This window comes from Adlercreutzia sp. ZJ138, from assembly GCF_011038935.1.
Lineage (GTDB): Bacteria > Actinomycetota > Coriobacteriia > Coriobacteriales > Eggerthellaceae > ZJ141.
On the sequence record NZ_JAAKEA010000003.1, the window covers coordinates 115344 to 167347 of the forward strand.

The window sequence follows — 52004 nt, forward strand, 5'->3', positions numbered from 1 at the left end:
GAGTTCGCGTATTGTGGCGGAAGTGCCCGGTGTGAACCGCGTAGTGTACGATATAACGTCGAAACCGCCAAGCACGATCGAGTGGGAATAATCTACTAGCAAAAAGCACCCCGCCTGAACTGGCGTTTCCGCCCGCTGACCTGGGCAATCCTTACAATATATGATAGTCGCGCAGGTCAGGAGAGTGGTGTCATTGCCACCGGGTTGCCACCGTTTTTTGATAAAAATAATAATTTTGCACCGCGCAAGGCGGGCTGGTTGTCAATACCATCTATGTGGAATTTGCGCGCGGTTAGGCACATAAATTAGAGCTTGCGGAATGTCATGCCAATGACCTGATGGCTAGATTAGTTATAAGGTCTATGGAGTAGAATATGTTCGCATAGTGATTGGAGCTGTATGGCTAACGACAGCAAAATGCTCACGAAGTCAAAGAGCAAGATAAACAACGATGAGTTTTATACTCTGTTTGAAGACATAGCGGCTGAACTGCCGAACTATAAGGAGTACCTGAGTGGCAAGCGACTACCCTTCCCATCCTCCTAGGCTGGGAGAGCTCGTGAAAAGGCTCAGGAAGGCCTCGGGAATCACCCAGGAAGAACTTGCCGACGCTGCCGGCGTAAGCGTTTTCTCCGTGAGGAGCTACGAGCAGGGAAAACGCACGCCAACGATGAGCAGCGCGTAGCTATCGCCAAAGCGCTTGGCGTGCCGCCAGAAGTTCTGATCGATTTCGGCATCACCAATCCCAACGAGGCGTTTCATTATCTGATGGAACTTGCGCATATCTATTACATGGCGCCTCAGATGCGCAGCATCGGACCCGTTATTGCGATGGATGAGAATTTGATTGCTATCGGCCTTCCTAAGAGGTCCGACCTAACCAAGCTGCTAGGCGATTGGCACGTTGCCTGGATTGAGTTCCAGGAGACCGGTGACGCCGCAGCTTATCAATATTGGCAGGATCATTACGAGGGATAAGGAGAATCGAAGTGAGAAAAGTGACTTCTGAAGAAACTGCGAACGGAAGCATCCGCATAGTTATAGGGCCTAATGGATATGGAAAGACAACTTACCTCAACGAGGAAAAAGCGAGACGCGAAGAAGCTGGCGAGACCATATTTTTCATTCCATCGGAAATAAAACTTTTGGATGAGGTAAAAGATACCGTTGATTCTTCGCAAACAATGGAGTTTTTGCTTACGGAGCTTCTTGAGACGCCAGAATATCTAGCAAAAAGGGATGCATTGTTTGAGGAAGCCGACAGGATAATCGAGGGCAATGTCTGTCGGATGAATTTGTTGCTTGAAGAGATCCTTCTGCTGAACGGGTCAACTAGGTCAAAAGACTTTATTGCCCCAAACTCAAAACGGGTCGTAAAAACTTGATTTCCATAGGACAGGATGATGTCAAGAAAAAGATGGGCAGTGGCCAACGGATGCATCTTCTGCTAAAGCTGGCGTCGCAAAGCTGCAGAGATTACATATTTCTAGATGAACCAGAGAAATATTCCCATCCGTCTCTGTTGAACATAACCGCATCCCTCATCAATGATCTCGTGAATAAGGGTAAGCATGTCTATTTAGCAACTCATTCTCCCAAACTCATTTCAATGCTGACTTTTGATTATGCTGATTTGCGTTTGATTAACGATGACACCCATGCTTTGAAGGAAATTCCTTTCGACAGTGCCGTCGAGGAAGCCTCGGTGCATTTCAACGTTGGGGCAATGGAAAAGAAGTTCAAGCGCTATTATACAAGCGGCGCATCCCTAAAAGAGAGTATAGCGAGAAGGCACAACCGGTATTTTATTGAAGCATTGTTTTCAAAACGTATCTATCTCTGCGAAGGCGCAAATGATGAGCTATTAGTCAATGCCGCGCTGCAGAAATTCGGTGGCTACTACGGCGACTATAGCGTGTTTAAGGTGTGGGGTAAAACGAACCTTCCAGTGTTCGCGCAGCTATTTCAGGATTTGGGGATTGACCTGATATGTCTCTTTGATGTCGATGATGAAGCAAAACCTCGGCACAAAGAGGCGAATGCTGCTATTAGAGCAACTGTCCCAGCAGGAAAGATTATTGAAATGACTCCAAATCTCGAGGCCGAAACAGGCTACGTCGGGGAAAAAGCAGACGCTCTTGCTTTGATGGACCATCTTGAGGAGATAGAGCTTGATCATAAGTTCAACCTCTCCGAGATCTAGAGACGAAAAAAGCAATGGGATGAAAGCTGGAATCGTTGGGTGGGATTGCAGCATGATTACCATTTGTGAAATACCAAAGAAAAGCATTCACATTGCAGCGCTGCTGGTTTAAACTGGCTTCAGTGAAACAGTCCCCGTGGACTCTAAGTGAGGCGGGGACAAAGAAGGGTCGTTAGCTTGCTGGCGGCCCTTTGATTTTCATTAGGAGGATGAGTTGAAGGGTTTCAAGACAATTGAGGAGCAGATCGCTCTTCTCGAATCCAGGGGCATGATCGTCGGCAGCGATGCGGCAACAATCCTTCTTCGCGAAAACTACTACGCCGTCATCAACGGTTACAAAGACCCGTTTCTCGACAAAGCAGCAATGCAGTCAAGCGCCGATGACGTGTACCTTGCCGGAACCCGATTCGACTGGCTTTACGGTCTTTTCAAGCTCGACCGAGAACTTCGCCAAATCACCTTCAGCTACCTCATTCAGGCCGAAGCGGCGCTCAAGACAGCCACCGTCTACGCCTTCTGCGACAAGAACCGAGGTATCTCCGATTATCTGGACGAAAGCTCTTTCTGCGAGCCGAAAGACATCCTTGTCCCCAAGGCTTTCAGGAAAAACAAGGTCGCTTTGCATAAAGGAAACCTGCAGCGATTGATGGGAGTCCTCAAGGGCAAACTGGACCCCGATAAACCGCACAGGCCGTTCACAGAGCACTACCTTCAAGCTTACGGAGAGGTTCCGTTGTGGGTGCTCTCTAATGATTTGACCTTCGGCAACATGTCCCACTTCTATCAGCTGATGAAGAGGGGTGAGCAGAACGCTGTTTGCAAGCATCTGTCCGAAACGACGCTTCGAGGGACAAAAGATAAGAGGGTGACGCCCCATGACGTCTTGAGGGCGTACGAGGTTCTGGTTCATTTCAGGAACCTTTGCGCCCACGATGAACGTCTTTACTGCGCTATGAAAGACAACGATACTTACGCAACGATGCTTCGAGTCCTTGAAATCGCTCTTCCGAAAACCACCATTGAGACTATGAAGGGCGAATTACACGACCTTCTTGAGAAATATCAGGATCAGCTGCATGTGATTACGGTGTCTGATTTGCAAACTCAGCTTGGCTTGGATTAGCTTATCTGGGCTAGCTTCCATTTAGTTCCCAAGCACCATAAAGTCGGTAACGCTTGGGGGAAATTGTGCATACTTCGTTTGACTGGTGTAAACATAAGATTCAGCTTATCGCAGTAGAATAGAAGTAGCTTGTGCTTACGCAGCGAGCAATCCTCCACATGCAAACTCGTATAGAAAGTTGCCATTGTAAAACGTCAAGAAGGGCAGAATATGACAGATCGGCAATGGAAAGAACTTGCGAAGTGGTGTTTGGACAACGGACAACGAAAATTAACCAAAGATGAAAAGGAAATAATAAAAGCTGCAATTGATCAAGCGGACAGTTTGGAAGAAATGGCACAAATAGCCTCCCTTAGCTTGATTATTGATTCAAATAGGTAAACGTTTTGATTATTCGCGCTGATTGCTCTCACTGATTTCATATTTGTGCTCACCCATTTGCACCAGTGTGCGCACCCCGCCTAATAATCCGTTTTCACCAATGTGTTTGCTTCCTAGACTTGTTTAGTTTCGCCATCTAGATAAGGAAAGGAAGTGATTTGTATGGCAAAGAAGATAGACGCCAGGCTCGTCCTGGAGCTACTCGGCAAGGGTATGTCGGGAAGGGAGATATCCCGAACCCGACACATCGCACCACAGAGGCGTACGGTATCTCCCGATAGGACGTTCTGGGAAAAGGCGACCATCTTGCACAAGGAGACATTCCGCACAAACGGCAGGTTCCCTTCCAGGTATTCCCGTCACTACTACGACCTCTACAGGCTGGCGCATTCCAGTGTCAAAGAGAGGGCGCTAAGTGATACGGGGCTCCTTAAGAGCGTAGTTGATTTCAAGATGACGTTTTGTCGGTCGAACGCCGCTCGATATGATCTATGCGCTCCTGGAACGTTGAGGCTTGTACCTCCGGAAATTGCCATGCCTCTGGTTGAGCAAGACTATGCATCCATGCAAAACATGATATTTGGCAGTGCTCCTGATTTCAGTGAACTGATGTCGGGCATTTCGGAGCTTGAATCAGAGATCAATGACCTTGCGTCTGCAGAGGATTAGTTTTATGCGTATATCCGATGCCGATGTTAATTCCTAAGCGCTGTTTCGCAATGTATTGAGCGGTATGGAGTTAATCCTTGAGCACGGGTACGTCAATTCCTGGGCACTCTCATGATCATCCTGCATGGTAAAGACGACCGTGCTTGAGGCCGTACACGTGGGACGCCTCGTGCGCATTGCGCCGAAGAGCTACGAGGACCCGCTCGTAAGACGCGGCGCCTGAGGGTGCGAAGGGGCCTGCGAAAGCGTGCAGCCCTCATTTTCTCGAAGAATCACCAGTTCAGACTAACGGTGCCAATTTGGCACCGTTAGTCTGAACAGTCAGTTTCAACTTGTCGGCGCCATCACGTGAGCATTGCCAACTTGTATACATTTTTGCTAACATTCTGACATGACTCATTTTGATGACATATACGAGATCGCGGCGGACAACTACGGCCTTGTCACCACGGCGCAGGCCGAGGAGGTCGGAGCTACGAGGTCGGAGCTCGCTCGCTGGGCGAGGCTCGGGAAGCTCGATCGGCGGGGGCGCGGGCTGTACCGCATCTTGCAATGGGTTCCGACAGAGTACGACCGCTACGCCGAGGCGGTAGCCCTTGTTGGCGAGGAGGCCTTCCTTGTTGGCGACGCCGTGCTCTCGATGCACGGGCTTGCGCTCGTGAACCCCGCCAAGATCACGGTCGCAACACCTAACCGCACAAGGAAGGCCCTGCCCGAATGGGTGAGCGTCGTCCCAGCAAAGGACGCAGAACAGACGATATATGAGGGTATACCGAGTCAAAGCGTTTATGATGCTCTGGTGGCTTGCAAAGGGCGCGTGATGCCCGAGCGCCTGCTCGACGCCGCGCGCGACGCGAAAGAGCGGGGGCTTGTCAGAGACGACGAGTACAGTCGGTTGAGAAAGGAGCTAGCATGAGCAGGCCAAACAGCCGGAGAAACCTGGACATTGCCATCGAGCGCATCGCCGACGAGGGCGATGCCGTGCGGCTGCGCCGGTCGATGGCAAACGCCATAGTCGCCCAGATGCTCCCAGAGGGCGCGGTCAAGGGCGGAAGCGCGCTCAAGCTCAGGTTCGGGTCTTCCGCAACCAGGTTCTCGAAAGACCTCGACGCCGCGCGGTTGGCGGATATCAAGCAGTACGCGAAGGCGCTGGCGAATTCGCTGGAGGTCGGGTGGAACGGCTTCACGGGGTGACGGAAGAAGGCTCGTCGCGGGCGCACGACCTCGTCGACCTCCAGGTGCAGATCGCCGAGGGTGAGGTCAACTTAGCGGAGACGAGGGTGATCTGCGAAAGGCTCTTCAACTATCGAAAACTTCAAAGCTGGCCGCCCGTTGTGACTAGGGGTGAAGATTGGGAGAGCCTCTATGCTGATGCGGCTTTGGGGCTTCAAGTGCTTCCGACCGTGGATGAGGCGATAGACTGGGCGAATAGGCTCATTGAGAGCATCGATGCGGCGAAGTAGCATACGTAGCTTTTTGTTGTTCACTGTTTACGGGAATATGCCCTGCTCGGAGCTACGGTACCAATTTGGTACCGTAGCCTTTTCGGACAAGCGGGCGTCATCACGAGCGAACCACTTGATGCTATCCGATTGCTATGACATTGGGCGTGAACTCAATCTGAACTCAATCTGAACTCAGCATTTCGCGTTTGTGCTGGTCAGTGTTTTACTCCGCTATGCGGAATTTACTCCTTAGATATTCCAGGGGAGTAAATCTCCGGGAAACGGAAGCCCTCCTTCTGAGCTGTGAACTCAGTTAACGCGAAAGCATAGTAAAATACCAGCTCATGGGGCTGGTATTGATGCTTGGAATTTATTCCGGTGTCGTGCGTCTTGTTAGCTGTTTTGGGTGAGTTCACAACGATACTGTAACATCTGAACACGCATAGGAACGTGCGACACGAGATAGACGAAGTTATACGCATAGCACGGAAATCAAATACCGCGACGATCGAATGGGAATAACCTGCTAGCAAAATGCACCCCGCTTGAACTGGTGTTTCCGCCCCCTGACCTGGGCAAACCTTACAATATATGATAGTCGCGCAGGTCAGGAGAGTGGTGTCATTGCCACCGGGTTGCCACCGTTTTTTGATAAAAATAATAATTTTGCACCGCGTAAGGCGGGCTGTATGTCAATAGGTTCTGCGCGCGGGTTTTGTGGAGTTCGGGCTGATATAAAAAGAGCGCCGAAGGGGATTTCCTCCGGCGCTCTCGTGTGTCTTGCGGTTTTGTTTAGTAGCCGATGACTTCGCTTTCGACTTCCTGGATGACCTCCGCGGGAATCCTATCGACCGGGAGAGTATAGACGGTGCCGAGCCGCGGGTTGAAGAAGCCGAGCTTTTCTACCTGTTGATACTCTGGGTGAATGGAGTGGAGTCCCAGCCTCCAGTAAATCAGCAGTTGAAGCGTGTGCTTGTTGGTCGGCGGCTTGACCGACACCTTGAAGTCCCAGATTGTATCAGCGGTCATGAAGTCTCCGTCGCCCGTTGCGATGGTTGGAGTGTATCCGCCTTCGAATGTCATGCCGTCAAGGACGACCGGACCGTATTGCTGGAAGAACTTGCGGGAGCGGGAGACCATCTCTTGTATGTTGTATATAGTCGCTTTGTTAGGAAGTATCTCCTCGACGGGCTTGTATCCCATGGGACCCGCGCGGAATAGGACATCATAGCCAGCCGCCTGGCAGGCAGCGGTGATAGATGCGTCATCGTATCCGGTGATGTTTGCGAGTATGTTCTCGCATTTGTCGGTTTCGTCAATGAGCCCCGCACCCGCGTGGGATATCTTAAAGGCTTCCTCGACGGGCGAGCCCTCAAGGAATCGTGTCAGGTAGTCGACAGCCAAGCCGACCAAGCCGGCATTGATGTTCTCCTCTGTGTGGTCGAGGAGTGGCTTCATGTCTGGGAGCTCTACGCAGTCGAATTCCTTGGGCTTGATATAGCCGCCTCGGGGCTGCTTGACTGCTGGGATTCCCATCGCTTTGATACCATTGATTCGCTGGGTTACTGATACTCCATAAGCTGGTGCTGCCATGTTGCTTCCTATCGTTGAACTAACTGGTTAATTATCTCATGACGGGCGGGGCGCGTGTAGTCTAAATATAAAAGAACGGAGCGGCTTGTCTGTCCGCTCCGTCGTCGTGTGATGGTGTTCATCTGCCTGGGCTATCCTTCAAGCCATTCTATTTGCTCGCGGGTGAGCTCGTGGACACGATGACGCCTGTCGGGCTTCGACGGGGTGTCGCGTCGCTCTCGCGCTGGCTGTGGTTGATGGTGCCAGACGCAGACGCATGGTTCTTCTACTCCCCACTCTGCTTCCTCGAGCAAGCGCCGGGAGTTCTTGGCTGCTCGGATGACATCGCGTATGCGGATATTGTTTCTGGTAGTGAGGTTCGTCGTGGGCGGCATCGGGGGGAGGTCGGCGAGAATCCCCTCCGTGATTTGGATGATTTTTCGCAGGTCCTTCTTATACAGCTGTGCGATTTCGGTGTCATAGCCCTCGAGGACGCCGATGCTTACCATCAGGTCGTAAAGGAAGTTGTTATTGTGTAGGTCAGCGACCACTTTGCTGTTGTCTGTCGCAGCACTGGTCACGCTGTAGCCTTTGCTCACCCTGAAATAGAGCATATCGAATTCCATTTGACTTTCCTTTCGTGTCGCGGGGGTGGTTATGCTACGAGCGCCTCGAGCGCCGAGAGCTCGAGGAGGATGCGGTGAACGACCTCTGGGGTCGTCGGGCAGACATCCAAGTCGAAGCGGCTGATGAATACCGCGCCGGCATCGTGTCCAGTGAAGTGGAGCAGCGTCGCGGCGTTCTCCGCCGTCGATTGAACCTCCTTTTTGGTGAGGTGCTTGTCATAGAAGACCACGAGCTCCACCTCGTTGCGGCAGCAGATATAGGCGCTGATATTGTTCTGTGGGATGAATTTAACAGCATAGCTCCGGCACTGGTCGTAAGTCATCTTTGTCATGGTCTTTCCTCCTAGATGAACGGTTTCGCCGGCTTGTCGAGAATGGGCATTATCGAGCCTATCCCGCGCGCTATGACGACGCTGCCGAGGTCAAAGGAGGTTGGCATTCCTATGACCGGCACGAACGCTGTCGGTGCGGCGTTGAGGAGGTCCTGGCGGTCATACTGCCAGTCCTCTTTGTGCTGTCCAACATAGAGCATATAGAGCATATCGAAGGTGTAGCCGCTCCCGTCGCTTGCTTGGAATAGCAGCGCGTGATAGACCTGGACTCCATACCTGTTCTGTGCTCGCTTGATGATGTCTTTGACGGGAGTGTCGTTCCATGTTGGTTCGTCGTCATCGACCCGGCAGAGCGTGCTCATGAATCCGTTGGCTTTGGACAGACAGAGGGAGTTCTCTCCGTCATTTTGGAAGCTCTCGGCGCAGCCCTCGGGCAGGACTTCGAGCAGTTCGAGCATGCGAAGGCGTTGGTATGCTTCCTCGCGCATTTCCTCGTGGCTTGCGATTGCGTCGTCTGTGATTTCCTCGTCGTCCAGGTTGTAGAACTCATACCATGCTGGGATGTCGTTTATCCAGTTGCGTGCCATCGCTCGTGTCATCTTCGTCATCGTCATTGAATTCCCTTTCGTATCGTGTCTGAAGCAGCCCGGGCGGCTACCTCCTCTCGTGCCGCCCGGTTGGTGATGTTGTTGTCGTCGTAGTATTAGAGAGAGACGGTGCCGAGCACCATTTCATTGAGGTTGATGGTGATTCCGTATGCCGCGCGGAACGAGCTGACGATGTGGAACAGCGTCTCTGCGTTCGGCGAGCACTTGCCGCTCTCCCAGATTTTGACCATCTGCTTCGTGCGTCCAGTCATCTTGGCGAATTCGTCGCGGCTGAGGTTGTAGTGCTTGCGAAGGATTGCGATGTTCGTCGCGGTGTTATCGAGGCTCTTGCACATTGTCATCACTCCTGTTCCTTGCTTACCTTGTGGCTATATTATATACCAATGTATTACATTAGGCAATAGGGGACGGGAATATATTTTGGAAATTCTTGCCGAATGTATTACTTCCGGTAGAATGGACTATGAAGGAGGCGATATGACGAATAGCAGAGAAGAGAAGGTCCTCGACGCCGGCTCGGCTGAGCTGGTCAGCGCCGAGGAGAACAGACGGCACGGTCCTGCCGACGCCCGGGCGCGTGTGATGAATGATGCTAAACGGGGATACAGGAAGCGGGCTTCCGCGGACGATAGCGTGATGGTGTCGTTTAGGATACCGCGGGAGCTGAAGGCTCGAGTGAAGGAGGAGGCGGACGCTAACGGTCGTAGTCAGAGTGAGCAGATGATAAACAGCATTGAGGACGGACTGTCGCTTGGGAACGCTGTCGAGGCTGTGCGGGAGTGTTTGAGTAAGTTCCCGCCGCCGTTCGCCGCCGTGGGCTGGGAGCCGTCATCGAATGAGTGTATGTCCTTTATCTTGGAGGCGGTTGATAATGCTATCCGCCGACGGGAGAGTCAGCTCGGGGAGGAGCAGGCATGAGCATTTGGTTGAGTGTGTCCTACGAGGATTGCGACCTGGAGAGCGACGAGCCCGGCGAGGACTTCGATGAGGAATACACCGTGGAGAGCGCTCGGGAGGCTGCTGTCGCTGTGAACTCGTCGTTGTATAACCTAACGCCGGACGGGCATTCCGTCATTCTCTCCGGCTTGGTTATGCGTGTTGATGACGGACCGCTGCTCGAGCTGGACGAGCTTGCCGGCGCGTGCGACCACGAGGAGTATCTATACGATACCATCGACTACTTCCCGCCGGAGGATATGGAGGACTTCGTCGCCGCCGCCCGCCGTCTGTCGCAGCCGTCGTGAGTCTCCTGTCGTCTTAAGCACGAAAAGACCCCGCCGCTCGTTGAGAGAGCAGCGGGGTCTTATTGGTTGGTTAGTCTTCGAGCGGGTTGAAGTCGCTGTCAAGGAATTCTGCGAATTCGAGGCGGTACGCTTCGATTCCATTCCAGCCGCATTTCGGGCATGAAGCGTAGTAGTAAATCATGTCATCATTTGTATCGTCCGAGTCGTAGTGGAGATAGACATCGCATTGTGGGCAGTGTCCTGGACGTTGACTCATTTTGCCCCCTCGTGTCGTGGTTGCTTGTGGTGTGTATTGTACTACGCCGCGTCCTCGGCTTTGCCCTCCGCTTTGACCTCCGGCAGTCCTGCGACGCTTGTGAGCACGGAGAGGATGCCGGCGAGCGCGGCGGTGCTTGCGACTACTATCCAGTCGACGTCCGTAAGGGCGGCGGATACTCCTATGGTTGCGACCGCTGTCTGTGCCATCGTCTTGACCGCCCGGACTCCAGCCGCCTTTGCCCATGCTTTGATGTTATCCATTGTTAACTCCTAACAATAAAGAAGCAGCCGATGGCTGCTGTGAGTTTGCTTCCGTTGTGCTTGGTTGTCTGCCTATATGACGCGCTGCCATCCCGATAGGAATGCCCCTGGCGACCATACATTGTTGTTGATTACGCTCATATATTTCTTGCCTTCGTAGAGAACGATGTCGCCGAGCATATACGCGTTCGTGCTGTCCGGCTGCTGCCATTCTGTTGGCTCGTCGTCGTCCACACCGAGCACGAGAGCAAGCAGGGACGGCGCGTCGGCGGGCGTCCAGTCCGTCTGTGAGGTGTGCTCTTGGAGGACTTTGTAGAGCTCGCCGTTATACCGGACGCGGTCGCCAATTTTATATTTGCTGCCGTCGCCGGTCCATTCCGGGAATGCTGTGGGCACGGTGATTGCTGTCTCGTCGTCAAGCAGTTCGGCGTGTTCCTCGATGAATTTGCGGAAGGTCCTTGCCATCGTGATTATCTCCTCGGGAGTCATGTCTTTGATGTTTGTCATGCTATTCACCCCCGAGCATTATCTTTGCCGCTTGGACGAGCACCTTGTCGTTGTCTATCGGGTCGGGCTCGGGTGCGACTTCGATGATGTGCGTGCTCTCCGTGTAGGTGCGCGGGTAGTCGATGGGGTCCCAGGCTTCCTGGTATTCGGCGCCGTTCTCGTTCTGGATGATGTAGTACCCGGCGTCCGAGTAGGTGCGGGTGAGCCCGTCGTGTGTTTCAACTTGGATAGCCATTATGCTGCCTCCTCGGGGGGTTGCGGTGGGACCATTGCGTCGTTTATGCGTTGCCACAACTCGTCTGTCATTTCGCTCTGGGGTTTTATGTATTCAGCGTGCAGAACCCAGTTTGTTGCGTTTTTGTATTCTTCGAGCAGATGGTCCGGGACGAATATCTGTAAGCTGTCTGGTGTATAAGAGCCGGAAATGTAGACACCACCTTCGAGAGCGCATGCGCCGGTGCTGTTCTCGTTGCCGATGACTATGGTGAGTGATAAGCAGTTCGCATTATTTGTAAAGTTGGCGGCGAAGCTCTCGCACTTCGGTATGTATATGCAGCAGTCCTTTGTCGTCGTGGTGCCGGCATTATAATAGTAAACGAGCGGGCAGGATGCGTAATGTCTTGCCCTTACTTGCTTTACGAGTTCGGGATAGCAAGCGGTTTTGAAGTTATCGACTACCATCATCTGTCCGCCTGTTTGATACATCAATTTTGGAAAGCATGCAATTTCGAGTCCGAATTTATACCCGCCGGTAAAGGTGAAATAGCCCCGTTCGGTGCCTGTAGTTGCTGTAGCCGTACCGTCGCCAACGCGTTCGAGGTTTTCGAGATACAAGTTCTTGAGACCGGGGCAGTTATAGAGCAGTGGTCCGCCGCTAATTTTGGCAGACTCCAAGACGGTTATTGCCGGAAGTGATAGGTATTTTAGATTCAGGCAATCGCTCACTAATGTGTCGTTGTACCCGGTTTCGTTAAGGCTCGGCAGCGTTAGAGACTCTATCGGAGCGTGTGATAATAGAGCAGTATTACCGATACGTTTCAACTTCGGAAGATTGACATGCTTGACTGATTTAAATGTAGTTAGGGCGTCTGTATCGACTGTCTCCACGTTTGGTAGGTTGATGCTTGTTATATTTCCACCAGATAAAGCAGGTGAAAGTGATGTCAATGCTCCGCAGTTTGTTTCATTCAGCTCGGTGAGTGTCCCTCGTGCATATTCTGCCAGGTAGTTCTCGCCCCCGCCGGTCTCTATGCCGGCGATTTCTGCCGCCATCTCGCCGGGCGACATCTGTGCCGTGCCGCCGGTCTTCTCTCGTATAGCGTCGGCGATGTCCTGATAATGTTGGCTGTCGGTGATTCCTATCGTCATTTAGAACACCCCCGCGTCGAGGTTGTTGAGCCGGGAATAGACAGCGTTGGCGATGGTGTTCGTGTCTTCCTGGGTAAGCACATAGGCAGGTCCCTGCGGACCGGTTTCTCCCCGTGGTCCCGGCTCTCCCTGGATACCTTGGATGCCTTGCTCGCCGCGCGGTCCCTGCTCGCCTTGGATACCCTGCGGTCCCTGGGGTCCCGGCTCTCCCTGCGGTCCCCGCTCGCCGCGCTCTCCTTGTGGTCCTTGTGGTCCGGGCGCGCCGTCAATTCCGTCTCGTCCGTCCTTGCCGGGGAGACCAGATGCGCCGAGTTCGAGCAGCGGGTCCTTGCTAACTGTTAGTTCTATCTGCATATCTGCCGCCCCCTATATCTCTTGGTAGTTGAGTATTTCGTCGATGGATATGCTGCCGATGCTCGTGGCTATGACTTCCGTGCCCTTCGAGGCGCGGAGCTGAACCTTCGCTTGCGTGCCGGGTATCAGCGCGCGCGTGTCCTCCTGTGGGAGCGTACAGGTGATGAGACATCCGTTCTCTGTCGCCTGTGCTGTGAGTTGGTCGCCAGCATATACGAGCTTGATGTGCTTGTTCTGGACCGTGAGCTCGAGCTTGTAGGAGGTTATATCCTCATCAATAGATACATAGAGCGTCGGCGTGGTTGTCGGTCTTATGCTGTTCATGTCGTGCTCCTAACGGGTCTTTTTCTCGATGGCATCGAGGCGCTTCAATATCTCGTCGAGCGTGTTGACCATGCGAGCGGTGTCGAGGTTCGTCCAGGACTGATAGTCCTGTGCCCACATTTTTTGCCGGGTGCCGTCCTTCTTTTCGATTTGGTATTTCCAGACTGCGTCGGCGGTCTTCTCGGGTGTGCGGTTCGCCCTACTCCATGCGCCGTCCTGGTGCGCCCAATAGAGGTGCGCCCAGGCGGGCTCGTTGTTGATGATTTTGTTCCAGACCGCGTCGGATATGCGGTTGATGTCTTCCGGTGTCACGATGTCCTCCTTGGTCGTGATGGTCCTCCATAGGTTGAGCCATTTCTGTTCATTTGCGGGTCCGGCATACGGTGCCGGGCATAGCTTCCGGGATGCGTCGTAGTGCCTAACGACGCGGTGAGCCGGCACGCCGTAGTCCTCCATGAGTGCTACGACGAGAGCATGGAGGCTGTTGACCTGCGCCTGTGTGAAGTCCTCGCCGGCGCTTACGACTTCGATGCCGACCGAGTAAGCGTTCGATATGCCGTAGCGCCCGCCGCCGTCTCCGCAGTGCCAGCTATAAAAGTTCCTGGGGTCAGCGTTGAACTGCCATATGCTGCCGTCCTTGTCGATGAACCAGTCCGCCGACGCATTCCTGTTCGTCGAAGAGAAGTAATTGACATTGTTCTCTGCGGGTGCTGTCGTCCCGGTGTAATGGACGACTATATGGTTTATCTGCCTGCCGGGCTTGCTGCTGAGGTTGTATTTGGTCTGGGCTCGTGAGCGGTTAATGGGTGGATAGTTCGCCATTTCTGTGCTCCTATATAATTATTCAGGCAATGCGAAGCAACGCCCCCAGGGCTCGCTGCCTGCCGGGGGCGTCGTCGTCTGTCTGGTGTGATGTTGTTGCTATTCGTGCGAGTGGTAGAGCCAGTCGATTCGCTGCTCGCAGGACATGATGCGCTCGTCGAGTTTGGCTATTGCGATACTGTGCTGGTCGTGGTTGTCATTCTTTTTCTCCTGCTTCTCGAGCTTCTTGTCTATCTCGTCGAGGCGATGCAGGATGAGTTCGTTGTTCTGGGTCATTGCGATTTGGTTGGTTTCTGCCTGGTTCTTCGCTTGCAGGTACATCGGTATGGCGCCTATCAGCGCGCCGAAGAGCGCGGATATGCCGCCGATGATTGCAACGATTACGTTCGCGTCCATATGCGCTCCTCGTGGTCGTTTGCTGTTGGTTATTCCGAGCTGATGTAAGTGAAGCCGCCCGTGATGACGCCGTTCGCGGCTATCGAGGTTTCGCGGGATACTATTTTCAGGTTGCCGTTCGTATCTACATTGGGAAAGCATGTTCCTGTGGTGTTGTCGATTTTCAGGATTCCGGTCTCGCCAGCCCTGATTGCTCTCGGGAGATTCGTGGCGACTGTGTTCAGTGCGGAGTAGGTTGCGAGCGCCTGTTTGAGTTTGAGCCATATAAAGACCTGAACGATATGTCCGCTCTTGACCCATCTTACCGTTCCAGATGAGAAGTATGCTGTCGATATGGTGCCATCGCCCTGCGTGATAGTGTCGAGCACCTGCCCGCGCGTGATATACAGGTCGTTGTCATATAGGTCTATACCTCCGTCCGTAACGGAGAGCGTGTTCCTTCTGTCGGTGTTGCTTGTACCGCTTCCGACGGTGAAATATGCGCCGCCTATCGGCGTTGCGTTGTATTGCCCTACGACCATTCCCGTGCTTGCGTTTATGCCCGTGCCGTGAGCCCAGGCGCCTGAGCCGGTCGCCTTACTGTCGATGCCTGATGCATGTGAGAACGCGCCCGCTGCCGAGCAGTCCGCGCCGAATGCTTGTGCGTATGGTCCTTCCGCCTTGCAGCCCGCGCCGCCGACGAACGAGCCGCTGCCAGGACTTCCGTCTCCGTAGTCGACCTGCTCGCCGAAATGGAAGAACGGAATCCATTCGCCGCTCCTGGTGCCGTTGGCTGTCATTGCGTTGCCGATGTGAGCTAGGAGTCCGTAAGCGCTGAACATGTCAATGCTGTCTTTATCAAGTATGACGCGCGGACCTGTCTTACGTCCGATTGTTGTGATATCGCCGAACAATGCGACGATGTTGCCGTCCTCGTTGCCAACGCCGTCATATACTGCGAACCCGCTCGGCGTCATAGCCGTACGAAGGATAGTACCGTCGCGAAGCATAATGCCGACCGAGTTCGCCAGCAAGTTGGGTCCCTGGTCGGGCTCGCTCGGTGTGGTGGCAACATGCACGCCGTTATCATCAGTGAAGAAGTGCTGGTTGGTGGCTTCGCTTGCCGCCTGTGCTTCCCCTGCTATCCGCTCCGCCTGCTCTGCCGCCTGTGCTGCTGCGTCGATGTCCGCCTGCGTCCTGTCCCCGCCGCCGATGACATCGGTGACCAGCGGAGTGGTGATGACCTTGTTGCCGCTCGTGGTGATTGTGACGGTGTCTCCCTCGAGGACCTTGACGCTCGTCGGCACTTCGACGATGTTCCCGCCGTTGCCGTCGGTAATGACGGTGCCGCCGATTTCGACCCTTACCAAGCCGTCGGCGCTGTCGCTTACGGCGGTTCCGACGATGGTGTCAAGCGTCTTTGCCGACGACCTGTCCTCGAGCCTGTTGCCGCCGACGAGCGGGAGCACATCGGAGATGGTGTTCTTTCTATTCGCCATAGTCGCCTCCGCTCGTCTCTTTCAGCACCAGCTCCATGTCAAGGTAAGGTCCGTCGATAGTGATGGACTTCACCAGACACTTTCTTATGCCGGCGTATTCGTCAAGCTCGTCGTCGAGGTCGAGCTCGATGACGTCGCCCTCCCATAGTCCTGGGATGTACTTCGTGCTTATCGTCCATTCGTTGCGCTCGTTCGCCTGCTCCGCCAGCCGCTGTCGAGCTATTGCCGCCAGCCGTTCGGTAGTCCTCGGCGAGAGCTCGCTGACCGTCTCATACTTTGCGACGATGAAGCCGCGTGCTGCCGCCGCCAAGTTGTTCGCGACGGCGAACATGTGGTGCTCGCTCGTCTTGCCGTCATCGCTCGTCGTGTAGTCGTGGGCGACGATGTACTTCGATGGTATCTCCGCCCAGTGTGATTGTCTGCTGATACCGTTCTTTATGACACCGCGCTCGTCGTTCTGTGCGAGCCGAAGCCTTGGCGTCTTGCTGTCGGGTGATACATATTTATCAAGCCGGACGCGCCCGTGCCCGTCGACTTCGAGTCGGTTGTCGGATATGGAACAGAGCTCGTATAGCCGAGCAAGCCTGGACGCTCCAGGCGGCAGCACCTGCGTGCTGCTGAATCGGTAGTCGTTAGCCTCTGTGAGCACGCTGTCCTGTTCGCTCTTGCCGCCTTCCTGCAGTGTCGTCCTTACCGCGTCGAGCAGGCGAGCCCCGCTGCCTATGACGAGGTTGTCCGGGCAGAAGTCGAGGGAGAGAGCGTGGAGTTGTGATATGAGGTCGAGGGTTTGGATATATGCTCCGTTGATTCGCTGCCCGCTGTCGTTATCGACGGCGAATGTACCGAGCTCGTCTTCGTTACCGTTCTCGTCCTCGACCGTGATGCGGATATAGCTCCCTTTGATGTAGTTGCCGTCGACCGTCGTGAGCGTCGCTGATACTCTCGTGTCCGTGTAGTAGTCGGCGTCGATGGAGAGAGATGACCAGTCGACCCCGGTCATCTCCTCGTAAATGTCATCGAGGTTCGTGGGCGGTATCATATAGGCGTGGAGCGTGTAGGTGATGGTCGTGTCTTTGTAGTCCATCGGCGCTCCCTTCTATATGGTCTCTTCTATCATTGAGATGTTTATCTCGTCGTATTGGCTATGCCTGCTGATGGACACGCCGGTGACCGCCACGTTGTGAATGCCGCCGTATATGTCCCTGAATACCGCGTGCTTGCCGGTCAGTTCCTCGAAGTCCTCGACGGTCTCCGGGTCCTCGTCGTCTTTGAGGAGGATGCCGTATGCCGTCAGGTCGTTCGTGTTGGTCTTGCCGAACGAGACCGAGCTGAGCCTCCTACTGTCGAGATTGTCCGCCTGATAGTTCGCCGAACTCGTATATGAATAGGTCGGGCGCTCGTCGATGAACTTGCGGAGGTATATCGTGCCGTCGTCGGTCGTCCATGCGTAGGAGATATGCCGGAAGCGCGCCGTGGAGACATCCGTTCCCCATTGCGTGCCGTCAGCACTCCTCGCCTCCGTGTGGGTCTCGAAGTCGTCGCCGTTGGTCGGGTATAGGACTTCGAAGACGGTGTATGTCTTGCCGTTCTCCGTCCTCGTGTCGATGACCGAGCATTCGACCGTCGCATTGTTATGGAGCACCCACAGCCGTTCCTCGCCAAGGTGGGGAACATATGCGAACAGGTGAGCGCCCTGTGCTTTGAGTGTGGGCTCGACTGATACCGTGCCAGCGTCATATGTTGCTGTGATGGTGTCGTGGTATGTGCCGTCGCATGCCCGTTGCTGGTCGTATCCCGTGCGGTAGGTGATTTCGAGCTGTGCTCCGTCTGCTATGAATGACAGGCACTTGTCCCTGTCGATGACGCCTGATAGCGTCGTACCCTGTCCCGACAGCTCGACGGGCTCCCGAAGGACTTCCGTCCCGTCGCATTTGATGCTGTCGATGGTGAGGTAGGTCATGCCGTAGGGGTAGTCGGTCGTGTATTCGACGAGAATGCCGCCGGGCGTCCAGCCCGCCCGCGTGATATCCACGACGGGCTTGCGGTATATGTTTATGCTCTGCGTCAGGCTCTTCGAGTGTAGGAGGGACAGCTCTTCCGCTCCGACGCTCCGGAGCTCGATTTCTATTTGCTGGTTCTTAGCCGCCGACCATTGATACTCGTCGAGGATATCCTCCGCGTATGCCAGCACGCGCTGCCCCGTTGCCTCTATCGCCGGTATCGTCCATGAGCTCCAGGACGACCACGACCTCCAGGCAGAGGTCAGGGGGTTCATCGTGCGGGTGCGATACCTGATTTCGTAGTGGTTAGCGCCGTTGTCAGAGCACCAAGCCGCCGAGCAGCCCCATTTCAGGTATGCGTCGTCCGTCGTATAGCCGTAGGACTTCTGGGTGCCGCCCCTGCCATCGGCTATGCCGAGGGAGTGGGGGACGGGCATATGGGAGTCCTCTGCCGTCGTTGGGAGCAGGACGAAGCGCTGTGCTTGCGAGTTGTTCGCCTCGAATATCTGCAGGTTGGTTCCGATGGTCGTGCCCGCGGCGAGGACGTCCATCATGTAGGTGTTGCCGTTGCCGGAGACCATCGAGCCGAAGGATACTATCTTCCCATCCGCGCTGCCGATAGTCTGCTTACCATACTCGAGCACCCGCCAGTCTTGTGCTCGTGTGCTGTTAGCGTCCCATATTTGGACATTGGTGCCGTTCTGCGCCCGGGCGCTGTCGACATCGAGGTATCTGCCAGAGCTGATGTCTCTTATCGTGTAGATGTCCCCCGACTTCTTGCTGATGTGAAACTTCTGGGCGTTCGTACCGTTAGCAGTCCATATGCGGACATTGGTGCCGTTGTATTGCCCCGCCGCTTCTACATCAACCGCCATATCTGTTTTGAGGGAGGAGCGTATCTCGTAGAGCCCGCCGTCGTCGATTTGACCAATTGGGATAAAGTACCATTGGGAGTTAGTTCCCGTGCTCGAGGACATCCTTATGACCGAGCCGTTCGCCGTGCCTGCCGCGTATAGGTAGTATGCGCCGGTCTTCAAGGTGAAGCAGTTGTAGGTCACGCCGCCGTGGGTTGACGTCGTGCTCGTCGCGCCGACCTCCCACTTGATGTTGGTCTCGACGCCCGTCGCTCTTACATTGAGCTTGACCTCCGCCGTCGAGCTTGACGATACGGGACCGAAGCGGTTGCCGTATAGACGGGAGGTGATGATGAGCCTCCCGCCCGAGTTGCGGACCTGGAATGCCTGGGCGTTGTTGCGAAGCATGTCATATAGTTGAACCTTCGCGTTCGCTTTCAGCAGCTGCGAGCCGCTGATGTCTATGCAGCGGGGAGAGCCGGCGATGTTTGAGGCGGCATTGAGAATGTAGTATTCGCCGTCAGGTATCAAGTTAGCCACGGTTCATCCCTGCCTTTCTGCTTACCTCGACAGCAAAGTCAATTGCCGCCTGTCTCATCGCTTCGTTGTCGTTTGCTATTAGGTCGCCGTCGATGATTATTTGGAGCGTCCTGCTGTTGTCGGTGTTGCCCGCGGTCATCTGCTGGGCGACCGCCTGGGCGAACGGGCTTACATACTTCGCGTTAGTCAGCGGTATGATTGCCTCCGCTCCTGCCTCGCCGACCCAGCCGGCTCGAGTGAGCGTTGGGTGGGCGATGATGCCGCCATCAGCGTGCTTTGGAATGACTATGCCGCCAGCGGCGTTTTGAGGGACCATTATCGGTCCGAGGAATGGAGCACCAAGTCTTTGTGAGTAGAGGTCATATAGCTTCTGTATCTTTGTTTTTACATCGTCGGCGTTCGTCGTTATTTCGAGGTATTTTTGCTGGAACTGCTGTTTATCGACCTCTTGAAGCTTCTGTATCATTAGCCCGACATCGCCGTTGCATTCCTCATACATCTGCTGAAAGTTCTTTTTCGACATATCTTTCAGCACTTGCGTATTCACGCCAGCATTGATGAGCTTCTGAGCGAAGTCCTGTATAGATAGACCGCTGTTCTCGAATGCCGTTCTCGTGTCGCCCTCGAAGGCATTGAACTTCTCTGTGAGCAGCTGGGTTGCCCCTTGAAGTTGTTGCTGCTGGAGCGTGAGCTCGGCTACTTTGTCGGTGCCGTCTTTGACGGTAGTATTAGCGTTTCGAAGCCCCGCCTCCGCGTCCTTAACCGCTTGGTCGCATTTTGCGAGCTCCATCTGCGCGGTCATCAGCACGCCATAGTATCCTTCGCCGTAGAGCGCGGCGTCTTCCATGACTTGGTTCAGATACTCCTGCGCCCGCTGCTGTGCCGATTGAGCGTTGACGAGGTTCTCCTCCGCTGTTATGCGTTCCTTGATAGCGTCTTTGATTCTCTCCTGGTATATCTCTATTTCCGCTTGGGCAAGGAATGCGTTGGTGTTCGCTATGACCTCGTCAGTGTTCTTTGAGAGCGCTCCCTTCTGCTTGTCGATTATTTCCAAGGAGTCGCCCGTGATATCGTTGTATCCGCTTACTGCCAGCGTAAGCTGTGCCTGCTGCTCGGCGGTTAGCGGTATCGCCGAGTTCCCGAGCTCCCTGATGGTGTCGAGGTATGTGCCGAGCATTTCCTTGTCGACCGTGAAGTCCTTGAACGAGTTCATGAAGGTTTCGTTGGACTTTGCCTGGTTCTCCCGGAGCTCGTCTATCTTGCCTATGGTGTCGTTGATGTTTCCCTGATAGGTTTTTAGCCCGTCGCCGGCGGTGCCGAGAGCGTCCTGCGAGTTGTCGAGCTCGCCCCGGACCTGTGCCTCCATATCCCGGAAGGACATGGCGGCTTTCTCCGTCTTCTCGAGCTTGTCCTTGTAGTCCATCCACTTGCTGATAGCAAACGCTGCGACCGCTGTCGCAGCTGCGACTCCTATGCCGATTAGCCCGCCCTTCAGTCCGCCGAACGCGCTCGACATCGTTGTCGTGCCGTCCTTGACCTCGCCGAGTTTCTTCGCGAAGTCGCCGAACGCCGCCGTCGCGCTGCCTATGCCCTTAACCGCCGCGCCGCCCACCGTGCCGACTTTTCCGAGTATAGTCAGCAGCGGTCCGAGTGATGCGACCATGGCGATGTTCTTCAGGACGGTCTGCTGCTCCTCTTTCGACATATTGGAGAAGGCTTCCGCGCCGTTCTCGACGATTTCAACGAGCGGTCCCGCCGCGTCCACCGCGTCGAGGAGAGCGTCCGCCAGAGGTTCGCCAACCTGCTCTGCGACGGCGGTCACCTTGTTCTTCAATATCTCAAATTTCGAGGCGAGAGACTGGTTCCTGTTATCGACCTCCCTTTGAAGCGCCGAGTTCTCGTTCCAGCCGTCGTTAGCAGTCTTTAACGCGGTCGATACCAGGTCGGTGTTGCCCGCCAGTCTCTTTAAGATATCGCTCTGCCGGATGCCCTCGACGCCCATCGACTCCAGGGCGAGCGTCATGTTCTCAGCGCTGTCCACGCCCGACAGCAGCTCCTGGAATGCCTGCGTGGAGTTGCTTCGCCACGAAGCGGCGAACTCCTCGGATGACTTGCCGGCTATCTTGGCGAACCTCTCCAGGTTCTCGCCGCCGGTCGCCACCGCAGCGTCAATGGTTGATATCGTCGTGGAGAACGCCGTGCCGCCTGCCTCCGCTTCGATGCCGAGGGAGGACATAGCGCCAGCCCAGCCGAGGATATCGGCTTGGCTCATCTTGGTTTGAGTGCCCGCCGCCGCTATGCGCTGCGACATCGAGGAGACCTTGGACTCGGTCGTCGCCATATTATTGCCGATATTGACGATAGCCGAGCCGTAGCGTTCGATATCCCCGTGCGCCATTCTGGTGATGTTCGCGAACTGTGCCATCTCCGTGGACGCCATCTCTGCGTCCATATCGGTTGCTATGTCAAGCCCGGAAGCAACCTGCCCGAACAGCTCGAGCTCGTCGATGGTGAAGCCAAGCTGCGCGCCCAGGGCGTCGATTTCCAACATCTGTGCGGCTGATACCGCGTTGGTCTTTGAAAAGTCGATAGCCGCTTGCTTCAGCTGCGAGTATTGCTCCTCGGTTCCATCGACCGTCTTCTTCACGCTCGTGAGCCCGCTGTCGATATCGGTCGCCGCTTTAACCGTCGCCGCGCCTGCCGCCACGATGGGCATGGTCACAGCAGCGGTGAGAGCGCCACCGATGTTGGATACGCCGCCGCTTATGCCTTGAATCTTCTCTCCAGCCGCCCGCGCCTTGTCGCCCGCCGCGTCGAGCTTCTCTCCCAGCGCATTGGCTCCGCTCGCTGCGAGATGTTCCTGCCTCGTGGTCTCGGCGAGCTCGGCTTTCAGTTTGGAGAGCCCCGTCTCCGTCCGGGATATATCCGATATCAGCTGCGTCCACTGCTCGCTCGTGATGTCCTCTTTGGATACCTGCGACATCGTTTCTTTTAGGATTTCGAGCTTCTCTGTCGATGCCGCTATTTGCCGGGTCAGCAACTCCTGCTTCTTCTTCAGCAGGTCCGCGTTGGTCGGGTCGTTTTTGAGTGCTCCGTTGATTTGCCGGAGTTCCTTGTAGGTTCCTTCCGCCGCCTTGCCAGCCTGCCGGAGAGCAGAGGTCAGTTTCGTGGTGTCCGCGCCGATTTGTATGGTGAGCCCTTTGTATACGGTTGCTGCCATGCGAGCTCCTTATGTGAATAATCCGCGGGGCTCCACTCGTCATGTAGTGAGTAGAGTCCCGCGGATGCTGTTTATTGGTTAGGTTGTTAGAAGAAGAGACGGTCTATCGCCGCCTGGTCCGCCTCGACGATGGTGTCCTTATGCTCGCCGCCCGGATACTCCGCTGCGACGAGGTCCGTGTATGCGATGAAGTCCCTCATGGTCATGTGCTTGATGTCGTCGAAAGAGAACCCGAGCCGTAGGAGGGAAAGGATGTTCTTCCACTCGACCCATTCTGTTGAGTCGTGCTCGCCCGCCTTGCCCGCGCTTGTCTGTTTGTCGGCGTCTGGGCGCGGGCGCTCGTAGACCATCAGCTCCTGTTCGACCGCCGTCCATATCTGGTCGAGGGCTATCACTGCCTCTCCGATATCGTCAGGAATTTCTCCATCCTTGAAGCCGAAGTCGGCATACCATTGGTCGAAGCCGGGGGTGTTGTGGTCGTCGAATGACTTGCACATAGCCCAGCAGATGCCGAGCAGCGACGGGATATCAATCTCCTCTGCCGTCGCATACCGAAGCTGGACGAGCCTTGCGATATTGGGAAGGCTCTCCCCGAACTCCCGCTTGAATGCGAGGAGAGCATAGGGAGAGCCAGCCATACAGAGGTCCCGCCCATAGACGATGCCCCTATACATCTTTATCGCCTACTCGGTAGGGGTTGTGGGGGTCTCCGCTGCCGGGAGGACGACCGTCTTGTAGAAGTCGGCATACTCCTGGTCGCCCTCATAGCACCAGCTGGAAACGACCTTCTTGTCGATGTCAGGGAAATACTTTGGAACGACGGTCAGGTTCAGCGTGTCGGTGTCAGGCTCGACATTATCTTGGACGCCGTTAGCCGTCTTGGACGGGCGGTCGAGCATGCAGTCATAGCACCAGGTGCGGCGGTTCTTCTCATCACCCTGAATGCGGTATGCCATGGCGAAGTGTCGGGGCTTGCCGTCGGCGACCTCGACATACTTGCCTTTGCTGTCCTTATACCAGCCTTGCGCCTCGCACAGGAAGTCGTCCGGGAAGACGTCAGCGTTCACGCTGCCGGTGTAGCCGTTGTTGGTGTTGATTTCGGCAATCTTGCTGTCATCGCCGTAGACCGCCTGGGAGGAGCCCTCCGGGTCGAGCGTCAAGGACAGCCCATTGGGAAGGCTGATGGGCGTCTCGTAGCCATCCTCGGTGGCGAATGCGACGTGAAGCTCTGCGAAGCCGTACTTATAGAGGTTAGCCATTGTTATCTCCTTAAAAAGAAAAGACCCCGGGAAGGGGTCTGCTGGTTAGTTATATATTCACCGCGCCTTGCGGGCTCGGGGTGGTTGGTTTAGCGCGGGAGCGTCATCGTATAGACGCAGTACATGCAGTCATCGAAAAGGATGTCCCCGCTTCGAGAATAGGACAGGCGGCGAGCGTCGAGCACATCCTCCAAGTCGTTCATCTTGCCCCAGAACGCGAATGCGTCTTTCTGCTTGCCGTATAGCGAGAGCTCCCAGATATCCCTCTTCGCCGCTATACCGTCATCACCGGCGACATCATCAGCGTCTTGCCGGTGGTATTCGAGGTATGGCTCGTCGGGAACGATTTCATCTTCTTGCCAGGACCCGATGCAGGTCGGCATGTTCAGCTCTTCGAGGATATCGTCGAGTGTCGTGTTAGCCATCTCCGAGCCTCCTCTTCAATTCTTCCATAGCCGTTTCAGCAGCGGGAGCAATGTGGGGGAAGGCTCGTGCCCGCCCGTGACCATTGGCATTGACGTGCCCTTCTTCGAGCAGGTGGGTGAGACTTGCTTTCTTCTTATTGCCGATGGTTATCGTCAGGTCGCCGAGCGCGCTCTTGTCCGCATGCATTGAGAAGCCGCGCTGGTATTCTCCCCAGTCGTGGTATTGTCCCGCGCCCTCCGGCGTGTCGCTCCGTAGTTGCTTTTTTGCTTGTAGTCCCACCTTGCGAACCTCTTCGTTCACCGCTTCCTGTTCCTGCCTTTTGAAGTCGGTGAGTATCGCGTCGAATTCGCGGAGGAAGCCGTCATAGCTTACTTTGTTAGCCACGCCATTCACCTCTCAATATCGCGGTCTCGTTCTTCTCATCCTTGTTCTCGACGCTCGTTATGTCGTAGGTCTTGCCGTCATAGTCTACGAACAGCTCCTGCGTCTGGTAGTCGTCGAGAGCGTCCAGCCAGTCCATGACGAACACGTAGCCCGTAAGGGAATTCGTTCCGCCTTCTCCGTCTGCTTCTGCTCCTGAACTCTTGCGAGCTTGTAATATGCCTTCGTATAGCGTCACGGTCTCTTCCGTGCGCCTGCCGGTATGGTCGCGCCGGACTGTCTTGGCATATACGCGCGCGTGCTCTGCCGGGGTGCCGATAATGCGCCGGACCCTTACGGGCATATCCCACTTGCCGCGCCATCGCCTGCCGAAGACTTGCTCCGGGCGCTGGTGGTCAGGGTGTCCGATGACATCGCATTCGATGCCCCGGACGAGGACCCGCCTGCCTGTGAGGTCGTTCTCGTAGGTCATGGGGAAGTGTAGGGTGTAGTCTGCTATCGCCCCCTGGTGCTCGTCGAGGTTGCTCTGCTGCGAGCTGGTCTCGCCGACCTGGACGACGACATCGAGGACCGGCTCCGTGCCGTCCACGAATACTGTCTCTCCGTGTATCATCGACATCACCTACCACATCGGGAGGAGTCTCATGCCCCGCTTTGATATGCCGAGCAGTCTCTTGTCCTCGTCCGTGAGCCGCCATGAATATGAGCCTTTGGCACCGTAGTTGGTGGTCTCCGAATAGGTTCCGGTCGTCATAGTCTCTGATACGATGCGAGCTGATGTAGCGTGTTCCATCCGGCGCTGTGTCAGGTCGCAGCAGACTATCCGCAGGGCGTCCGCCTTCTCGTCGGCGTCGATACCGTATTGCTCGACTATCGTGTCGAGGTATATCGACGACCGCAGGAGAAGCTCTTCCGCCTGTGAGACCTCGTCTGGGTCCATCTCGCGCCACCCAGCCTCTAAATCCGTTATTTCCGCGTACATCATCGTCTCTACTCCTAAAGGGGGCTTAAAACGCGACGTGGGACCTCGTAGGGGCATTCGAGCCGCAGGAGGTCCCATCTATTCGCGCTGCTTTCGTTATTCCTATGCGCCAGCCGTCGTGTCAGTGCCGTCGGTGAGCACGACGAATGCGTCCTCGTCAGCAATGGCGAAGCCGAGCTCGGCGGTCACCTTTACGGCGAACATGCCCTGCTCGAACAGGTTCACGCCATTGACGGTCGCGGACTTGTCGATTTCGACATTGATGCCGTCGACGGTTCCATACATAGCCTTCGTCCAGTCGCCGAATACGCCGCAGATGTTAGCGTGAGTTTCATCGCCCGCGCCATAGACGCCACGAGCCACGACTGCCTTGTTGCCGAGAATCATCGGGATAGCTCCCTCGACGGTGTTGTTGATGAACAGCGGACGCTTGTTCCCATCGACAGCAGAGAGCAGGATGCCCTTCGCCTGGGGAGCGAGAGCGTAGCCGTCGCCCATGTAGCCTGCGACAGCAACAGCGGTGTCAGCGTCGACGAGCGACTGGTAAGTCTTGTCAGCGATGTTCACGCGGGTGCAGCTGGAGAGGTTGTCGAAGTTGTTGTTGGGCTTCTCGACCGTGCCGATGACCGTCTCGTCGAATTTCTTGGAAAGGGAGTAAGGAAGCCTACGAGCGAGCTCGCCATAGAGACCAGGAAGGTCGCGGCGGAACTCGTTGGAGAATACCTCGATGACAGATATCTTCGAAGCCTGGATGTGCTTCAAGGTTCCGGTGTGCTCGGAGGTAGGAGCCTTCTCCGTCTCGCCAATCCACTTTGCTTCCGGCTCGCCGGTGATTACCGGAATTGCCGTGCCGTTAGACGGCAGGGAGATTTGACGAGCCAGCTGCATGAATGCCGAAGCCTCGACGGTCTTCGCGATGATATCGCTGGACAGCTCCTCGGGGAGCTGCCCGAAGGAATCAGTGTTCAGTTCTACTTTGGTAGCCATTTTGATAGCCTTTCGTTAGTGAGTTTTGTGGTTACAGTTGCCCGTTAAAGAAGTCTTCGAAGAGCTGCCCCTTCGTCTTCTTCGTCCTGGTTTCCGCGGGCGGTTGCCCTTCGTTGAGTGAGGGCTCGGCGAACCTCTCGGCGAGCTTCGCGGCTTGCTCCGTCAGCCCGTCCTCGTCGTCCGCCGTAAGGAAGCAGCGATAGTCGCTTGGCACCTTGTGCTCGTCCGCTATGCGAGCGACGAGCTCTGCTCTTTCATCAGCCGCTTTGCGTGCCGCTATCTGGGATTCCAGCTCGGCTATACGCTCCGTTGCTTTCTGCAAGTCCGTCTTGTTCGCGTCCTCTATCTCGTCGAGCTTCTCCGCCTTCGCGCGGAGCTCGTCGTAGTCAGCGAACTTCTTCTTCTCGCGGGCGAGCCGTTCCTTGATTGCCGCGTCCAGCAGTCGTTGGTGCTCCTCCTGCGTGTAGGTCTTGCCCTGCTCCGCCTGGGGCGTTGTCTCCGCTCCAGTCGGTTCAGTCGTTGCCTGTGTCGTCTCTTCCATCTCTGCCTGCCTTTCCGCCCATCCGGGCGTAAGAAAGGGGCGCCAGCTCCGCCGCCGAATGCGCCCCGTATTCCCCGGCGATTGACCGCTCGCCGTCCTGCGTAGATATGAAAAGAGCGCCCGGAGGCGCTCGAGTCATCTATATGCTGTTGAGTCTTGTGTCGTTAGCCGACGAAGCCAGCCGGCAGCCTGTCGCCGCCCCGCTCCTTGTTCTCTTTGATTTCCGCCATGATGTCCGTTATCTGGGAATCGTTATAGCCGAGCATATGCCAGTAAGTTGGCGTGCCGGCGAACCCCTCGACGGTGGAAGCCAGCTTTTGGGCAGCATCAGCAGACGCTGCGAGAGATGGCAATGTTGGGTTCTTCCACTGAACAGAGAACGTCCTCTCGGTATCGCCGAGCAGCTCGACGGGAACCTCCTGCTGAATGCTCATGCATAGCAAGGCAAGCTTCTTTATGGTCGCCCCAGCCAAGCGGTTCAGCCTGTCGATTTTTTCAACAAGGTCATGCCGTGAAGCGTCCATCGCCTCCGCGCTCGCCGGGTTCGCCTCGGTGTAGAGCAGCGAATGAATTGGAATGCTCGCCTCCGCTGCGAACTGGTTCGCCAGCTGCCGCTCATAGTTGATGAGGGGCTGGAGGTCTTGCCCGTTCAGCTGCCCGACCGTTGGAATGTTGCCGTCCTCGTCGATAGGAGGGAGGGCGAGCCACTTGTTCAGCACTACCTTTGCGTCAGCGCCGAGCACGTCCTCGTTCGCCCCTGATATGTATTTAGTCGGGTAAGTGTATACCTCGCTCGCTACGACGAGCCGGAGGGCAGTCCTGTTCGCCTCGTCCTCGATGTCCTTGATAGCTTTGGTTATCATCGACTTGCCGAGCGGGTGCCGTTTGTCGGGGTTGTTCCTGAATGCGACTATGCATGGACGCCCCGTCCCGCATTTGATGCGCCTGGTCTTCACGGTGTCGCCCGTCGCGTCAACCTCGACGATATCCCCGCAGGGGGTATGGAAATTCACGACGGTCGGCACCAGCACATCGGTGGTCACGTCGATATCTACGATGACTATGCCGCATAGCTCGCGGTCCTGTCGATAGTCCCATAGGACGCCAGCGTGGTTAGCATCGTAGGTCGATATGACGAAGTCTGGTTCTCCGTCAGTCCCTTTCGTCGCCGTAGCGAATGCGACGCCGTGTGTCCCCAGCGAGGGGAGCGTCTCGTCATATTTCTCGATGAAATGATTCCTGTCCATCGCCTCCAGGAAGCCGCTGGGCGCGCTCCCGGAGAATTTATAGCCGTCGATGACGCTGCCGTTAACGACACGGTCGACCGCTTGCTGGGACCACATCATGAGCGGCATGTTGATTAACTTCGCCACCTCGGGCGGGATTGCTATGCCGAGGTTCTTCACCTTGAAGTTCCCGTCATAGCGTTCAGTGAGCTCGTCGTTGCGAGCAGCGACCGACCTCCATTTATCGACGCATGCGATGAGGAGCCTCGACTCGTAGTCAGTCATAAAAGGGAAGCGAATGTAGTCTGTGATATTAACCATGCGAGAACCCCTTTGGTCGTCCCGGATTTCGTTTTGTCGTGCGGACAGCCCAGTGAGCCGCAGCCAGCGATTCGACGGGAAGCTCTTCGCCCCCGCCGAAGCCGTAGCCGTCCTGTCCTATCTTTCGTTTCTTGGAGGTCATCGCCGACTTGTCCAAGCACGGGTCTTCCACATGCCTGAACTTGTTCTCGTCGATGTAGGAGTTGAGCATCGTCGCAGCCGCCACGACCTCCGCCGTGGTCATTACGGCAAGCGCTTTCTTGCTCATGCCCCGCTTGATGAGCCTGTTCTTCAAGTCCTCCGCGCCACTCTTGCCGTCGATAGCGACGAGCGCCACCTTGTCCTTCTGCCTGTATATGTCATTGACGAGCCATTCGATGCCCGTCGCCGTCTCCTTGGTTTCGTATTTGATAAGCGCGCCGTAAGCCTCGTCGCCTTTGAGCGTCGCCGTCGTGATAGCGACCGCCGAGCCGCCGGGGGCGAACTTGACGCCGATGCATAACTTGTCGAAGTCGGCGGGGATATCCTTGACGCTTGCGATACGAGTGTCCAGCCAGCCGGATTTGCTGATAGCGTCCTCCGTCGCCTTACCAGACCACCAGCCGAGCCGTTCGCGGGCGAACTTCTCCTCGCCCATCGAGTAGAGCTCCTGCTCCTCGATATAGCGAGCCGAGAGGGTGAAGCCGAGCATAGGGTTAGTCGCATACCATCTGGTCTTGTCGTAGATGTCGCCTATCTCTTCGACTCCCCATTCGTGCCAACAGGTCGAGGGGCGTGGGCTCTTGATGACGCTCCGTCTGATTTCGCTGATGACCTCGCCGGGGGCGTCCTCGTAATCCGGCGGGGTGAATGCGTATATAGTTTGGGGGTTGCCTAACTTCGCCGCCGACTGGGACGGAGCGATGTCAGCCTGCTGCCGGAAGGTCAGGTATTGCGCCTCGTCGATGATGTTCACGTCGACCGTCTTGCCGCGCGTGTTGCCCTTCGAGCGGGCAACGAACGAGCAGGAGCCGCCGTTCTTCATCTCGAGCTTGAGGTGTCCGTTAGCGTAGTTTCGACGCTTGACGAGCTTCGCGAGCTCTGGGTAAGGGAAGTCTGTATTGTTGTTTCTGGTGTCGCCGAATATTTCCATGACGATGTCAAAGACGTCGGTCATCGTATCGACAATGTGGGAAGAGAAGCGAATGGTCTCTCCATAGATAATTAAGCCGATAAGGATTCGAGCCACGAGAATTGCCTTCGACTTGCCGTTCTGTCGAGGAACTTGGAGACAGCACATCGAGTGGGCGTATAGTCCGTCATCACGCTTTGCCAGCCAGCAGAGGATAATGTCCTCCTGCCAGTCGAGCAGCACGACGCCGCAGTAAGCGTTGGCGAGCTCGAGGCATATCCTTGCCTCCTCTATGCTCGCGCCTACTGATACATTTCTAATCCTCGGGGGGCATTTCAGTGCCAGCTCGTCCAGGCTTTTTAGCGTTGAGGAAGCGGAGAGCGATGTCATATAGCGGTGCCTCCTCGTCCTCGTTGCTGCCGTCGTCATCAACAGAGACGGCGATGTCCTTGTTGTCGTTCTGCCCGAGGTATTGCTTGCCGAGCCATATCAGCATTGTCGAATTGCCGGAGAGCGCCTTCTCGAATTGTGCCTCCCGTAATGCCTGCCGTCCTGCCTCCGAGTAGACGGAGAAGGCTTCCTCGAAGGTGAGAGGGCTGTCGTCGTCCGGTTTGATTTCGTCGTGTAGGTGCTCGTCGATGAGCCTGTTGAGTGTCTTCGGTGAGATGCCGAATATCGCTGCTATGCCGTCCCGTGTCCCGAAGCGGGAGCACATACGCTTGAACATGTCGACGTCCTTCTTGGTCCAGGTCGCCGCGGGGCGTCCTCTCTTTGCGATAGGGACCACCCCCTTTTTACTCGTTGAATTCTTTTTATAGAGCGGGGAGAAAAAGACCCCCGCCGCCGGTCCCCCAAGGGGGACAGGGAGGGGGCTACCCCCACCCATCAGCACCAGAAGGAAGGAAGTTCCCTTGGCTGATAACTCTCTCTTGTCATATGGTTCTCTTCGAACCATTCGGCGAGACCATACTGTGGGAGAATCCGTCCGCTCTTCTCGCCGTTGCAGCAGCGGTGGACCAGATGGCACGGCGTATAGACTCCATATACATCGCCGCCGAGGGAAGCGGGAACCTCCTCGTCGACCTCCGTTGCGTAGTCAGTCATCGGCTCGGCGTCCGGCACGAGAGCATAGCCGCAGAGCCAGCAGGTGTCTTCGACCTGCTCCAGCCGGCGCTTCAACGCTCGCCGCTTGCTATCGCTGCCCCGGTTGCCCATGAGTCTGCTCCCTTATTTCTTCTTGTCTTTCTTCCTGTCCTGCTCGTCGTCATCATCGAAGACGCCGAGCGTCCAGAGCAGGAACAGAATGGCGGCGGCGATAGCGCAGGCGTCAGCGAAAGATATGTCCATGACCTACTCCTCTATGACCTCCGCCGTGTCGCCCGTCAGCTCCTCCCAACGCTTGATGATGACATCGCAGTAGTGGGGGTCGAGCTCCATCAGGTATGCCGTCCGCCCCATCTGCTCGGCGGCGATGAGTGTCGTGCCGCTGCCACCAAACGCGTCATAGATGACCTCGCCAGGTTTGCTGCTATTGCGTATCAGGTGCGCGAACAGCTTGACTGGTTTCATTGTCGGGTGGAGGTCATTGACCAGCGGCTTGTTGTATCGCAGGACGTCCGTCTGTATGCCGGCTTCGAGCAGGCGGTGAATCTCGGCGATGAGCTCGCCGCGGGACATCTTGTTGAGGTCTGTGTCCTCGATGATGTTAGTCTCTTTGCGCGTCGGGGCGAAGTAATGTGCCTCGCCAAGCTTCCAGCCATATATGCACTGTTCGCTCTTCGCTTGGTAATCGCACCTACCGATGACGATGTTGTTCTTTATCCAGGTGATTTCCTGTGCTCGATATAGAGATGGTGTGCTGTCTATCACGCTTGCGGTTGTGATATCGCTGCCGCCATACCAAGCATAGAACGCGCCGCCTGATTTCAGGTGTGTGTCAATCTGTATAAACACCGAGGAGAGAAACTTATGGAATGCCTCGTCGGTCATCATATCGTTCTCGATATCAACCTCGATGCGGTTGCCTCCATAGACTTTGTTTAGGTGCTCGTTCTTGTTGGAGTAGTCGCAATTATACGGCGGGTCTGTGAGAACCATGTCGGCGAGTCGTCCGGCGAAGAGTTTGTCCACATCGTCTTGTCTCGTGCTGTCGCCGCACATCAAGCGATGCTCGCCGAGTCGCCAAACCTGCCCAGGCTGTGCCGTCGTCGGCTCGTCATAGTCAGGCTCGGGAGGCGTGTCCTCGTCAACCGCTTCATAGTCCTCGAGTGTCTCGCCCACGCCGAAGCCGAACTGTTCCATGTCAAAACTGCCGAGAGCCTCGAGCTCGGCGGCGAGGATATCCTCGTCGTATCCCGTGTTGGTCGTCAGCTTGTTATGAACCAGCGTGTATGCCCGCCGAGCCTCGTCATCAAGGTGGTCGAGACGGATACAGGGAACGGTGTCAATACCAAGTTGCCGGGCGGCGAGCAGTCGTCCGTGTCCTTCGACGATGACCGTCTCTCCGTCCTCGTTAGTCCAGACAGCGATGGGGTCGTCGAAGCCGAACTCCTCGATGGAGTTGCATATCTGGTCGACCTGCCATTCCGGGTGCTCCTTCGCGTTGCCTGCGTAAGGGACGAGAGCGTCTGTCGGGATGCTTTCCACTTTGAGCTTCGGCGTCATTGTCATATGCTTCTCCTTGGAACAAAAAAGACCCGCCGTTGCCAGCGGGTCGTGTTGATGTTTGTGGTTTTGGTTTTGCTATACGAGCCAGCTCGGGAAGCCGTTTGCCTGCCGCTCGGGCTCGCGCATAGCGTCTAACCGCTCCTGTGTTGCGAGGTATGTCTTCCAGAGCTTCTGGTATGCGACGAGCGCCGGGTTCTCGCGGATGCCCGCCTGCCCGCCACCGTTGTTGTATGAGATGGCGACGCCGGTCGAGCCTATGAGCTGCTTCGCGTTGCTTATCTTGTCCTCCATGTAGATAAGCTCCTCGGCGAGGCGTGTCGCCTCCTCCTTGCGTTCTGCCGGTATGCGATACAGCAGGCGCTTGACGCGCGTGCTCTGTGTAATCTTCCGCGCCATGGTGCCTCCCGGTGTGTCGCCTATATCGTCGAGCAGATGACGGCAGCGGCGATGGAGAACCAGCAGCCGGCGAAGCATGCGATGGCGAATACTTGGTGCCTCATGCTTACCTCTCCTTAAATTTGCTGATGGTTTCCACGTTCTCGCGTTTCCATTTGAGCGCGTCGATGCGAGTCCCTTCGAAGAGGACCTCCCCAGTCGCTTTCAGCTTGTATCGCACGGTGTCGCCGTCCGCGCTGCGCTCCACCTCGTCGGGCTTGTATTTCTTCTTGGTGTCGCTGCTTGATTTCTTCGACGCGGCGCCGCCGCCCGCGCATATTAGGAGAAGCAGGAGTCCCCCGAGGAACATCAACCACGGGTTGCTGGTATCGACCGGAATGCCGCCCGGGGCGCCGACGCTTGTCAGCTGTGAGACCATTATGTCGAGTCCATTCATACTGCTTCTCCCTTCGTGTCTTGTTTGAGATAAAGAGACTTTGAGGCGATGGTTTCGTTGCGCATGACGGTTAATAGTGATGACATCACGCTGTTGAGCAGCGTGTGCCCGGAGAGTAAAAGAAGCGGCGAAAGCACCGCCTCGCCTCTTTTGACATAAGATGTCAGTTTAATGTATAGGGGAAATAGAGGCGGCAGATACTGCCACGGACCGCCAAGTTGCTGTGCTATGCCGCGCGCTCTCTGTTGATGCGATACTCCGCCGGGAGTCCCGCGTCATATAGGTTCGCCAGCCCGTCGTTGATTCGCCGGGCGGCGGTGCGCTCCGACATATAGAGTCCCGTCGCTATCTCTTTAACGGTAAGACCAAGGATGTATCTCATGCGAAGCACGGATGCCTCCTCGAAGCTTAAGCTGCTGATGAGAGTCAGCGCCGTATCGACCGCTTCCTCCGCTATTGCGGTTAGCTGGATAGCGGTGTCAAGCAGGTCATCATATTTGATTATCGCGTTGGGGATAGCGTCGGGAGAAACGCTTGTCCTCACCTTGTCCCGCGCGTAGTCGATACCAGAGACCCCGCCCGCATGCTCGACGGCGAGACGGTATTCTGTCTGCGCTTGCTCGGCGCGCTTATGGAGTCGGACGACATCGTTGAGATAGGAGCGTGCCGCGTCGGTCTTTGCGATGCGCATCTGCTCTGCGTTGCTTGCGATATGCATGTGTATCACCCCGGAAGAAAGAGAAGCGGCGGAGACACGAAAGGAAGGAAGAAACTCCGCCGCCTGTCATAAAGTTTCAGCGAATTTGAGGCGTAGAATGGAAATGGTGAAAACTTTTTTAAAATATTTTTAGCAAAAAAGAGAGCCCCGTGAGGGGGCTCTTGGTGTGTAGGCTGTTTGTCTGTGCTATGCGAGTATATCCTCGAGAGGCACCCCAGCAGCGAGAGCGTCCAGCATTGACTCCACTCCCGCTTCTATCGCCTCGGCGATGTCGATGGTGTCAGCGTAGGCGACGAGCCAGTGTATCGGCGCTTCGAGGAATACATCCCTTCCGTTGCGAAACAGTGCGGGCACCTGTGTTGCCTTCCCGCCAATTCGCGCGACGAGGTAGCGCTCGTAGACGAAGTGCTCGAAGGTGTAGGAGAGGCAGGTGCTGTATAACTTGATGATGTTGCGGTAGTTAGCCATACCGCTCTCCCGGTCAAAATATCCGAGCCCGAGCAGGACGGCGCTCTCGGCGGCTCGTGCCTCTGCGTCTGCTTGCGTCATGATGTCCTCCCGCTTTATGCGTCCCATCGCTATTCCACCTCCTCGTCCTCGACCTCGCTGATGATGACAGGGACGGACTCCGTGATGACGCCGGCGGCTTCCAGGCAGGCATTATAGGTTGCGAACGCCCGGAGGAAGGCTGTCGCATTAGTGCCGCATGTCCTGTCGACGATGACGGGGAGTTCTTGCGAGAGAGCGGCTTCCAGGTTGTCGAAGTCGGTGTAGTCGATGTCCAACTCTGTGTCTATCCGGATTTTCATTTTGGTCTCCTTCGTCTGGTGATGTTGGTGTGCTTACAGCGCGCCGAGGTCCCGGCTGATGTCTACGTCGAGGTCGCAGAATGAGAATGCTGGTGGAGTATCACGCGGTTCGGACGAATAATCGTATCCATCATCAGGGACTTGTGCTTGCTCGTAGTCCTCGGGGGATACTCCATGTTCGAGTGCCTTTTCATATGCTGTCCGTGCGTTCTTCTCGTCGCCCGCGTCGTGAAACTGGTGGAACTTGCGAGCGTAGTAGTCGCCCTTGGGCTCCCCCTCGGGTCGCCGCCCCCAGCCGCTGCCGGACTTTCCTTTGAGATAGCGCCCGCGCCCTTCGTCGATGTTCCATCGAACCGCCTCGAATATCGCCTTAAATGCGACCGACGGGAAGGTCTTGGTATCCACGAATTTTGGCTCCTTGCCGAGCGCTCCGTATTCGACGATGACGAGGGCAAGCATTGCTTTGTCGGTGGTCGACGGCAGGCTCTCGAGAGCGTTGGTGTAGGTTTCCAGCCAGGTGAATTGAGCCAGCTCTGTATTCTTCTTCATTTCTATCATTCCCTTCGTTTTTTTTTGGACGGCAAGTTAGTGGCAGTGAGGGCACTCTGGGTAGTCGTCGCTTGCGATATATCCTTTGCTGCATGACTTACAGGTGTGGAAATGCGCCTGGCGCATGGTCGGTCCGTGAAGGCGCTCCGTGATGAACATCCCTTTCGGTGTCAAAAAGACGAACGCGTCGATGGGCGTCTCTTTGTCTGCCGCGTGCCGGACGAGCGCCTGAATGAGTTCCTCGTCTCGCTCGGGGTCCGTGAAGATACCGATGTGTGTCTGTAATTGCGGGGTGTTGTTGTAGCTCCGGCAGGACCTGTCCTGCGAGATGTAAGCAAAATCTGATTCGTAGTATTGAGAGGGGAATTCCGGCAGCTCGATGCGGAGCAGTTTCTGCTTGACGGCGAGCTTGCGGTTAGACAGGTCATATGCGTCGATGTTGTACTGCCGGCAGCGCTGGACGAAAAGGGTGCGATACTTGTCAGTCCGTTCTGTTCGCGTAGCGTCGCGGCGAGCATATTGGACCATCGCCTCCGCCGGCGAGCAGAACTGGTCATCAATGTCATATGCGTGTCCGCATTTCGTACAGACGAGACGGTGTGCTGGTAGTATTTCCACTTTGCCGCATGAGGGGCACTTGTATATGCGCGCGGGAACGCCGTCCGGGTCGTCGGTGGTGGTGTCGTAGTAATACAGACGGGACGCTGTTGCGATGATAAATGCGCGCGGGTAGATGGACTTGTTGGCGCGCTTGTAGTCGTGTATGTTTCCGAGAATGCCGGCGCGGACATCGGCAGCGAGCTGCTGAACCTTGTGGTCAGCGTCAGGTCCCTTTGCTTTGATGTCGACGAGGTCGGCGATGATGTTGCCGCTCGCGTCCTTACCATAGTACATATTAAAGTCCGGCGTATAGCGCGGAGAGGATACGGGAATGGACGGGTCGTAAGCATACTCCACGGTGTCGGTGTCGTAATCGAGATGGAGTCTGCCGTGGTCGGCGAGGAACTTGCCGAATGGCGCTTCGCTCATCGAGTGGTAGTAGCCGCCCGTATGCCGGGAGAGGATGCGCGCGGGCTTGATGCGCGGATAAAAACAGGGATTGAAGAGGTCGTGAGTGTTAGCCATTTTTTATCACTCCTCGAGATGGCTAACGCTCGCTGTTATGTCATTACCTTGACTCCTGTTCTCTGTTGTTGCTTACCTTGTCTTGTGCTTACTGTGTGCGAGCTGGCTGGTAGAATCTCCGGCGCGTTTAGCCTCCTGCCGGTCAGAGGAGGTTGTTATGCTGTGATGACGCTCCTTTCTTTCGCGCCGCTCGGGGTGAATATGAACTTGGTGTAATAGCTGTTATAGAGACGGAAGAGCTTGTGAAACGCTTCGATGCTCGGGGGCGTGATACCGTTTTCATAGCGGTAGATGTCATCAGGTGTCAGTCCAGTCTTGTATGCCGCCGTGGGTATTGAGAGACCGACCGTCTTCCTTGCTTCGCGGAGGTTGCCGGCTATGGTCGCGTAGTCATTGCTGTTCATGGTTCTTCCTTCCGTGCTGCTGGTGCTGTTTGACTTACAGGCGCTCGAGTTCGAAGCGGAGGGCGTGTGCGAGCCAGCGCTCGAACTCTTCTTTGTTGCGAGCACTATCGTTCGCTGATTCGATTGCTTCGTCGAGGTCGATGTCGGTCTCGGTCCCGCGGCGGTATATATCGTTGTCGCCGGCGAGCTGCCAGTCTCCATTCTCGGTGTCGATGACGAGCGTCTTGTGTCTTCCACACGGGAAGTCGTATATCGGATAGCAGTCATCGTCGCTGCAATCTACAACCAGGTCAGTGATTTCGCTTGCGATGTCGTTGATATACTCGTCGGTGATGTTGATTCCGCTCTCCGCGGTTTCTGTCTCCTCGTCGTCCTCTGCGTAGTCGAGCTCGCGGCGGATAGCCCCGGCGAGGTCGCTGTCATCGTATGCGGCTTCCTCGTCCTGCTCGCGTGCGATGAAGTCATAAATGTCTTCCCTCCAGTCCGGGAGGTCCATATCATAGACGGCGCGGCAGATGTAGTTCGCGAGCTCGCGCTCGAGGTCTGCCGGGTCCCAGTGCTCGGCGTTCGCCGTCTCGATGGCGTCGGCGATGTTGAAATACCCCTCCGTGTCGAAGCAGTAGTCTTCGTGGTTCTCGGCGGTTCTCCACTCGCCCGAGCGCATATTGAGGATGACGGTCATCGGTGCGTCGGTCCAAGCGTGGTCGTAGATGCCGGCGCTGTGGTAGATGTCCGGCACGATGTTGCGGACGATGTCCTTGATGTATGTGCTGATGTAGATGGTGTCGTAGTTCTTCATTTTTTATTTCCTTTCGTGTGGTGCGAGGTTCCTCTTCCTCGCGCTTACATTACTTTCAGGTTTTTAAACTCGAAGCGGAGGGCGCAGGCGAGACCGTACATGAAGCTGTTTTTGTCGACAACACATTCGTTCGCCAACTCGATTGCTTCGTCGAGGTCGATGTCGATGTCGGTCTCGCTGCGGTATATATCGTTATCGCCAGCGAGCTGCCATTCGCCGCTCTCGGCGTCGATGACCAGCGTCTTATGACTTCCCCTGGGGAAGACATAGATAGGACAGTAGTCATCACCGTCGCTGCAATCTACAACCAGGTATGTGATTTTTCTTGCGATGTCGAGGATATACTCGTTGGTGATAGTAAAGTTCTTCATTTTTCTTTCCTTTCGTGTTTGCGAGGTTCCTCTTCCCCGCGCTTACATTATTAAGTTTAGGTGGATTTCGCTTGATACTTGCTTGCTTGCGATTTCCCCGACAGTTTTATTAAATATTGCCCTTGACCTGGTCTTTCTTGTTTTAGTTTTCTTTCAGGTTTTCGAGGTACTCTTCATATTTGGTTGCTGCGAAATGCCCGAGCTGGCGGCGGTTATCTATCCACCAAGCAGCACTTGACACGGTTCCCGCGTAGTCTCTAACGCGGAGCACGCGCTGTTCTGCGTCACTCAGGACGCTCTCGTAGTCAATCCCCATTGCTGTGTATAAGCATTTATTGTCGACAGTCTCTTCAAATTCTTTGATGTGGTCGGCTACCTCCGTTTTAACGTAGTCTCTCCGGATATCCTCCGCCCACGCGATTTGCTTCTCGCTGCCTTCGAGCTCCGGCAAGTGATAGTCTCCGCTGTCAATCAGCTCAGCCTCGCGCTTTATTAGGTCAGCAGTGTCTCCTTTGCCATCGTTCTCGAGAGCGCTATAGATGGACTCTTTTTTGTCCTTTGCGACTGCCGCGCGCTCGTCGTCCGTCATCGTCGCCTGCTTATAGATGCTGCTGAAACCACGGTCGCGTCCATCAATCCATGCCCTGGCGCTGGTGATGGCGATGGCTTTGTCAGCGTTGCTGTCGCTTACCATTCCGCGGCGAATGTCGCGTGCCCACGCGATTTGCTTCTCGCTGCCCTCGAGCTCCGGCAGGTGATGACGAGCTTCGAAGCAGTCCAGGCACTCGCAGGACTCCTCCTGCTTGATGATGTACTCGCGCTTGCTGCCAGGTCCGTAGAGTTCGATGGTCTCCGTACATCCGCAGGTGTGTGTGATTTCGTACTTCATGGTTCCGTTCCTTTCGTGTGGTGCGAGGTTCCTTCCTCCTCGCGCTTACATTATTAAGTTTCGGCGAATTTTGGTAATAACCGGCATACCTGAAAAATCCCCGACAAAAATAATTTTTATAGGGTTTGACCTGGGCTTTCTTGTTTAAGGTTTCTTTCAGGTTTCTTTCGGGGTAGTGTTTGGACACTGTTTATCACCGGCACCTCCTCGACCGTCGGGGCTGTGATGTGCTCGACTACGAGATGACGAGACTGATGTATATGTCCCGCCCGCGCCTGGTGCTCGCGGACCGGTGGAGCGCCGGCAGTGGAGAAGGTGCGGTCGGGCGTATATTGTGTTATCTATGATGGAAATAATTCCATCGACTCGGGGCTCTCGTCAGTATGTTGCCGGAGGCGGAGAATAGCGACGGCTGTGTGCTTGCTAATACATCTACTTCTTCCTCTCGCCAGCCCAAAAAATCGAGCTACATATACGCGCGGGCAGGATGGAGAGAGGCGGGTGTGATGTTGTTTCTGGTTTCGGTTTCCTTTCTTTTCTTTTCGGATAATCCGTCCTTTGAAACGGGGATAAAGGGGGTTTATAAAGGGGTTTAAAAGGGTTTATTAAAGGGGTTTACCTTGTAGGTTGATTAAAGGTATTTATGCCCGCGCGGTATCGCCGCCGGCGAGTTTATTGCTGTCGAATGCTTGCTTAATGTATTACATTGGTATATAATAGATGCAAAAGGAAGCAATGTCAAATAGGAGTGAGCATGGCGACGATATCACCGACCGAGAAAGGCAAGTCCAGGAGCAAGTGTAGGAAATGGCGCATTTTTGTGTCCTGCGGGACCGACGAGTATGGTCGGCGCATACAGCGCAGCAAGCGTGTAAGGGATATGACCTACTCGGAGGCGAAGGAGGAGGCAGTCCGCTTTGAGTGCGAATGTCTTGGCATCAGCAAGCGGGACACGACTTTCGCTGACTATGCAAGGAATTACCTCGAGCGCCGACGACCGCTGCTGAAGGAGAGCACCTATGATAACCGCCGGAGCGTTGTGGCGACCCTCGTCAAAATCTTCGGCGAGTCCGTCAAAATGAGCGGCATGACGAGTGAGCTTATTGAGTCAAAAATGAACGAGTTGCTGGTGAAGGGAGTCCGGGCGAACACCGGGCACAAACCTTGTAAAGCGTCCTATGTGGCGAGCTTATACACCTACCTGTCGTCCATAATGATGGACGCTGTGCGTGCTGGTGTTATCACCCGCTCGCCGCTGGACGGTATCAAGCGCCCCAGCGGCAAAATCGAGAAGCGGGAGGCTCCCTCGATGAAGCAGCTCGCGGACCTGGTCGACGAGATGGATGTCTCTAACGCGCACGAGATGGCCATCGTCTTGCAGTGCCTGCTGGGTGTCCGTCGAGGGGAAGCGTTGGCGCTCCGCTGGCAGGATATCGACTTCGACGAGAGCATTATCCATATCCGACATAATTTGGCTATGAATTGTGTGCTAACCTCTCCGAAGACGGAGAGCAGCCGCCGGGACCTGCCTATGCCGGCGACCCTCGCGGAGAAGCTGCGAGAGCGCCAGAAGGTTGTCAGGAAGGGGCTCCGCCGCGCCGTGCGGGGTGGAATGCTGGACGAGATGCCGCCGCTGGGTGATGTGTTTGTCTGTTGCGACGAAATGGGGCGCCCGGTGGGTCCCGGCTCGCAGACCTGCTGGTGGGCTAACCATCGAGACCGCTTTGGGATGGAGGGCTACACGGAGCACGACCTGCGGCACGGATATTTGACGGCGCTCGCTCGCTCTGGCGTCCACCCGTCGGTCGCCCAGGCGCTCGCGGGGCACCAGACGAGCGCCATCACGATGGAGATATATACGAGTGTTGATATGTCAGCGAAGGCGAGCGGCGCGGAGGTCTTCGACGGCGCGTTGGGCGAGCTGTTGAGCGGAGAGGAGTAAGCATGCCGAACTGGTGCTGGAATCAGGTGGAGGTTAGGACGCGGGATGAAGCGGAGTTTGTCAAGGAGTTCTTGGAGGCTCGGCTCGACCGCCCGCAGGTGCAGGGTATTGGTGGGTCGGACGGCAAGTGGAACTACACGGTGGAGACCAGATGGAATATCGCGGAGGACGAGATACAGGAGCTTGTGGAGCAGCGTACCGACTTGGAGTTTGTGATGTATTTCAGCGATGACGGGTCGGGCACGGTCGGCAGCATATACGCGCCGGGCGACGGGACTGCTTGGATTGTCGCGGAGTATGAACCGGACTTTGGCGATGATGACGCCGCTCGGGATGCTTGGTGGGCAGACGATGAGCGGGATGCGAGGAGGAGCAGCAGGCGAGAGCGCTTTGTGTAGCGACGATAAGGAGAGGACGAAATGATAAGCATCAAGATTTACATAAATGCGAGCGGCAGGGAGTGCGACATAAGCCCGGCTGATTGCGATTACTTTGAGCAGTCGTTTGACGATGTCGTCGGGTTGGTTAGTTTTATAGACGAGCAGACGGCGGAGCCGATGCGTACTGTCGAGCATTTGAGCATATCGGTTGATGGCGGGGAGATGATAGACGCGTACGACATATGCGAGTGCTGGGACGGTCCCGGCATTGACGAGTGGGAATTCACGGAGCAAACGGTGACCGAGCTTATCGAGGACTACCGGAAGCGGGTTTCGTAGCGTTTGCTATCCATTATTGTGATGACCGGCGAGCCGTTGGTGCTCGCCGGTTTTGTTTATGCGTTCTGCTCGTAGGCACTGATGATGCCCTCGAGCTCGTCCGTCAAGATGTTCTCGTCCTCGGCAACCTCGCGGAGATAGTCTGGGTCCCAGGTGTCCTCGTCCTGGACCGTGGAGAATTGGCTGTCGTAAGCGGCGTCCCAGCGGCAGAAGTCCCAGCCGTCCGCGCCTGTTGCTTTGAGAGCGGCGGCGACGCTCGTCCCGCTGCCAACTTCTTCGCCGGCGAATGTGAGGACGGTGTAGGTGCCGTCGTCGGAGGTGATGTATACCTCGCGCTCGCCGGTGCTCGTGAAGAGCTGCCCGTCGGCGATTCCTTTCTCCGGCTCGCTGAAGACCAGGTGCATTGCTTGGTAGGGGACATAGGGGGTTGTCATTTTGGGACCTGCTTCCCGTCGTTTTTGATGGTATTATATTAGTACCTGTGCTTACTGGTCGAGTATGTCATCAGGTTTCTTTGATAGTGTCAAACGAGGGATGGAGCGAGCAGTGTCTTTCTGCAACCGATTTGCATCCTCCTCGGGCATTTATTCCTGCTTTGACCTGGGATTATATTGCTGCTATGTTATCGAGTGGGAATAGGCGAACACTCATCTGTGAGCTTCTCACCCGATTTACTCCCGAGACGTCGGCTTTTCTCGTTCACGAAGGTGACTAAAATCTGCAAGCCACCGGTAAAATATATCATTTTGAGTAAGCCCTCCGAAAGCCCGGAGTGCTTACGTTTTCCCAGGTAGGATGCCTAGAGCACTGCTTTTTCCCGCCAGAATAATGTTTCTGGAACAGCTGACGTGCGACAGGAAAAAGCGGTGCGCTCCGTGCGCTCGGTGAAGCCACCAGAAACCATCAACTGAGAATGTGAAAACGACTGAGTTCACGAAACAGTATCACTTTGAACTCACCCCTTTTTCGGGGGTCTGAAAACTGTGTTTCCCCAGGAAAACGGTAGGGAGTAATTTTTTTGGCGATACTGCGATTTTAAGGGGTTCCAAGACCGATTTTGTGTGGTCTGCCACTCGGTTTTACAGTATCGGCTGCCGCGCACGAGCTGCCGAAAAGGCGTCACCTTCGTCTCCACGGCTCTAAGCCTCGGAAACTCCCACACTGGATACGTCGTTGCTTGCCCGCTGTCCAACCTTACTCTGACCTACTCTAACCTGCTCTGCCCGCAGGTTAGAGTCCCCATCTGCGGAAACGAAGCGGCAGCAGCTTGTTGCGTCATTTTACTCTAACCTACTCTGACCTACCGGAGGGTGTAGTACTGTGACGGGTCGTTGGTGCTCGTACCGTGCCAAACAAGCAGACCCTTGTCCACCAGCGACTTGAGCGTTTTGCGTGCTACTTTCACGCTGCGCCCCATGTGGTTCGCCAAACCGGCCACGTTGGCACGACCCCTGCCAAAAACGTACTGCAGCGCCTCGCGCTCATACTCGCTGAGCGTCCCGTAGAGGTCATTACTCACACGATCCCTCAGGTTTTCTTTTTGCCGCTTTGCGCGCGTTTCTATGTTGTTCTTCAAGGTGAGCATGACTGATGCGTTGTTCGGCTCCGTGAATTCCGGCGGATCCAGAAACAAGTCGCGTATCTCGTCGTAAATACGGCCGACGCCCTCATTCAGCTCGCGCACCCAGCCAAACTCGATGAGCGTACGGGCAATGACGGGGTTTCTCGACCAGCGTGTATGTCGCATGTTCTCCACTGTCACCAGGTTGGGAAGCTTGCCGGGACTCTGTATCCCCATGCGGTCGTCGAAGATGGATATGCGGATGTAGTCACCGCTGTATCCGTAATTACGGTACGTTATCGCGTTGAACATCCCTTCGAACCAGCTGAACTCGGGGTATTCGGGGACTTCCTTGAACAGGCCGTCTTCGCCGAGGAACTGGAAGTCGCGCAGCTGCTCGGAGATCATAGCCTTGGCGCCGTCTACCACCTTCGGTATCGGGCCGTCGAATGTGCGGTCCTTCACGATGTTTAGTCTGCGCCCGGTCTCGCGCTTAACGCCGTCGTAGCGCAGCACTCGCACGCGGGCCCACGGCATGAACTGATGGATTATGAAACGGCGTACCGACTCACCGTGAAATCACACACCGATTGGCATGTAATACTCAACTTACGAGGAATTCATGACCGTGCTCGATGGCATTGGCTTGGATTTCACCAGCGCGGTGCGCTCCTTCATCAAACAGACCGCAAAGGAGCAGAGTCTCCCCTTCAGGCCCTGCCTCGCTGCAACACAGGACGAACCTGAGGACAAATAGCTATATTCGCTAGAGCGTGACATCTTGATGCAAAATCGAATCGACTCATTGGGATGATTTCCCGATGAGTCGATTTTCGTATGCGGTCCCTGTCTACACAAATGCGAGACACTAATGATTCAGCGCGGCTCTTTTGACAGCCTTCATCCCCCTATCGCGCTTCTCTTTTTGCTTCATCGCGTTTGCCCACGCTGTATAGATATCTTCGAAATCCCCCGAGGCCGCCTTGCGGCAGAATCCTCGATTGATTTCCAGAATCAAAGGGCCATGACAATCTCTTGCCCTAAGCCCCGAGCCGCATTCGCATGCAAGATGCCCCCTGTATTTGAGATTTCCCGTAGCTTGGGCTAGCAATCTTATTGCAGCCAAGGAGTCATTAACATCAAACAGTTCGCGGTATGCTTCTAAAATGCCAAGGCTCCCATGGCTCCTGTCGCCCGAAGATCGCCGCCCCGCACATCATCAGGGCTTCCGTAACCAGGAACACCGCGATATCTGCGGTGATGACGCCTGCAATTTGAAGAAAAGTAACCGCGACAGGGGGAACGACCGAAAGGGCTATTTGCAAATACTTGAAGATCTTGGCTTTGGAGTACAGGCGTCTTTGTGCCGCCAGCAACCTGATGTTGGATTCCTGCTCTTGTCTTGTAATAATCGCCTTACCGTCGTTCAAACGCAATCCCTTCTAGCTATAAATATCCCGCCTGTGGCCAATTTCGATAGCGAGCACCACAAGCTCTTCATCCCTGATCTCGCAGAGCACGCGATAGTCTCCCACGCGGTAGCGCCATTTTCCGGACCTGTTAGCGGTTAGCCCCTTGCCGTGAGCGCGGGGGTCTGAGCAACTATCAATGTTCTTCAGCAGCCAGGCGACGATTACGCGCCTGACCCCGGGATCCATCTTCGACAGCTGTTTGTCGGCTTTCTTGGAAAACTCCAGGCGCCACATGCTAGAGGTACTTCTTTGCTATCTCGGCTGCAGAGATGGTTACCGGGTCAGAGTCGAACTCAGCCTTGGCCTCTTCCCAAGCCTTAAGGTCAAGCTCGTCTTCGATTCGCTCCAGCGCAACCTTGCGCATGAACTCGGAAACGGATATTCCGAACGCAGCAGCGTAATCGGAAATGAGAGCTTTCTCCTCGCTCTCCAGCCTAATTGTCATTGTTGCACTCGCCATCTTAGCCTCCTTAATACTTGTAAGACATTGTAGCACAACACCTCGCTGGCAACAAGGCTCTCACCCTGACGTAAGTCCAAGAGCCCATCAATAAGACGTAGGGATGGAGGGATGGAGGGATGGAGGGATGTGATCCAGACAGCTCACTCACATCCCCAACTCCTTTCAAAGGTGCTCGGTAGCGCGACCGAGCACCGCCATATAATCTAATTGAGCTTGATTGGTCTCTCGGGCTTCTTCCTGCCAGAGTAGTATGGACAATAGTCAGGTCTTGCCTTCACGCGATTTTTCACAGTCATCTCGTAAACATGCCCACACTTATCTTTCCACCAGACCTTCTTGATGCTCTTCCTATCTACTAGTGGTCAGTTAAGCATTAGCTCCCTATCCATGTAGCCGACCACGGTGGCATCTGCGCGAACGCGTGCCATCCATTGCAACTCCTTGCCACGCATGCTCGTCCCTATGGCTTCCCTTATTCGACACACGCTCGCACGGAACCGCTTGCCTCCGCAAGGGTCGCGATACTTTTCCGATTTCCTTTCGAGGAGAAGGCTTCGACGCATGACCTCGAAAGCAAGTCGGAAAACTAGCTCAGCGGGAATAAGCAATCTCACGTGCCACTTCGCTTATTCCCCTTGCACAGGTCGCGAACCCGCGCGCATGCGATCTCACAAGGCAAGCCGCAGGGGTGAGCCGCAAGAACAAGGAGGTCGCAAATGGAAAGTATCTGCTTGATGGCCGCCTGGTAGGCGCCATCCGCGGTGTGCTTGCCTTGCGCTGCGCCACCGCTGTCGTTAACGACCGGGTTGCCGTCCGCGTCGGTCTTCGTGTGCTTGCCTACGCCTGCGTCCGCTTGTTGGGTTTACCCCGCTTGCTGTTGCTGTTGCGCGAACGTTTGCCCCGCCGTTTGCTGCTGCGCCGCTGCCTGCGTCCCGCCATCGTTCTCACCAGCCATTTCAAACCGCCTCTCCGTGTTCGGGGACGGCATAAAGAAACCGCCTAGTTCTCCATGCGGATAATCTAGGCGGCTGTCACAAGCTAATGTTTAACAGGCTAAGAAGCTATATACTCGCTTAGGCTTTCGCAAACTTTCTCCGGTTTACTGCCGGGCATAGTTTGAAAGATTGCGCCGTGCTCGTCTTGCCAAATTGCGATTCGATCGACACGCGCTTGCTCTACTACGTAGAGATTTGTGGGCACGCCTGGATTTCGCAGCCGTTCGGCTTCGGTTACAGATACAACGTTAATGCGTATGCTTTCCGATATGCCGGTCAACTCGTGTCCGTTTGCGGATGCATCACCGAATGCTTCAAGATACTCGCGGTATTCACTAGAAAAGGTCAGTCCGAGCTTCTGCTCAGCGGATTTGATATCTTCTACGCTAGCACCGTTTGCTGGATAGAAATCCGGCAATGCGCGTATCGTTTCTGCGAAGTCACCTTTCATTGCCTAGCCTCCAATCTTTGCTGCAAAGGCTTTCCAGATTGCCTGCCGTTGCTTATCCCACGCTGAGCCGAGCTGTGCCTGCACGCCCTCTGCGCCTTCGGCCAAGAAGCCGTGTAGGGCTGGGTTGTCATGCTCCGAGGTCGTAAGCATAGCCAGCGTTCCATCGGCGTTTTGCCCGACGTGGTGTAGCTCTATCGTTTCCCCGTTCTTGGTTAACGGCGCAAGGCCTTGCTTCATTCTCTCCAGGTTAGTTCTACCCTTGTCGTCCTTAAGCGCCAACTCGATTTCGCGCGTAAGCATCGACTTGCCGTCGACCATAGTAGGCTTCAATCCGGCGTTCTTGAATACGTTGTACTCTTCGGTGCCATGGAACTGTTTGATGACGTCGAGCGGATACTTCGATTCCTTCTGGATGGCGGCTGCTTCGTTCATGGTGAGACCGTTAAGCGTCGCCCCCTTGAGCGCCATTGCTTCACTAGCACCACCGGTAAGCGCGCCGCTGATTGCACCCCACTTGAATCCCTCGCTTGCACCGAGAGCAGCCGATTTAAGCGCCTGGTCCATGTCGCCGGTCTGTATGCCGGTCACGGCTCCCGCCGATACGCCGCCGATTAGCCCGCCGGAAACTGCGCCTATGGTTCCTGCTTTCGCTGCCGTTGCGAAAACCGTGCTTACTGCCGGTAGCGCTGCGCCACCTGACACAACGCTGACGGTAACGCATACGAGTATTACGCCGCTGCCGATAGCTACATTGCGAATTGCCTGATCGTATGTGTCGTCATAGGCTTCGAATTCCTTAACGGTTGTGTTTCCGCTGTCGTCGGTGGTGAATATGTATCGCTTTCCCTGGAATTGCTGGTCGAGTTCGGAAAGCGTGTACCCGAAGAATATATTCTCCTGCGAGTTGTATGCCAGCTCGTCGATGTATTCCTGCGACACGAACACAGCTTCGACGTTTTCGACGAGGTACTTGTCGCTATCGAGTTCTCCCACCAAATCGTCGTAGACCGTATCCTCAACGTATCGCAGAAGCGCTGGGTCACTCAGGCTCGTGAATGAATCAATCGCCGCCTTGTCTGCGAACTCAATGGTTGAGGTTTGCGTTTGCGTTTGCGTTTGGGTTTCGCTTGTCGCCTTGCTGCCGCATCCCGACAGCAAGGCGACCATGGCAACGGTTACCGCTGTCGCCACGAATCTCTTCCAAATCATTGCTACACCTCGCTTGGCGGTACGTCATCGTCAGCTGCCTTCTTCTTGCCACGTCCCCGAAGTGCGAAGACGAGCGCCAGCACAATCACGATTCCCACAGCGATTGGTATCGCCACTGGGAATCCGCCTTTGTCTTCCTCAACCGCGGGTTTCGTCGTTTCCCCTTCGTCAGTTGGAAGAGCCTCGACTACCGTCTGGCCCGCTTTCACGAGCGTCCCATCGTCGCCAACGGTTGCGCCATCAGCGAGCATCGTCTTAATCTCCGAAACCGGCTTGCCCGTCTTCGCATGCGCTTTTAGCACTGGGTCGGCGCCGACGTAGATCATCTTCTCCGTGCTCTGGCCTGTGTAGCGGTTCGTCACCTTGAAGGTGTACACACCTTCGTCCGTGAATTCCTCTCCATCTCTTGCCGGCTTATTGAAACGCGTGTCGGCCACGAGCTCGTTTCCGTTGTCCGCAAGCATCTCTTTCTTCACATCGATGTTCAGGTAGCGCGAACGCGCTAGATCGAGCCTGAAACCGTTCTCGGTGAAGGCCGTGTTGGTGAGTTCGTTTCCCGTCTTGACGTCGAACGGATACACCATGCAATTCCCATTCCTGACCTTGATATTGAAGCGCATCGTGTAATCAGTCACGCCGGGAAATACCTCGATGTTCACCCAGGGCAATCTTCCGTGGTTGACGTTCTTGATCGAGTAATCCAACACGACCTCGTAGTCGCCCTCTTCGAAGGTCTTTACGACGGTGTCGGCCCCTTGGGCTACGCCGTCAAGGTAATTCGTATAGACAGTTGGCTCGTGCCGGTTGTTCTGGTAATCCGTGTATCGGATGATGAGCGTGCCACGTCCGAAATCCTGCTGTGGAACGCCGAGGCGCTGGTCATACCCGTTCGGGTCGGTGTCGATCGTCACGTCCGAGTTGCCGTTTAGCTGGTTGATGTCCTGTTGAAGGTTGAAAGTCAACGTGACTTCATCCCCAACGTTCTTCAGGAATACGGGCGTCCCGTTATCGTCGGAAACCCTCGTGTAATCGCTTACGAGGAAGCGTCCGAGCTCCCAGCTATAGTGGATGTCGTCTTTCCCTATCGCGTTGTCCTCGGAATAGCCCGTGTCAGTCCCCGCGTTCACAGACTCGCCGAGATAGTATCTCGTGCCGTCTTGGCTTTCGCCCTCTGCCATTGCCACCGTTGGTAAAGCGAGCGTTGCTGCTGCGAATAATGCAACGAGGAATACCCCAATCTTAGAAATCTTGATATCCATGTTGTCACCAGCTTTTGAACGTGGTTTGCGCGTCTGTGCCATTATCCCACTCTTGCTAGTTGTTATTGAAAATCGTAGCTTGATGACCAACATTTATTGAGCGGTTGGATTCAGTAGTCTTCATACCCGCGCCCCAGGCACAAAGAAAGCGCCGGAGGTAGGTGTATTACACACCGTTCGGGCGCTTTGCTAACCGTATAGTACCCTATTCCTACTTGATGTCAATCACTTCGGCGCGACGGTTCACAAAAAGCAGATGCCGCATGCTGTGCAGTACGGCCGAGCTTTTGCGCAGCTCGCGCTCCACCTGGGCGTCAGAAACCTTCTTCATCCGTCACGAGTCGAACACCACACACTTCGCCTGATGCAGCGCCTTGCGCACGTTCTTGTCTACAGCGGACGCCTTGTCCGAGGTCGGTGCCTTGAATTCCCACAGCTCACCGTTGATAAGCACATCGGCGGAGTGTACGCGCTTCTGCTCACTGCGTCGCACAAACTCCACGACATAGCCAGCTATAGACAGCGCCTCTGCCGTCTTCAACTCGTGGGGCCAGACGTTTGCTCCCGACCCTATGATAACTATACCCTTGCTCTTGTTCATGGCGACCAGTATACAAGCCCTAACCTTCCATTGGGCTTGTGTTTTGGTGTTGCATACAGATCCCAGGCCTGTATTATTGCCCGTCTCACTGCTTGCAGGTCTATCGCCGATCGAGCGTGCACTAGTCAAGCTCCTTTCGGATGGCTGGGAGAGCTTTACGGATCAGCTCGTAGAGATGCCCAAAGCGTCTACTCGTCGGGATCAGAGCGCCACTGCACGCAGATTTCGTCGAGCCAGCCTTCGTCCTTGACCCCGCTAACTCCTTTGTAGGGCACCGAGCGTGCCGGGCCCATCTTGTAGTTCTTGCACGACAGCGGCCCGTAGCAGAAGGACTCGAAGCGCTTCCGCTCGACGTTGCGGTCGAAGTCGTACTGGATGGTGACGTTGGCCATTGAGGCCCAGACGCAGCGGAAGCACTTGCCTTTCCAGCACGGCTTCGCGAGCATCCGGGCGCCCCGCCACGAGTAGACCTCGAGCGGGGGCGCGGCTACGGTCCAGGGCGGGCCGGGATAGTCGCAAGAGCGCACACGCGGAATGGGCGTGCCGTCGTAGAGCGGATCGCCGTCGGTTGACACAGGCATCTCGGGGACGTCACCAACGCGTTCGATCGCCTTGAGCGCGCCCGCGCGGTATAAGTCGGCGAACTCGCATTCGGGATAAAGTGGCGTCCAGGCAGTGCCCCTGGCCTTGTCGCCGATGTGGAACCTGAGCTTCTCCTGCTGCTTCTCCGACACAGCGACGCAGAAGTCGTACGCTTCGCCGCCGCACCTGGAAAACTTGAACGAGGCGCCCGTATCGGATACATGCGCCTCGCCCCTCACAAACACATTGTAGCCGACCTCCCTGTGGGTCCGATTGTCGACGAGGTAGCGCCACACCGTGCTTCTCGGCTGAACCGACACGACCTCGCCCTCCCACACGACCTTCACCTGCGAAGCATCCATTCGAGCCTCCCGCGTTGGTTATACATGCTTGCTTGCAATTCATAACAGGTAATGAACCTGTTTCATCGGTTTCAGAACCATCGCCAACTCCACTGAAAACGCCGTCGGGCAGCCAGGTATCGTACAGATCTTTGCCTCCGTTAGTCGGCCTGTTGTCGTCAGACAGAGGGACAATCTGAGTCCGCACGATGCGTTGGCGCCTTCCTGATTTTCCTACATATCGTACGCCATCATATGAACGAGTGGATGAGTTCATCGACATCGCGCATGAACGACCCGCGCGGGTCGACGTTCTCGACAAACCTCGGATGCCGGGCGTCCAGGTCGAAGGCGCGCAATTGCTCGACAGCCACGACGCCGTATGTTTCCAATCCAGCAGGCAACTCCAGGTGAAGAGGGAAGGGATTCGCACGCGTGGTGATGGGACATACGAGTGTCATGCTGGTGGAGATGTTGAACTTGTCGCGGCTCACAACGAGCGCGGATCGCCGGCCTGTCGGCTCGTGGCAAGCTGATGGGCTGAAGTCGAACTCAACTATGTCCCCCTTGCAAAAGATCATGGTCTACCACATCTCCTTGCCCATGGGTGCGCCCCAGTCGTACTCGCCAGGCATGGGCCCATCATAGTCCTTCATGAGCGCGTCGAGTGTGCAGGCGCGCTGCGGGCGCACGGTGAGCGCGCCCTTACCCTCGTCGAGCTCGACCGCATCGCCGACCGCGATGCCGAGCCGCTCGCATATGTCGTGGGGTATGACAATCCCCTGGGAGTTTCCCCATTTCCGCAACGTCGCGGTCGCCATGATTCGCCTCCATCGTTGGTTATACATGTCTAATTTTATTCTAGACCAGCCATGTCCTCAGGTCAAGGGGCTTGGTGTGAAAGCAGACATGTATTCGAGTCGGTAGGGGCTACAACCTCGCCATCATAAGCACGCCCACGAAAGCTACTTGGATCACGACTAGAGCCGCCCCGCTGGCGACCAACAGATTACAGCCCAGGGATCTGAGCTCGCTTATCCGCCCAGGAACGGCGCACATTGGTATTTTCGGGAGGAGCAGCTCACCCAGTCCGACCCCCGCGATCGAGCCTTGGAGATCAGGCTTCCGCAGGAGCTTCCTGGGGGAAGGCTCGATGGGGGAACCCTCTACTGACGGGCGCAAACAATACATCGGCAGAAAGCCGAGAACTTCGCAATACGATTAATTGTTTCTAGTGCCTAAGGGAAACATAACCCACCCATGAGAAACGTGCGCATGCTCGACGCACACAACTAGGCGGAACCGTTCCTGGTACAGACAGTATTCCACGAATCACAGACGCACCGAGTACGGCCCGACGTTAGATTGGTTACCCGTCCATCAGTAGACCGAAGGACAGTAACTTAGGTTGCGTATTGTGGGAGATT

At 55.6% G+C, this 52004-nt stretch carries 73 protein-coding genes (1 of these 73 only partly in view); 18 read left to right on the forward strand and 55 right to left on the reverse strand.

What is annotated here, in order from left to right:
- From guaA to G7Y43_RS10640, 11 genes are all read left to right on the forward strand, one after another.
- Positions 1–91 carry the 3' end of a glutamine-hydrolyzing GMP synthase gene (gene guaA / locus G7Y43_RS02215; RefSeq protein WP_165043600.1) on the forward strand. Its footprint begins 1547 nt before the window's first position, so 91 of the gene's 1638 nt are visible here — the last part of the coding sequence; its start codon lies off the left edge, out of view; its stop codon occupies positions 89–91.
- Between the two features lie 423 nt (positions 92–514).
- A complete protein-coding gene (locus tag G7Y43_RS02220) occupies positions 515–685 on the forward strand; it encodes a helix-turn-helix transcriptional regulator (RefSeq protein WP_165043603.1) in 171 nt (56 codons plus the stop codon).
- A gap of 20 nt (positions 686–705) precedes the next feature.
- A complete protein-coding gene (locus G7Y43_RS02225) occupies positions 706–978 on the forward strand; it encodes a hypothetical protein (RefSeq protein ID WP_165043605.1) in 273 nt (90 codons plus the stop codon).
- Between the two features lie 11 nt (positions 979–989).
- Positions 990–1385, forward strand: coding sequence for a hypothetical protein (locus G7Y43_RS02230; RefSeq protein WP_165043608.1), 396 nt, complete (start codon positions 990–992; stop codon positions 1383–1385).
- Positions 1382–2203 carry an ATP-dependent endonuclease gene (locus G7Y43_RS02235; RefSeq protein WP_165043610.1) on the forward strand — a complete coding sequence of 274 codons (822 nt, stop codon included), beginning with the start codon at positions 1382–1384 and terminating at the stop codon, positions 2201–2203. Before G7Y43_RS02230 ends, G7Y43_RS02235 begins: the two co-directional genes overlap by 4 nt.
- A gap of 214 nt (positions 2204–2417) precedes the next feature.
- Positions 2418–3326: an Abi family protein gene (locus G7Y43_RS02240; protein ID WP_165043613.1), complete on the forward strand. Its 909-nt coding sequence runs from the start codon at positions 2418–2420 to the stop codon at positions 3324–3326.
- Between the two features lie 210 nt (positions 3327–3536).
- Complete coding sequence (locus G7Y43_RS02245; protein WP_165043615.1) at positions 3537–3707, forward strand: hypothetical protein; 171 nt, start codon at positions 3537–3539, stop codon at positions 3705–3707.
- Positions 3708–3869: 162 nt separating this feature from the next.
- A complete protein-coding gene (locus G7Y43_RS02250) occupies positions 3870–4376 on the forward strand; it encodes a nucleotidyl transferase AbiEii/AbiGii toxin family protein (RefSeq protein WP_165043617.1) in 507 nt (168 codons plus the stop codon).
- 391 nt (positions 4377–4767) lie between these two features.
- Complete coding sequence (locus tag G7Y43_RS02255) at positions 4768–5292, forward strand: type IV toxin-antitoxin system AbiEi family antitoxin domain-containing protein (protein ID WP_165043620.1); 525 nt, start codon at positions 4768–4770, stop codon at positions 5290–5292.
- Positions 5289–5570, forward strand: a complete 282-nt coding sequence (locus G7Y43_RS10635; protein ID WP_241158114.1) for a nucleotidyl transferase AbiEii/AbiGii toxin family protein — start codon at positions 5289–5291, stop codon at positions 5568–5570. The genes G7Y43_RS02255 and G7Y43_RS10635 overlap by 4 nt, the downstream gene beginning before the upstream one ends.
- Complete coding sequence (locus G7Y43_RS10640; RefSeq protein WP_241158115.1) at positions 5567–5839, forward strand: hypothetical protein; 273 nt, start codon at positions 5567–5569, stop codon at positions 5837–5839. Before G7Y43_RS10635 ends, G7Y43_RS10640 begins: the two co-directional genes overlap by 4 nt.
- A 774-nt stretch (positions 5840–6613) precedes the next feature.
- On the opposite strand, the gene G7Y43_RS02265 is transcribed toward G7Y43_RS10640, so the two are convergent.
- The 5 genes from G7Y43_RS02265 to G7Y43_RS02285 all read right to left on the reverse strand — a co-directional run bounded on the left by G7Y43_RS02265 (position 6614) and on the right by G7Y43_RS02285 (position 9300).
- On the reverse strand, positions 6614–7414 hold the full coding sequence (locus G7Y43_RS02265; protein ID WP_206215075.1) for a hypothetical protein: 801 nt from the start codon (positions 7412–7414) through the stop codon (positions 6614–6616).
- A gap of 131 nt (positions 7415–7545) precedes the next feature.
- Positions 7546–8019, reverse strand: coding sequence for a hypothetical protein (locus G7Y43_RS02270; protein WP_165043622.1), 474 nt, complete (start codon positions 8017–8019; stop codon positions 7546–7548).
- A 29-nt stretch (positions 8020–8048) separates the two neighbouring features.
- Positions 8049–8351, reverse strand: a complete 303-nt coding sequence (locus G7Y43_RS02275; RefSeq protein ID WP_165043624.1) for a hypothetical protein — start codon at positions 8349–8351, stop codon at positions 8049–8051.
- Between the two features lie 11 nt (positions 8352–8362).
- A complete protein-coding gene (locus G7Y43_RS02280) occupies positions 8363–8965 on the reverse strand; it encodes a hypothetical protein (RefSeq protein WP_165043627.1) in 603 nt (200 codons plus the stop codon).
- 89 nt (positions 8966–9054) lie between these two features.
- Entirely contained in the window at positions 9055–9300 is a 246-nt protein-coding gene (locus G7Y43_RS02285; RefSeq protein WP_165043629.1) for a DNA-binding transcriptional regulator, read from the reverse strand.
- Between the two features lie 136 nt (positions 9301–9436).
- Here G7Y43_RS02285 and G7Y43_RS02290 point away from each other — a divergent pair, with 136 nt between their 5' ends.
- A complete protein-coding gene (locus G7Y43_RS02290) occupies positions 9437–9877 on the forward strand; it encodes an Arc family DNA-binding protein (protein ID WP_165043632.1) in 441 nt (146 codons plus the stop codon).
- On the forward strand, positions 9874–10203 hold the full coding sequence (locus G7Y43_RS02295; protein ID WP_165043634.1) for a hypothetical protein: 330 nt from the start codon (positions 9874–9876) through the stop codon (positions 10201–10203). The genes G7Y43_RS02290 and G7Y43_RS02295 overlap by 4 nt, the downstream gene beginning before the upstream one ends.
- Before the next feature lie 70 nt (positions 10204–10273).
- Here the strand turns inward: G7Y43_RS02295 and G7Y43_RS02300 are convergent, their stop codons facing one another.
- From G7Y43_RS02300 to G7Y43_RS02480, 37 genes are all read right to left on the reverse strand, one after another.
- Positions 10274–10459 carry a hypothetical protein gene (locus tag G7Y43_RS02300; RefSeq protein ID WP_165043636.1) on the reverse strand — a complete coding sequence of 62 codons (186 nt, stop codon included), beginning with the start codon at positions 10457–10459 and terminating at the stop codon, positions 10274–10276.
- Positions 10460–10500: 41 nt separating this feature from the next.
- Positions 10501–10722: a holin gene (locus G7Y43_RS02305; protein WP_165043639.1), complete on the reverse strand. Its 222-nt coding sequence runs from the start codon at positions 10720–10722 to the stop codon at positions 10501–10503.
- A 72-nt stretch (positions 10723–10794) separates the two neighbouring features.
- Entirely contained in the window at positions 10795–11229 is a 435-nt protein-coding gene (locus G7Y43_RS02310; protein ID WP_165043641.1) for a carbohydrate-binding protein, read from the reverse strand.
- 1 nt (position 11230) lies between these two features.
- On the reverse strand, positions 11231–11464 hold the full coding sequence (locus G7Y43_RS02315) for a hypothetical protein (RefSeq protein ID WP_165043644.1): 234 nt from the start codon (positions 11462–11464) through the stop codon (positions 11231–11233).
- Positions 11464–12597 (reverse strand): hypothetical protein, encoded by a 1134-nt coding sequence (locus tag G7Y43_RS02320; protein ID WP_165043646.1) that lies wholly within the window; start codon positions 12595–12597, stop codon positions 11464–11466. The genes G7Y43_RS02315 and G7Y43_RS02320 overlap by 1 nt, the downstream gene beginning before the upstream one ends.
- Positions 12598–12951, reverse strand: a complete 354-nt coding sequence (locus tag G7Y43_RS10745; RefSeq protein WP_165043648.1) for a collagen-like protein — start codon at positions 12949–12951, stop codon at positions 12598–12600.
- 12 nt (positions 12952–12963) lie between these two features.
- Positions 12964–13275, reverse strand: a complete 312-nt coding sequence (locus tag G7Y43_RS02330; protein WP_165043650.1) for a hypothetical protein — start codon at positions 13273–13275, stop codon at positions 12964–12966.
- 9 nt (positions 13276–13284) lie between these two features.
- Positions 13285–14097, reverse strand: coding sequence for an N-acetylmuramoyl-L-alanine amidase family protein (locus G7Y43_RS02335; protein WP_165043652.1), 813 nt, complete (start codon positions 14095–14097; stop codon positions 13285–13287).
- 99 nt (positions 14098–14196) lie between these two features.
- The gene (locus G7Y43_RS02340) at positions 14197–14493 is read right to left on the reverse strand and encodes a hypothetical protein (protein WP_165043655.1); all 297 of its coding nucleotides are present in this window, start codon (positions 14491–14493) and stop codon (positions 14197–14199) included.
- A gap of 29 nt (positions 14494–14522) precedes the next feature.
- A complete protein-coding gene (locus G7Y43_RS02345) occupies positions 14523–15971 on the reverse strand; it encodes a hypothetical protein (RefSeq protein ID WP_165043657.1) in 1449 nt (482 codons plus the stop codon).
- Positions 15961–17055 (reverse strand): hypothetical protein, encoded by a 1095-nt coding sequence (locus G7Y43_RS02350; RefSeq protein WP_165043660.1) that lies wholly within the window; start codon positions 17053–17055, stop codon positions 15961–15963. The genes G7Y43_RS02345 and G7Y43_RS02350 overlap by 11 nt, the downstream gene beginning before the upstream one ends.
- Positions 17056–17067: 12 nt before the next feature.
- Complete coding sequence (locus G7Y43_RS02355) at positions 17068–19365, reverse strand: RICIN domain-containing protein (RefSeq protein WP_165043662.1); 2298 nt, start codon at positions 19363–19365, stop codon at positions 17068–17070.
- Positions 19358–22585: a phage tail tape measure protein gene (locus G7Y43_RS02360; RefSeq protein ID WP_165043664.1), complete on the reverse strand. Its 3228-nt coding sequence runs from the start codon at positions 22583–22585 to the stop codon at positions 19358–19360. Before G7Y43_RS02360 ends, G7Y43_RS02355 begins: the two co-directional genes overlap by 8 nt.
- Before the next feature lie 86 nt (positions 22586–22671).
- The gene (locus tag G7Y43_RS02365; protein ID WP_165043667.1) at positions 22672–23259 is read right to left on the reverse strand and encodes a hypothetical protein; all 588 of its coding nucleotides are present in this window, start codon (positions 23257–23259) and stop codon (positions 22672–22674) included.
- 9 nt (positions 23260–23268) lie between these two features.
- A complete protein-coding gene (locus G7Y43_RS02370; protein ID WP_165043669.1) occupies positions 23269–23844 on the reverse strand; it encodes a major tail protein in 576 nt (191 codons plus the stop codon).
- An 89-nt stretch (positions 23845–23933) separates the two neighbouring features.
- Positions 23934–24269, reverse strand: coding sequence for a hypothetical protein (locus tag G7Y43_RS02375; protein ID WP_165043671.1), 336 nt, complete (start codon positions 24267–24269; stop codon positions 23934–23936).
- Positions 24262–24654, reverse strand: coding sequence for a hypothetical protein (locus G7Y43_RS02380; RefSeq protein ID WP_165043673.1), 393 nt, complete (start codon positions 24652–24654; stop codon positions 24262–24264). Before G7Y43_RS02380 ends, G7Y43_RS02375 begins: the two co-directional genes overlap by 8 nt.
- Positions 24647–25264 carry a head-tail adaptor protein gene (locus tag G7Y43_RS02385; RefSeq protein ID WP_165043676.1) on the reverse strand — a complete coding sequence of 206 codons (618 nt, stop codon included), beginning with the start codon at positions 25262–25264 and terminating at the stop codon, positions 24647–24649. The genes G7Y43_RS02380 and G7Y43_RS02385 overlap by 8 nt, the downstream gene beginning before the upstream one ends.
- Positions 25265–25273: 9 nt before the next feature.
- On the reverse strand, positions 25274–25636 hold the full coding sequence (locus G7Y43_RS02390) for a hypothetical protein (protein ID WP_165043678.1): 363 nt from the start codon (positions 25634–25636) through the stop codon (positions 25274–25276).
- 99 nt (positions 25637–25735) lie between these two features.
- Entirely contained in the window at positions 25736–26620 is an 885-nt protein-coding gene (locus G7Y43_RS02395) for a phage major capsid protein (RefSeq protein WP_165043681.1), read from the reverse strand.
- A 31-nt stretch (positions 26621–26651) separates the two neighbouring features.
- Entirely contained in the window at positions 26652–27161 is a 510-nt protein-coding gene (locus G7Y43_RS02400; RefSeq protein WP_165043684.1) for a hypothetical protein, read from the reverse strand.
- Between the two features lie 164 nt (positions 27162–27325).
- On the reverse strand, positions 27326–28708 hold the full coding sequence (locus G7Y43_RS02405) for a phage portal protein (RefSeq protein ID WP_165043686.1): 1383 nt from the start codon (positions 28706–28708) through the stop codon (positions 27326–27328).
- Positions 28701–30209, reverse strand: a complete 1509-nt coding sequence (locus G7Y43_RS02410; RefSeq protein WP_165043688.1) for a hypothetical protein — start codon at positions 30207–30209, stop codon at positions 28701–28703. The genes G7Y43_RS02405 and G7Y43_RS02410 overlap by 8 nt, the downstream gene beginning before the upstream one ends.
- Positions 30136–30546 (reverse strand): hypothetical protein, encoded by a 411-nt coding sequence (locus G7Y43_RS02415; protein ID WP_165043690.1) that lies wholly within the window; start codon positions 30544–30546, stop codon positions 30136–30138. The genes G7Y43_RS02410 and G7Y43_RS02415 overlap by 74 nt, the downstream gene beginning before the upstream one ends.
- Positions 30547–30704: 158 nt before the next feature.
- Positions 30705–31034, reverse strand: coding sequence for a hypothetical protein (locus G7Y43_RS02420; protein WP_165043693.1), 330 nt, complete (start codon positions 31032–31034; stop codon positions 30705–30707).
- Between the two features lie 135 nt (positions 31035–31169).
- Positions 31170–32483, reverse strand: a complete 1314-nt coding sequence (locus G7Y43_RS02425; RefSeq protein ID WP_165043695.1) for a DNA methyltransferase — start codon at positions 32481–32483, stop codon at positions 31170–31172.
- Between the two features lie 78 nt (positions 32484–32561).
- Positions 32562–32882: a hypothetical protein gene (locus tag G7Y43_RS02430; RefSeq protein ID WP_165043698.1), complete on the reverse strand. Its 321-nt coding sequence runs from the start codon at positions 32880–32882 to the stop codon at positions 32562–32564.
- 106 nt (positions 32883–32988) lie between these two features.
- Complete coding sequence (locus G7Y43_RS02435) at positions 32989–33318, reverse strand: hypothetical protein (protein WP_165043700.1); 330 nt, start codon at positions 33316–33318, stop codon at positions 32989–32991.
- A 226-nt stretch (positions 33319–33544) separates the two neighbouring features.
- Complete coding sequence (locus tag G7Y43_RS02440; RefSeq protein WP_165043702.1) at positions 33545–34009, reverse strand: RNA polymerase sigma factor; 465 nt, start codon at positions 34007–34009, stop codon at positions 33545–33547.
- A gap of 213 nt (positions 34010–34222) precedes the next feature.
- A complete protein-coding gene (locus G7Y43_RS02445; RefSeq protein ID WP_165043705.1) occupies positions 34223–34585 on the reverse strand; it encodes a hypothetical protein in 363 nt (120 codons plus the stop codon).
- Positions 34586–34614: 29 nt separating this feature from the next.
- Positions 34615–34845 carry a hypothetical protein gene (locus tag G7Y43_RS02450; RefSeq protein ID WP_165043707.1) on the reverse strand — a complete coding sequence of 77 codons (231 nt, stop codon included), beginning with the start codon at positions 34843–34845 and terminating at the stop codon, positions 34615–34617.
- Between the two features lie 33 nt (positions 34846–34878).
- Entirely contained in the window at positions 34879–35403 is a 525-nt protein-coding gene (locus tag G7Y43_RS02455; protein ID WP_165043709.1) for a hypothetical protein, read from the reverse strand.
- A gap of 27 nt (positions 35404–35430) precedes the next feature.
- Positions 35431–36519 carry a hypothetical protein gene (locus tag G7Y43_RS02460; protein WP_165043712.1) on the reverse strand — a complete coding sequence of 363 codons (1089 nt, stop codon included), beginning with the start codon at positions 36517–36519 and terminating at the stop codon, positions 35431–35433.
- Positions 36520–36674: 155 nt separating this feature from the next.
- A complete protein-coding gene (locus G7Y43_RS02465) occupies positions 36675–36923 on the reverse strand; it encodes a helix-turn-helix domain-containing protein (protein WP_165043714.1) in 249 nt (82 codons plus the stop codon).
- Positions 36924–36957: 34 nt separating this feature from the next.
- Positions 36958–37722, reverse strand: coding sequence for a hypothetical protein (locus G7Y43_RS02470; RefSeq protein ID WP_165043717.1), 765 nt, complete (start codon positions 37720–37722; stop codon positions 36958–36960).
- Positions 37723–37766: 44 nt separating this feature from the next.
- Positions 37767–38093: a hypothetical protein gene (locus G7Y43_RS02475; protein ID WP_165043719.1), complete on the reverse strand. Its 327-nt coding sequence runs from the start codon at positions 38091–38093 to the stop codon at positions 37767–37769.
- Between the two features lie 142 nt (positions 38094–38235).
- Positions 38236–38982 (reverse strand): hypothetical protein, encoded by a 747-nt coding sequence (locus G7Y43_RS02480; protein WP_165043722.1) that lies wholly within the window; start codon positions 38980–38982, stop codon positions 38236–38238.
- Positions 38983–39736: 754 nt separating this feature from the next.
- On the opposite strand from G7Y43_RS02480, the gene G7Y43_RS02485 reads away from it, so the two are divergent.
- The 3 genes from G7Y43_RS02485 to G7Y43_RS02495 are packed head-to-tail and all read left to right on the forward strand — an operon-like array spanning position 39737 to position 41643.
- On the forward strand, positions 39737–40924 hold the full coding sequence (locus tag G7Y43_RS02485) for a site-specific integrase (RefSeq protein WP_165043724.1): 1188 nt from the start codon (positions 39737–39739) through the stop codon (positions 40922–40924).
- 2 nt (positions 40925–40926) lie between these two features.
- Positions 40927–41322, forward strand: coding sequence for a hypothetical protein (locus tag G7Y43_RS02490; RefSeq protein WP_165043727.1), 396 nt, complete (start codon positions 40927–40929; stop codon positions 41320–41322).
- A gap of 21 nt (positions 41323–41343) precedes the next feature.
- Entirely contained in the window at positions 41344–41643 is a 300-nt protein-coding gene (locus G7Y43_RS02495; protein WP_165043729.1) for a hypothetical protein, read from the forward strand.
- Positions 41644–41699: 56 nt separating this feature from the next.
- Here G7Y43_RS02495 and G7Y43_RS02500 read toward each other — a convergent pair whose 3' ends face one another.
- Positions 41700–42077: a hypothetical protein gene (locus G7Y43_RS02500; RefSeq protein ID WP_165043731.1), complete on the reverse strand. Its 378-nt coding sequence runs from the start codon at positions 42075–42077 to the stop codon at positions 41700–41702.
- Positions 42078–42943: 866 nt separating this feature from the next.
- Entirely contained in the window at positions 42944–43741 is a 798-nt protein-coding gene (locus tag G7Y43_RS02505; RefSeq protein ID WP_165043733.1) for an ATP-binding protein, read from the reverse strand.
- Positions 43742–43826: 85 nt separating this feature from the next.
- Between G7Y43_RS02505 and G7Y43_RS02510 the strand changes: the two genes are divergently transcribed.
- Positions 43827–43961: a hypothetical protein gene (locus tag G7Y43_RS02510; RefSeq protein ID WP_165043736.1), complete on the forward strand. Its 135-nt coding sequence runs from the start codon at positions 43827–43829 to the stop codon at positions 43959–43961.
- A gap of 382 nt (positions 43962–44343) precedes the next feature.
- Here G7Y43_RS02510 and G7Y43_RS02515 read toward each other — a convergent pair whose 3' ends face one another.
- The 4 genes from G7Y43_RS02515 to G7Y43_RS10750 form a co-directional block, all read right to left on the reverse strand.
- Positions 44344–44634: an S-4TM family putative pore-forming effector gene (locus G7Y43_RS02515; protein ID WP_165043738.1), complete on the reverse strand. Its 291-nt coding sequence runs from the start codon at positions 44632–44634 to the stop codon at positions 44344–44346.
- Positions 44635–44646: 12 nt separating this feature from the next.
- The gene (locus tag G7Y43_RS02520) at positions 44647–44910 is read right to left on the reverse strand and encodes a type II toxin-antitoxin system RelE/ParE family toxin (protein WP_165043741.1); all 264 of its coding nucleotides are present in this window, start codon (positions 44908–44910) and stop codon (positions 44647–44649) included.
- Position 44911: 1 nt separating this feature from the next.
- Positions 44912–45121 (reverse strand): type II toxin-antitoxin system RelB family antitoxin, encoded by a 210-nt coding sequence (gene relB / locus G7Y43_RS10645; protein ID WP_241158116.1) that lies wholly within the window; start codon positions 45119–45121, stop codon positions 44912–44914.
- A 221-nt stretch (positions 45122–45342) separates the two neighbouring features.
- A complete protein-coding gene (locus tag G7Y43_RS10750; protein ID WP_165043806.1) occupies positions 45343–45480 on the reverse strand; it encodes a zinc-ribbon domain-containing protein in 138 nt (45 codons plus the stop codon).
- Between the two features lie 347 nt (positions 45481–45827).
- Between G7Y43_RS10750 and G7Y43_RS02535 the strand changes: the two genes are divergently transcribed.
- A complete protein-coding gene (locus G7Y43_RS02535) occupies positions 45828–46142 on the forward strand; it encodes a hypothetical protein (RefSeq protein WP_165043743.1) in 315 nt (104 codons plus the stop codon).
- Between the two features lie 50 nt (positions 46143–46192).
- Here the strand turns inward: G7Y43_RS02535 and G7Y43_RS02540 are convergent, their stop codons facing one another.
- From G7Y43_RS02540 to G7Y43_RS02570, 7 genes are all read right to left on the reverse strand, one after another.
- Positions 46193–46585 (reverse strand): SMI1/KNR4 family protein, encoded by a 393-nt coding sequence (locus tag G7Y43_RS02540; RefSeq protein WP_165043746.1) that lies wholly within the window; start codon positions 46583–46585, stop codon positions 46193–46195.
- Between the two features lie 3 nt (positions 46586–46588).
- Complete coding sequence (locus G7Y43_RS02545; protein ID WP_165043748.1) at positions 46589–47794, reverse strand: HNH/ENDO VII family nuclease; 1206 nt, start codon at positions 47792–47794, stop codon at positions 46589–46591.
- 2 nt (positions 47795–47796) lie between these two features.
- Positions 47797–49053 (reverse strand): hypothetical protein, encoded by a 1257-nt coding sequence (locus G7Y43_RS02550; RefSeq protein ID WP_165043750.1) that lies wholly within the window; start codon positions 49051–49053, stop codon positions 47797–47799.
- Positions 49054–49387: 334 nt separating this feature from the next.
- Positions 49388–49654 (reverse strand): hypothetical protein, encoded by a 267-nt coding sequence (locus G7Y43_RS02555; protein WP_165043752.1) that lies wholly within the window; start codon positions 49652–49654, stop codon positions 49388–49390.
- A gap of 188 nt (positions 49655–49842) precedes the next feature.
- The gene (locus G7Y43_RS02560) at positions 49843–50598 is read right to left on the reverse strand and encodes a hypothetical protein (RefSeq protein WP_165043754.1); all 756 of its coding nucleotides are present in this window, start codon (positions 50596–50598) and stop codon (positions 49843–49845) included.
- A gap of 230 nt (positions 50599–50828) precedes the next feature.
- The gene (locus G7Y43_RS02565) at positions 50829–51158 is read right to left on the reverse strand and encodes a type II toxin-antitoxin system PemK/MazF family toxin (protein WP_165043756.1); all 330 of its coding nucleotides are present in this window, start codon (positions 51156–51158) and stop codon (positions 50829–50831) included.
- Between the two features lie 3 nt (positions 51159–51161).
- Positions 51162–51398, reverse strand: a complete 237-nt coding sequence (locus tag G7Y43_RS02570) for an AbrB/MazE/SpoVT family DNA-binding domain-containing protein (RefSeq protein WP_165043758.1) — start codon at positions 51396–51398, stop codon at positions 51162–51164.
- Between the last annotated feature and the right edge of the window lie 606 nt (positions 51399–52004).

Excerpts from the sequence above, each read along its gene's own strand:
- G7Y43_RS02245 (WP_165043615.1), top strand. The coding sequence starts at position 3,537 with ATGACAGATCGGCAATGGAAAGAACTTGCGAAGTGGTGTTTGGACAAC.
- G7Y43_RS02250 (WP_165043617.1), top strand. The coding sequence starts at position 3,870 with ATGGCAAAGAAGATAGACGCCAGGCTCGTCCTGGAGCTACTCGGCAAG.
- G7Y43_RS02255 (WP_165043620.1), top strand. The coding sequence starts at position 4,768 with ATGACTCATTTTGATGACATATACGAGATCGCGGCGGACAACTACGGC.
- G7Y43_RS10635 (WP_241158114.1), top strand. The coding sequence starts at position 5,289 with ATGAGCAGGCCAAACAGCCGGAGAAACCTGGACATTGCCATCGAGCGC.
- G7Y43_RS02265 (WP_206215075.1), bottom strand. The coding sequence starts at position 7,414 with ATGGCAGCACCAGCTTATGGAGTATCAGTAACCCAGCGAATCAATGGT.
- G7Y43_RS02270 (WP_165043622.1), bottom strand. The coding sequence starts at position 8,019 with ATGGAATTCGATATGCTCTATTTCAGGGTGAGCAAAGGCTACAGCGTG.
- G7Y43_RS02275 (WP_165043624.1), bottom strand. The coding sequence starts at position 8,351 with ATGACAAAGATGACTTACGACCAGTGCCGGAGCTATGCTGTTAAATTC.
- G7Y43_RS02280 (WP_165043627.1), bottom strand. The coding sequence starts at position 8,965 with ATGACGATGACGAAGATGACACGAGCGATGGCACGCAACTGGATAAAC.
- G7Y43_RS02285 (WP_165043629.1), bottom strand. The coding sequence starts at position 9,300 with ATGACAATGTGCAAGAGCCTCGATAACACCGCGACGAACATCGCAATC.
- G7Y43_RS02290 (WP_165043632.1), top strand. The coding sequence starts at position 9,437 with ATGACGAATAGCAGAGAAGAGAAGGTCCTCGACGCCGGCTCGGCTGAG.
- G7Y43_RS02295 (WP_165043634.1), top strand. The coding sequence starts at position 9,874 with ATGAGCATTTGGTTGAGTGTGTCCTACGAGGATTGCGACCTGGAGAGC.
- G7Y43_RS02300 (WP_165043636.1), bottom strand. The coding sequence starts at position 10,459 with ATGAGTCAACGTCCAGGACACTGCCCACAATGCGATGTCTATCTCCAC.
- G7Y43_RS02305 (WP_165043639.1), bottom strand. The coding sequence starts at position 10,722 with ATGGATAACATCAAAGCATGGGCAAAGGCGGCTGGAGTCCGGGCGGTC.
- G7Y43_RS02310 (WP_165043641.1), bottom strand. The coding sequence starts at position 11,229 with ATGACAAACATCAAAGACATGACTCCCGAGGAGATAATCACGATGGCA.
- G7Y43_RS02315 (WP_165043644.1), bottom strand. The coding sequence starts at position 11,464 with ATGGCTATCCAAGTTGAAACACACGACGGGCTCACCCGCACCTACTCG.
- G7Y43_RS02320 (WP_165043646.1), bottom strand. The coding sequence starts at position 12,597 with ATGACGATAGGAATCACCGACAGCCAACATTATCAGGACATCGCCGAC.
- G7Y43_RS10745 (WP_165043648.1), bottom strand. The coding sequence starts at position 12,951 with ATGCAGATAGAACTAACAGTTAGCAAGGACCCGCTGCTCGAACTCGGC.
- G7Y43_RS02330 (WP_165043650.1), bottom strand. The coding sequence starts at position 13,275 with ATGAACAGCATAAGACCGACAACCACGCCGACGCTCTATGTATCTATT.
- G7Y43_RS02335 (WP_165043652.1), bottom strand. The coding sequence starts at position 14,097 with ATGGCGAACTATCCACCCATTAACCGCTCACGAGCCCAGACCAAATAC.
- G7Y43_RS02340 (WP_165043655.1), bottom strand. The coding sequence starts at position 14,493 with ATGGACGCGAACGTAATCGTTGCAATCATCGGCGGCATATCCGCGCTC.
- G7Y43_RS02345 (WP_165043657.1), bottom strand. The coding sequence starts at position 15,971 with ATGGCGAATAGAAAGAACACCATCTCCGATGTGCTCCCGCTCGTCGGC.
- G7Y43_RS02350 (WP_165043660.1), bottom strand. The coding sequence starts at position 17,055 with ATGGACTACAAAGACACGACCATCACCTACACGCTCCACGCCTATATG.
- G7Y43_RS02360 (WP_165043664.1), bottom strand. The coding sequence starts at position 22,585 with ATGGCAGCAACCGTATACAAAGGGCTCACCATACAAATCGGCGCGGAC.
- G7Y43_RS02365 (WP_165043667.1), bottom strand. The coding sequence starts at position 23,259 with ATGTATAGGGGCATCGTCTATGGGCGGGACCTCTGTATGGCTGGCTCT.
- G7Y43_RS02370 (WP_165043669.1), bottom strand. The coding sequence starts at position 23,844 with ATGGCTAACCTCTATAAGTACGGCTTCGCAGAGCTTCACGTCGCATTC.
- G7Y43_RS02375 (WP_165043671.1), bottom strand. The coding sequence starts at position 24,269 with ATGGCTAACACGACACTCGACGATATCCTCGAAGAGCTGAACATGCCG.
- G7Y43_RS02385 (WP_165043676.1), bottom strand. The coding sequence starts at position 25,264 with ATGATACACGGAGAGACAGTATTCGTGGACGGCACGGAGCCGGTCCTC.
- G7Y43_RS02390 (WP_165043678.1), bottom strand. The coding sequence starts at position 25,636 with ATGATGTACGCGGAAATAACGGATTTAGAGGCTGGGTGGCGCGAGATG.
- G7Y43_RS02395 (WP_165043681.1), bottom strand. The coding sequence starts at position 26,620 with ATGGCTACCAAAGTAGAACTGAACACTGATTCCTTCGGGCAGCTCCCC.
- G7Y43_RS02400 (WP_165043684.1), bottom strand. The coding sequence starts at position 27,161 with ATGGAAGAGACGACACAGGCAACGACTGAACCGACTGGAGCGGAGACA.
- G7Y43_RS02405 (WP_165043686.1), bottom strand. The coding sequence starts at position 28,708 with ATGGTTAATATCACAGACTACATTCGCTTCCCTTTTATGACTGACTAC.
- G7Y43_RS02410 (WP_165043688.1), bottom strand. The coding sequence starts at position 30,209 with ATGACATCGCTCTCCGCTTCCTCAACGCTAAAAAGCCTGGACGAGCTG.
- G7Y43_RS02415 (WP_165043690.1), bottom strand. The coding sequence starts at position 30,546 with ATGTTCAAGCGTATGTGCTCCCGCTTCGGGACACGGGACGGCATAGCA.
- G7Y43_RS02420 (WP_165043693.1), bottom strand. The coding sequence starts at position 31,034 with ATGGGCAACCGGGGCAGCGATAGCAAGCGGCGAGCGTTGAAGCGCCGG.
- G7Y43_RS02425 (WP_165043695.1), bottom strand. The coding sequence starts at position 32,483 with ATGACGCCGAAGCTCAAAGTGGAAAGCATCCCGACAGACGCTCTCGTC.
- G7Y43_RS02430 (WP_165043698.1), bottom strand. The coding sequence starts at position 32,882 with ATGGCGCGGAAGATTACACAGAGCACGCGCGTCAAGCGCCTGCTGTAT.
- G7Y43_RS02435 (WP_165043700.1), bottom strand. The coding sequence starts at position 33,318 with ATGAATGGACTCGACATAATGGTCTCACAGCTGACAAGCGTCGGCGCC.
- G7Y43_RS02440 (WP_165043702.1), bottom strand. The coding sequence starts at position 34,009 with ATGCGCATCGCAAAGACCGACGCGGCACGCTCCTATCTCAACGATGTC.
- G7Y43_RS02445 (WP_165043705.1), bottom strand. The coding sequence starts at position 34,585 with ATGACGCAAGCAGACGCAGAGGCACGAGCCGCCGAGAGCGCCGTCCTG.
- G7Y43_RS02450 (WP_165043707.1), bottom strand. The coding sequence starts at position 34,845 with ATGAAAATCCGGATAGACACAGAGTTGGACATCGACTACACCGACTTC.
- G7Y43_RS02455 (WP_165043709.1), bottom strand. The coding sequence starts at position 35,403 with ATGATAGAAATGAAGAAGAATACAGAGCTGGCTCAATTCACCTGGCTG.
- G7Y43_RS02460 (WP_165043712.1), bottom strand. The coding sequence starts at position 36,519 with ATGGCTAACACTCACGACCTCTTCAATCCCTGTTTTTATCCGCGCATC.
- G7Y43_RS02465 (WP_165043714.1), bottom strand. The coding sequence starts at position 36,923 with ATGAACAGCAATGACTACGCGACCATAGCCGGCAACCTCCGCGAAGCA.
- G7Y43_RS02470 (WP_165043717.1), bottom strand. The coding sequence starts at position 37,722 with ATGAAGAACTACGACACCATCTACATCAGCACATACATCAAGGACATC.
- G7Y43_RS02475 (WP_165043719.1), bottom strand. The coding sequence starts at position 38,093 with ATGAAGAACTTTACTATCACCAACGAGTATATCCTCGACATCGCAAGA.
- G7Y43_RS02480 (WP_165043722.1), bottom strand. The coding sequence starts at position 38,982 with ATGAAGTACGAAATCACACACACCTGCGGATGTACGGAGACCATCGAA.
- G7Y43_RS02485 (WP_165043724.1), top strand. The coding sequence starts at position 39,737 with ATGGCGACGATATCACCGACCGAGAAAGGCAAGTCCAGGAGCAAGTGT.
- G7Y43_RS02490 (WP_165043727.1), top strand. The coding sequence starts at position 40,927 with ATGCCGAACTGGTGCTGGAATCAGGTGGAGGTTAGGACGCGGGATGAA.
- G7Y43_RS02495 (WP_165043729.1), top strand. The coding sequence starts at position 41,344 with ATGATAAGCATCAAGATTTACATAAATGCGAGCGGCAGGGAGTGCGAC.
- G7Y43_RS02500 (WP_165043731.1), bottom strand. The coding sequence starts at position 42,077 with ATGACAACCCCCTATGTCCCCTACCAAGCAATGCACCTGGTCTTCAGC.
- G7Y43_RS02505 (WP_165043733.1), bottom strand. The coding sequence starts at position 43,741 with ATGCCGTGGGCCCGCGTGCGAGTGCTGCGCTACGACGGCGTTAAGCGC.
- G7Y43_RS02510 (WP_165043736.1), top strand. The coding sequence starts at position 43,827 with ATGACCGTGCTCGATGGCATTGGCTTGGATTTCACCAGCGCGGTGCGC.
- G7Y43_RS02520 (WP_165043741.1), bottom strand. The coding sequence starts at position 44,910 with ATGTGGCGCCTGGAGTTTTCCAAGAAAGCCGACAAACAGCTGTCGAAG.
- relB (WP_241158116.1), bottom strand. The coding sequence starts at position 45,121 with ATGACAATTAGGCTGGAGAGCGAGGAGAAAGCTCTCATTTCCGATTAC.
- G7Y43_RS02540 (WP_165043746.1), bottom strand. The coding sequence starts at position 46,585 with ATGAAAGGTGACTTCGCAGAAACGATACGCGCATTGCCGGATTTCTAT.
- G7Y43_RS02545 (WP_165043748.1), bottom strand. The coding sequence starts at position 47,794 with ATGATTTGGAAGAGATTCGTGGCGACAGCGGTAACCGTTGCCATGGTC.
- G7Y43_RS02550 (WP_165043750.1), bottom strand. The coding sequence starts at position 49,053 with ATGGATATCAAGATTTCTAAGATTGGGGTATTCCTCGTTGCATTATTC.
- G7Y43_RS02555 (WP_165043752.1), bottom strand. The coding sequence starts at position 49,654 with ATGAACAAGAGCAAGGGTATAGTTATCATAGGGTCGGGAGCAAACGTC.
- G7Y43_RS02560 (WP_165043754.1), bottom strand. The coding sequence starts at position 50,598 with ATGGATGCTTCGCAGGTGAAGGTCGTGTGGGAGGGCGAGGTCGTGTCG.
- G7Y43_RS02565 (WP_165043756.1), bottom strand. The coding sequence starts at position 51,158 with ATGATCTTTTGCAAGGGGGACATAGTTGAGTTCGACTTCAGCCCATCA.
- G7Y43_RS02570 (WP_165043758.1), bottom strand. The coding sequence starts at position 51,398 with ATGGCGACCGCGACGTTGCGGAAATGGGGAAACTCCCAGGGGATTGTC.